This is a genomic window from Micromonospora sp. LOL_013, from assembly GCF_048060315.1.
Classification (GTDB): Bacteria; Actinomycetota; Actinomycetes; order Mycobacteriales; family Micromonosporaceae; genus Micromonospora_E.
Map to the genome: position 1 here is coordinate 1 of NZ_JBHMIQ010000006.1, position 57,671 is coordinate 57,671.

The following is a 57,671-nucleotide window of genomic DNA, read 5'->3' on the forward strand; positions in this document are numbered from 1 at the left end:
GCTGGGACACCCGGCCGACAACCCGCCGACTCAGGTAACGCCTATTGCCGGTCGCTCTAAGACGCGCATCGGAACCGGCGGGTGGAGGTCGGACGGTGTCCGGTGGTGACCGGTAGGCTCAGCTACCGACCTCGGACCGGCTCTTGGCCATGAACTTGGGAAGACTGAGTTCACTCAGCAGGCCTCCTACCCACTACAGTAGACCCCCAAGACGTAGTGGTCAGCCTGCTCAGAATCCACGACACCACCAACATCGACGCCGCCCTGCGATACAACGCCCGCAAGAACCGACGGATCCTCGAACTCCTGGAGCTTCTACCAACCTAAACACCCCACCCGCCGCATTTGCCGTGCCCGTGGGCTCTACGCGCCGGCCGTCCAGGCAGTTGCCTGGGCTCATCCGGACCATCACCTGTGCACGTCCGGACCGGCATGAGTGACGCTCACCCGGATCGCCACCCGCTTGTCGCGGCGCATCGCAGCCCGGTAGTCGTCCCAGTCGGAATGCTCTCCGGAGATCCGTCGGTAGTAGTCGACCAGCACGTCGAGGGCTTCGGGCAGCCGTACCACCTCTGCTTCTCCGTCGATCTGCACCCAGTCGCCAAAGAACCGGTCGGTGGTCACGCAGAACGTGACTCGTGGGTCGCGCAGCAGGTTGCGGACCTTGACCGCGCCTTCCCTGGTGCTGACCAGCACCCGACCGGCGTCGTCGACCGCGACCAGCACCGGACTGGTCTGCGGCCGGCCGTCCGGATGCCGGGTCACCAGCACCGCCCGATGATTCGCCCGCAGGAACGCCGTCGCCTGTTCGGCCTTCATCTCGCACCTCCTCGCGCCGCGCACCGCCGCTCGGCCGCCGCCAGTGCCGCCTATGATTGTGCGACGCGCAGCGCGGTGCTACCCGGAGGTAACCGTCCGGCGGTACGGTCAAGGTCGTGCAGCCTGACATCCTCGGACCCCCGTACGAGCAGCAGGTCATCGAACTGGACCCGGACGACGAGGGTCCGGTCGTCGCGACCCTGGTCCGCCGCCGGGCGGACCGCCCGGCCGGGCGGGCGGTGCTCTACCTGCACGGCTTCGTCGACTACTTCTTCCAGACCCATCTGGCAGACCACTTCGTCCGCGGCGGCTGGGACTTCTACGCCCTCGACCTGCGCAAGTACGGCCGGAGCCTGCTGCCGCACCAGACCCCGAACTTCTGCCGCGACCTCAGCGACTACTTTCCGGAACTGGACGCCGCCGCCCGGATCATCCGCGAGCAGGACGGCAACGAGACGTTGCTGGTCAACGGCCACTCGACCGGTGGGCTGATCGCCGCGATCTGGGCCAACGCGCGGGCCAGCCAGGGCATCGCACCGGACGGGTTGTTCCTGAACAGCCCGTTCTTCGACCTCAACGCACCGTGGCTGCTCCGCCGGCCGGTAGCGGCGGCCATCTGCCGCCTCACCGGCCGCTCGCCCTACCGCGTCGTCCCGGTCGGGCTTTCCCGGGTGTACGGGCAGAGCGTGCACGCCTCCCAGCGCGGACACTGGGACTACGACCTGGAGTGGAAGCCGCTCGCCGGGTTCCCGGTGCGGGCCGGTTGGCTGACCGCAATCCGACGCGCCCAGCGGCGGCTACGTGCCGGACTGCACATCACCGCGCCGGTCCTGCTGGCCTGTTCCTCCCGGTCCTACCGCAGCCACAGCTGGCACGATTCGGCCACCCTGGCCGACGCGGTACTCGACGTCGAGCACATGGCCCGGTGGGCCCCCCGGCTCGGCCGGCACGTCACCGTGGTCCGCATCGACGGCGGCCTGCACGACCTGACCCTGTCCCACCAGCCGGCCCGCGACGAGCTGTTCAGCGAGCTGGACCGCTGGCTGCGTGGCTACTTCACCACCGAGCCGGCTGGCCCGGACCCTGGTCAACCGGTAAGGGCGCAACGCCCGGTCGACCGAGGGTTACCGGAGACCGACTGACTCGTCACGGCAACTTGCGACCACTACTATGTGCACGCTAGGACGAAGATCAGCAAGCGCCCGTAGCTCAGCGGATAGAGCAGGGGACTTCTAATCCCAAGGTCGTAGGTTCGAACCCTACCGGGCGCGCCACCACCCCAGGTCAGAGCTTCGACGCTCGCAGACAGGCAGTCCGATAGACTCCCGTCCTCACGGTCACGTCAGCGGAGGTTTGACCCAGATGTCCCCAGCGGCGTCGACGTCCGCACGAAGCCGATGGATACTGCACTTCACCGACATCGACAATCATGCCAGTATCTCTGCAGAAGGCCGTTGGCCTGCGATGTTTCCGCCCGCGCCGGCATCATGCGCACGGAGGTCGGCGATCCCGCGATCAAGGACTCTCGCCGCCGACGGCGGATCCCGATCGGCCCACGGGGCTACGTTGGGGACTACGTCCCGTTCCACTTCGCCCCACGTTCACCCATGATGTATCGGATTGCCTGCGACCATCGCGACAGCATCGCCGGCCGGTACGCGGACGGCGACCGCCCGTTGGTCTACCTCGCTGTGACAGTCGGTGCGGTCGTGGAGGCTGGTGCGGCGTGGCTCGCGACCGACGACAACGCAGCGATCGCAACGTCAGCCTTCACCACGGCGCTCGACGACTTGGACAACATGGTGGACTGGCCGCTCGTGCAAGCGGAACGCTGGAACAGCACCGTAGACGATCCAGACCGGCGGCGTCGCCGGATGGCGCAGTTCCTGGAGCAGCACCCGGCCAACAGCCACCACCACGACCCCGACCAGCACCAACCCGCCGGCAAGCCAGTCGTACACCGGTGGGCCGGCGTGGGTCGCCACCGCGACCATCGCGATCAGCATCGCGACGTCGTGGAACGCCGGCACGTTCGGGGCGGCGAGCAGTCCAGTGGTACTGCGACGTCGGCCGGTACGGCGAGGTCGACGCGGGTGGTATGCCGCCCAGCCTAGGGCGCGGCTCCGATCAGCTGGTCGGGAAGTCCTCGCCGAGGACGGTACGCAGCCGCTGCAGCGCCCGCATGCTGCACATCTTCACCGCCGACGTGGTGATGCCGAGGATCTCGGCGACGGCCTGCACGCTCTGGTCCTCCCAGTACCGCAGCACCAGCACCGCCCGGTCGCGCACCGGGATCTCCGCCAGCGCACGCAGCAACGCCACCTGCAGTTCGGTGGAGCCGCCCGAGCCGGCGGGCCGGCCCGCCGGCTCGGGCGGCTCGGCGAGCAGCACCTCGGTGCGGCTGCGCCGCGTCATCGCGTCGGAGACCGCGTTGATCAGGACCCGACGGCTGTACGCGTTCAGGTTCGCCGTGGGCCAGATCCGGTTCCACGAGGCGTACATCCGGGTGAAGGTGATCTGGGTGAGATCCTGCGCGAGATGCCAGTCCCGGCACATCAGGTACGCGACGCGGCGCAGCCGGGGAGCCGCGTCGACGACGAACGCGGTGAACGCCTCGTCCCCGGCCACTCGCTGCTTCCGACGGCTGGCGGCCCACCGGGCCAGCGGTCCGCCGCCGCGCTCAGACCTCGTCGGTGCCGGCTCCACCGGTAGGTCGGCAGCGACCGGCGCTACGACCCGAACCCCACTCACTCGTCCACCTGCTTGTCCGTGCCGTACAGGCAGAACCAGCCGGTGACCGTCTCGACACCGGGCATCGCCTGTAGTCCGCCGCTGACCTGCTGATACGCCGATGGGTTCGCCAAGGTGATCCGGAAGGACTCTGGCAACTGGTCCGGGGTCACTTTCTCCATCAGGTCTGGATGATCGAGCAAAACGGCAGGATCGTCCTTGTACCGCCGAATGAACCGCTGGTAGGCGTCCTGCCGGCTCTCAAACGCCACCGACCCAACCTGCGGATTGGACCGCAGCGCCGCGTCGACAGCGCGCCGCTGCTCGGCAGTCACGTTGACGCTCAGGTAGACGGCGGCTTCGGTCGCCGCCTCAGCGGTGGTGGGACGCACCAGTTCACAGCCGGGCGAGACCGACGGCATCGCCGCCTGCGCCGGCACCGGGGCCGGTGCGTCCCGGACGGGTGCTGCCAGGCTAGCTGCGACGGCGGCGAGGACGGTCACGGCGACGGCGGCACCGCCGATGGTGAGCCGTCTGCGTCGGCGTAGTCGGCTCCCGCCGACCATGGCCGCTCGGGCCAGGTCGTCCGGTGGCACCGCAGGTGCCGGTTCGTCGTCGAGCGCCCGGTCGAAGTACGTCCGCAACTGGTCCATGCAGAAGTAGACCGGTCGACGCGGCGGACCGGTCACGGCCGCAAGCCGGTGGTCCGCAGATCGATCCGGTCCGGCTGGTCGTGCGTATTTGTGGGTGCCCGGTGGTACGGATATCGTGCAGAGTCCGGTCCGGCAGGCGCACCGCCTGGCCGACTACCAGGAAGGTCCCAACTTGTCCTCCGCCACGAACTCCGCCCCGGTCACCGCCGACGACGTGACGGACCAGACGACGGCGGCGGCGGACCAGACGACGGCGGCGGACCAGACGACGACGGCGGACCAGACGACGACGGCGGCGGACCAGACGACGGCGGCGGCGGACCAGACGACGGCGGCGGACGAGACGGCACCGCCGACCAGCGGATGGCGTCAGCGGGTACGGCGTACCGCCCGACGGTCGACCGACGTGCTGGCGGTCGGCGGCGTGCTGGCCGCGATGACCCTGCCATACCAGCTGGATCTGGTGGTCCCGGTCGCGTTCGCCCGCATTCCGGTCGAGGCGCTGGTCGCCGCCGCGCTGCTGCTGGTGCTGCCGGGCCGGGTCCGCACCCCGGTGGCTGCCACGCTCGGCGCGCTGCTCGGCGTACTGATCACGCTGAAGGTCGCCGACATCGGCTTCTTCTCGGTGCTGGACCGGCCGTTCGACCCGGTCCTGGACTGGGGTCTGCTGGCCGACGGATACCGGTTCGTCGACGCCTCCTACGGCCGGGCCGCGGCGGTCGGCGCGGCGGTCGGCACCGTCGTGCTCACGATCGGGGTGCTGACGCTGCTGGTCGCCGCGACGCTGCGGCTGGCCCGGCTGTTGGCCGCACACCGACGGATCGGCGGCGGTACGGTCGGTGCGCTGACCGCCGGCTGGCTGGTGTTCGCCCTGCTCGGTACGCAGGTGGTGGTCTACCAGGACGAGTGGCGCACGATCGGGCTGCCGGTCGCCGACCGGGCGACCGCCCGGTTGGCGTACGACCACACCATGCAGATCGGCGCGAGCCTGCAGGACCGGCAGGAGTTCGCCGAGCTGGCGGCGGTCGACGCGTTCCGGGACGTGCCCGCCGACGAGTTGCTGACCGCGCTGCGCGGCAAGGACGTGCTGCTGGCGTTCGTGGAGAGCTACGGCCGGGACGCGGTCACCCACCCCGACTTCAGCCCACTGATCGGTGACCTGCTCGACGACGGCACGCAGCGGCTGGCGGCGCGGGGCTACCAGTCGCGCAGCGCTTTCCTCACCTCGTCAACGGTCGGAGGCAGCAGCTGGCTGGCGCACGCCAGCACCCTGTCCGGGCTGTGGGTGGACAACCAGCAGCGCTACCGCAGCCTGGTGACCAGTGACCGGCTGACGTTGACCCGGGCGTTCGGACGCGCCGGCTGGCGGGTCGCCGGCTTCTTCCCCGGCAACAGCCGGGCCTGGCCGGAGGGGGCGTTCTTCGGCTACGACCAAGTCTACGACTCGCGCAACATGGGGTACGCGGGCGACAGGTTCAACTTCGCCTCCATCCCCGACCAGTACGTGCTGTCGGCGTTCGACCGCTTCGAGCGGCGCGACAACGACCAGCCGGTGATGGCCGAGGTGGCGTTGCTGTCCAGCCACGCGCCGTGGACCCCGCTGCCGCAGCTGGTCAACTGGAACACGGTCCGGGACGGTTCGGTCTTCGACCGGGAGGCGATGGCCGCCGGCCAGGCCAATAAGTCCGCGGAGGACGGATTGCGCAGCGACTACCCGAAGGCGGTGGCGTACTCGTTGAGCACGATCATCTCCTACATCGAGTCGCAGGGCGACGACGATCTGGTGGTGGTCTTCCTCGGCGACCACCAGCCGGCGCCGGTGGTGACCGGTCCGGGGGCCAGCCACGACGTGCCGGTCACCATCGTCACCAGCGACCAGGCGGTCCTCGACCGGGTCGCCGGCTGGGACTGGCAGGAAGGGCTGCGCCCCGGTCCGCAGGCCCCGGTGTGGCAGATGGACTCGTTCCGGGACCGGTTCCTCACCGCTTTCAAGTAGGCCGCCCCGCTCGTCACGGGCAGATCGGCTCCGCTCGTCACGTGAGCCGGTCTCGCAGTACCGGCCATCATGCACCGTCTCATCCGTACGGATGATGGCTGTACCCGCTGCTCGGGGCCTAGCGTCGACTCTCGACCCTTGAGAGCCACGGCTTATCGACCAGCGCACCCCTGGCCGTTCGGGTCGTGGATCGTCACGGACTCCCGAGGAGACATTTTGAGGAAGCCCTCGACGAGGCGCCACTCGTCGCCGAACGGCCGTTCGCAGCCACCGCCCGGGACCGGCCGGTCCGGCAACCGCCGCCTGATCGCCCTGCTCGTCGCCGTCGTCGCGGCGGCGCTGCTGCCGGCGGTCGGCCCGACGTCGGCCGCCAGTGCCGCGCCGCAGGAAGGTACGCCGATCGCCGGCACCCCGTGGGCCGTGCTCGACGACGTACCGACGGCCAGCCGGTCCGGTCGCGCCCAGGACATCCAGGCACACCGGTTCGCGGCGTACACCCTGGACCGGGATGTGATCGCCGCCCAGCTGGACCGGGCGCCGGACGAGTCGGACCGGGCCGCCGCGACGGCACCGCTGGTGCTGGCCGTGCCGGACCCGGACGGCGTGGTGCAACGGTTCGCGGTGGTCGACTCTCCGGTGATGCAGGACGGGCTCGCCGCCCGGCACCCGGACATCCGCACGTACGCCGGCACCGGCGTCGACGACCCGACGGCGACGATCCGGGCCGACCTGACCCCGCTCGGCTTCCACGCCTCGGTCCGCTCGTCGACCGGGTCCTGGTACGTCGACCCGTACCATCGCGACCAGAGCGTCTATGCCAGCTACCACGCCGGTGACCTGGTCAACCGGCACGGCCCGCTGACCGAGCGGGGCGACGTCGACGCGGCCGCCGAGCAGGTCGGCGCGGAGATCGACCAGGCGCAGGCCGACGACCCGGCCGGTCCGCTGGTCAAGCTGCGCACCTACCGGCTAGCATTGCTCACCGACCCGTCGTACGCCGACTACTTCGGCGCGCAGAACGTGACCGCCGCCAAGGTGACGCTGGTCAACCGGGTCACCCAGATCTACGAGGACGAGACCGCGATCCGGCTTGTGCTGATCAACGACACCGACAAGACCAACCTGAACACCGTGGCGGCGGCCACCGGCCCGGACGGGCCGTGCGGGTCCGCGCCGTGCTTCTCCGAGGCGCAGCTGACCGGCTGTTCCGGCGCGACGCTCAACCGCAACCGGATCGTGCTGGGCCAACTGGTCGGGGCGAGCAGCTACGACGTCGGGCACATCGGCTTCGGCCTGCCGGGTGGCGGCGTCGCCGGGCTGGGGGTGGTCGGCGGCGACGGCAAGGCGCGCGGCTGCACCGGCCTGCCGAACCCGATCGGTGACTTCTACGCCGTCGACTACGTGGCGCACGAAATCGGCCACCAGTTCGCCGGTAACCACACCTTCAACGGCACCCAGTGGAACTGCTCCGGCGGCAACCGCAGCGCCGCCAACTCGTACGAGCCGGGCAGTGGTTCGTCGATCATGGCGTACGCGGGCATCTGCCAGCAGGACAACCTGCAGCCGCACACCGACCCGTACTGGTCGCAGCGCAGCTACCACGAGATCACCACGTTCGTGAACTCGTCCCGGCCGGCGATCAACGAGGTGCAGACGGTGTCGCTGCGCGACTTCGACACTGTCGGTGACTCGTTCCAGTTCACCTTCAACGGCCGAAACTCCCGGCTGATCGGTTACGGCGAAAGCTACACCACTGCCTACATCAAGGAGACGATCGAGTCGATGACCGGTTGGCCGGACGGCGCGACGGTGACCGTCGGGGCGTTCGGCGGTGTCGGCGCGCTCGACAACACTGGCTTCCAGGTGACGTTCAACGGCGGAGCCGTGGCGCAGACCAACGTATCGCCGCTGGAGTTGATCCCCTATTCCGGCATGGACGGCTTCGTCGGTGAGACCGCCAAGGGCGGCCCGGTCGACAACGGCGGCTGGCAGGTTACCGAGACCACCAACCACGCCCCGGTGGTGACCGTGCCGGACCAGTTCACCATCCCGGTACGGACCCCGTTCGCGTTGACCGGCAGCGCCACCGACGCCGACGGTGACGCCCTGACCTATCTGTGGGAGCAGAACGACCGCGGCGGCATCGCCGGAGTCAGCAACGCCGGCACCGCGTTGACCGACAACGTCAAGACCAACGGACCGCTGTTCCGAGTGTTCGGCACGGCGGCGCTGGTCGGCCCGGACGACACCGAGCAGTACTACTCCCCCGGGTTGAACGCGGTCGACGACGACCCGACCCGGGTCTTCCCGGACATGGCGCAGATCCTGGCCGGCAACACCAACGCGGTGACCGGGGCCTGCCCGGCGGCGCCGGCACCGCCGGGCAGCGGCAGCGCGTCGAACCTGCCGCAGGCGCTGGTCGACTGCTACTCGGAGTTTCTGCCGACCGCCGACTGGGTCGGCTTCGCCAACGACCGGACCATGCGCTTCAAGCTGACCGCCCGCGACGGCCGGATCGGCGGCGGCGGGGTCGGCAACGCTGAGACCGAGGTCGTGCTGGCCCCGCAGGCGGGTCCGTTCCTGGTCACCTCCCAGCCGGCGCCGGCGTTCTACCTCGGCGGGTCCACTCAAGAGGTCACCTGGGACGTGGCCGGCACCGACGCGGCGCCGGTGAACGCGGCGCAGGTGCGGATCTCGCTGTCGACGGATGGGGCGAAGACCTTCCCGTACGTGCTGGCCGAGGCGGTGCCGAACAACGGAACCGCCACGGTGACGATGCCGAACATCGACACCACCACCGGTCGGATCAAGATCGAAGCGGTCGGCAACGTCTTCTTCGACCTCAACGACGCCGACATCCGCATCGACCAGGTCCGCGCGGCCGAGCTGGCGTACACCGGCGACACGCTGGTGCACCCGGAGGGTGGCGCGGAGCAGGCGCAGGTGTTGCTGCGGACGGCGGTGAGCGCCGAGGCCGGCGACGTCCGAGGTGCCCAGCTCGCCTTCACCAGCGGCGACACCACACTGTGTGCCACCGAGGTGAAGTTGTGGGGCAGCGACCGCACCGGCGGGATGGCCAGCTGTACGGCGACCCTTCCGGTCGGCAACCACCCGGTGACCGCCACGGTCGACGGCCGCTACACCGGGTCCGTCACCGCGACGGTGACCGTCTCCCCGCCGACCAGGCTGCGGTTCCTCGGTGACGGCTACCTGCGCAGCGAGTCGACCGCTGGCGCCTACCCGCTGGACCCGGATCACCGGATCGAGTTCGACCTCGACGGCCGGATCACCTACGGCGAGAGGCTGGTCGGCAAGGTGCTGGTCGGCTACCGCTCCGGCGACCAGCGGTACAAGTTCCAGGGCAACGTTCTGGAGTCGTACGGCTCGTACGCTCTCGGCAGTGGACCAGCCACGGCGCAGCTGCGCTACCAGGTGACGCTGTTCGACCTGTCCACCCCGCAGCAGCCGGTGGCGGTGGCGACCGGACTGACCATGCGGGTGAGCGCGACGCTGGTCAGCGGGCCGGGCCAGCTGGACAAGATCGGGATCACCGTCTGGGACGGTGACACGCTGATGTTCTCGTCGAGCTGGACCGGCACCGCCACCGAGGAGATCAACCTGACCGCGTCCGGTGGTGACCTCGTCCTGTACTAAGGGCTGGGAACTGCCGATCATTGCTGACAGACGTCCGCCCGGACCGCCGGGTGGGCGTCTGTCAGCGCTGGCGGACGGCGTGCAGCACCGCGTCGTGGACGGTCACCGGGTTTCCGTCCGGGTCGATGCCCGGCCGAGGTACCGTCTCGGCCCGGATGCTGGCCCACTCCTGCGGGTCCAGCACCGCCGCCACCTGCTCGGCGGTGAACAGCAGGTCCCGCATCCGGGGCCGGCGCAGCCCCGGCACGTCCAGGTCGGACGGGTGGTGGCCGACGATCAGCAGGGTGCCGCCGGGGCGTACCGCCGCAACGAGCCGGCGGTGCAGCATCGCCCGGTCCGGGTCCGGCAGGTGCATGAACTGGGCGGTGACCAGATCGAACCGGTCCGGTCCGGGATCCCAGGTCCGTAGGTCGGCCGGCTGCCAGGTGAGCCGTCCGGCCACGTCGTCGCCGGCCGTCGCCGCCTGCTCGGCACCGCGCCGCAGCGCCACCGCCGACACGTCGACGGCGGTCACCTCCCAGCCTCGGCCGGCCAGCCAGATCGCGTCGGCGCCCTCGCCGGCGCCGACGTCACAGGCGGTGCCGGCAGGCAGTTCGGTCGCGACGGTGACCAGTTGCGGGTTCGGGTTGCCGCTCCACACCCGGTCGACGGAGCCGTACCGTTCGTCCCAGAACTCCTGGCTGACCATGGCGGCCACGTCCGCCGGCCCGTGGTGCACCGACAGGCCGGAGTCGTCCTCGCCGGCGGCGGCGGCCCGGTGCCGGCGTACCGCGTCGGCGGTGTCCTCCTCGGCCAGGTCGCCGTTGACCGCCGCGGCCGCCATCGTGCCGGCCGCAGCCGCCGCCATCACCTGGCCGAACGGATTGGTCAGGTTGCCGGCCGCCCAGACTCCCGGGATCGGGGTACGGCCGGTCGGGTCCGCCTCGACCTGTTCGGCCATCCCGCTCGGATGGCTGGTCACCGGCACCCCCAGCTTGGTCAGCAGCCGGTAGTCGACCCGCAGCCGGGAAGCGACGGTCACCGCCGACCGGGGCACCACGGTCCCGTCGGCCAGCCGTACCCCGGTGAGCTGGTCGTCGGTCACCTCCAGCCCGACGACCTCGCCCGGCACCACCCGGACGCCGCGGGCCGCCAACTGTTCAGCCTGTTCGTCGGTGAGGTCGACACCGGTGTGGGTGAACAGCACCAGGTCGGAGGTCCACTGCCGGAACAGCTGCACCTGGTGCAGCGCCATCTCGCCGGTGGCGAGCACCCCGACCGGCTGGTCCCGGATCTCCCACCCGTGGCAGTACGGGCAGTGCAGCACATCACGGCCCCAGCGGTCCCGCAGCCCGGGGATGTCGGGCAGTTCGTCGACCACGCCGGTGGCGAACAGCAGCCGCCGGGCGGCCACCGTACGGCCGTCGGCCAGGCTGATCTCGAATCCGCTGTCGACCCGCTCGACCGCCTCCGCCCGGCCGGGCAGCACCACGCCGCCGTACCGTTCGACCTCCTGCCGGCCTGCGGCGACCAGCCCGGCCGGGCTGATGCCGTCGCGGCTGAGGAAGCCGTGCACGCCGGCCGAGGGCGCGTTGCGGGGTTCACCCGCGTCGATCACGATCACGGCCCGCCGGGCCCGGGCCAGGGTCAGCGCCGCGCTCAACCCGGCGGCACCGCCGCCGATCACCGCCACGGCGACCCGGTACGTGGGTCCCCCCACCTTGTTGTCAGCCATCCTGACCACCTCCGGCACCCACGATCCGCCGCTGCCAGCGTAGCGGCAAACTTTCTTGCCGTTTTGGCAAACGCCGGTGGTCGGCAGGCTCTGCGGGGCTTCACCACCGGTCGTGGTGCACGGCGTCGGTCACCGGCCGGCGCCGCCGCCAGCCGTGCCGCTCCAGGTCGGGTTCGTCGGCGAGCCGGCTGACCGGCCCGATGCAGAGCCAGGCCACCGGTCGGATGCCGGCCGGTATGGCGAGCAGGTCCCGCAGGAACGGCTCCCGGTAGAAAGAGACCCAGCCGACCCCGAGACCTTCCGCGGTGGCCGCCAGCCAGAAATTCTGAATGGCCAGGCAGACCGAGTAGAGGCCGGCGTCGGCGATGGCGTGCCGGCCGAGCACCGCCGGGCTGCCTCGCTGCGGGTCGTAGGTCACCACGATCGACAGGGTGGCCTCCCGTACCCCGTCGATCTTGATGTGCGCGAACCGGGCCGCCGCGACCGGGTCGAGGGTCTGCGCGAACGTCTGCCGTTCCCGCTGCACATGTGCGTGGAAGGCGTCACGCACCGCCGGATCGCGCACCAGCACGAAGTCCCACGGCTGGGTGAGCCCGACACTCGGCGCGGCGTGCGCGGCGGTCAGCACCCGGTGCAGCACCTCGTCCGGCACCGGCGCGCCGGTGAACTCGGCCCGCACGTCACGGCGCCGATGGATGACGTCGTACAGGTCGATGAGCATCGCGTTCCATTGTCCCAAGCCGCGCCTTGAATCCGGTTGCCGGCCTGGGGCCCGGCCTGATCGCATGGCGGCCATGCTGGTCAGACGGGAACGAGCCGGCGACGTCGCGGCGGTCCGGGCGGTGCTGGGCCTCGGCCCGCTGGCGGTACGCCCGGACCGGCAACGCGCCGGCGTCGGCTCGGCGCTGACGCACGCGGTGCTCGCCGCCGCCGAAGCCCGCGACGAGACACTCGTCGCGCTGCTCGGCGAACCGGCGTACTACCGCCGGTTCGGGCTGCGGCCGGCGAGCGAGTTCGGCATCGTCGCGCCCGATCCGCGGTGGGGGCCCTACTTTCAGGCCCGTCCGCTGGGCGGGGCCACGCTGACACCGGGCCGGTTCCGCTACGCCGAACCGTTCGAGCGGCTCTGACCGCTCAGCTGTTCACCGGCCGGCGGGCCACCAGCAGGACGTGGGTGAGCGGCCAGTCCATCGGACGACCATTCAGGGTGGACCGGGATGCGACCGGGGCGAGCCGGTGGTACGGCACCGGGTTGCGCCGGGTGTTGCCGTGGTTGGCCGACGTCACCGCCCAGACGAGGGTGCACGGCCCGTCGGACGCCGCAGCCTCGCGGACGGCCAGCCGGCTCAGATAGTCGGCCTGGAACCGGGTGAGAACGTGGTGCCGACCGGGGAAGAGCAGGTAGCGGGCCCTGGCGCGCTGATAGCCTACGGCCGCCGTGGCCGGCCGGGCAGGGTCCGCCACGGCCCAGCCCAGGACCGGGGACATCGACGCTCCAGGGAGGAGACAGGCACGGTGGATGCGAGCGCACTGCTGGTGGAGACCTTCGACCGGCTGCCCGAGCTGGTCCGCGCGGCGGTCGACGGCCTGGGCCCGGAGCAGCTGCGCTGGTCGCCGGGGTCGGGCACGAACCCGATCGGCTGGCTGGTCTGGCACCTGACCCGGGTCCAGGACGACCATCTGGCCGAGGTGATCGGCGAGCCGCAGGTCTGGGTCGGCGACGGCTGGGCGCGGCGGTTCGGCCTGACCGCCGATCCGGCCGACACCGGGTACGGGCACAGCGCCGAGCAGGTGGCGGCGGTGGCGCCGGAGAGCGCCGCCGTGCTGGTCGACTACTACATGGCGGTCGCCGACCGGACCCGGCGGTTCCTGGTCGGCCTGACCGACGCCGACCTGGACCGGATCGTCGACGAACGGTGGAACCCGCCGGTCACCCTCGGCGCACGGCTGGTAAGCGTGGCCAACGACGACCTGCAGCACGTAGGTCAGGCCGGGTGGCTCCGCGGGCTGCTCAGCGCGACCAGCTGACCGCGACCGGCTACCCTTTTGACGCGGTGTGCCGCAATAGGCATGCTGTGTCTCGGGCCCCTGTCTCCCCGGCTCGCCGGAGCACCCGCGCAGAGGAGTTCCCCTCATGTCCGTTCCCGTGTCGGAGAGCGCCACCACGTCGCAGCCCGCGCCGGTTCCGGCTGCCCGGCGCGGCGACGCCGGGGCGTTCCTCCGCGAGTTCCTCCGGTCGCCCACCCGGATCGGTGCGATCGCTCCCAGCTCGCAGCGGTTGGCCGAGGCGATCACCGCGCCGATCCCGGAACGCGGCGACCCGGTCGTCGTCGAGCTCGGGCCCGGCACCGGCGCCTTCACCGGGGTGATCCAGCGGCGGCTCGGCGGCCGGGGTCGACACCTGGCGATCGAGCTCAGCCCGACCCTCGCCGACCTGCTGGCCGGCCGACACCCGCAGGTCGAGGTGATCGTCGGCAATGCCGCCGACTGCCGGGCCCTGGTGGCCGGGCAGGGCCTGGCCACCGCCGACGTGGTGGTCAGCGGGCTGCCGTGGGTCTCCTTCCCGCGTGATCTGCAGTCGTCCGCCCTCGGCGCGGTGTGCGACGTGCTGGGACCGGACGGGGCGTTCACCACGTTCGCGTACGTACTGACCGCGCAGACCCCGCCGGCCCGTCGGTTCCGGCAACTGCTGCGGGACCGGTTCGAGGAGGTGGTGATGGGGCGTACGGTGCTCGGCAACCTGCCGCCGGCCTTCGTCTACCACGCCCGCCGGCCGCGCCGCTGACCGCTCTTCCCGGCCGCGCCGCTGACCGCTGAACCGCTCGCCCGCCGGGCGTCAGCCGGACTCGGCGACCCGCTCGCCCATATCGTGCTCCGGCAGGATCACGTGGTGGGCGCCGACCCGTTCCAGAATCCGGCCATGCTGCCGGCTGATCGCCTTTGCCCAGTGAACCCGCCGGCGATCACCCGGGCCGGGTGCTGGAACCGGTCGGCACCGCGCCGCCACATCGGGACCCGCCACCGGTGGGGCCGGTGGCGGGCCGGTTGCCGCCATCAGGCAGCCTGTCGGGCATGTCTCTCCAGGATCCGGGGTCCGGCCCGCACCGCGAGGACCGAACCGCCAGGTGGGAGCGCCGGACAGCGGCCGGGTTGACCGTGCTCGCCGTGGCGTTCCTCGTCGTCTATGCCGCGCCCATTCTCTACCCGCAGATGCCGGCGCGCTGGCACGCCGTGTGTGTCGCTGCCAACATCGTGATCTGGGCGCTCTTCTGGGCCGACTACCTCGTCCGGCTGTGGCTGGCCGGCGACCGGTGGCGGTTCGTCCGCGCCAACCTGTTCGACCTGATCGTGCTGCTGCTGCCCATTCTCCGGCCGTTGCGGATGCTCCGGCTGGTCACCGCAGTGCTCCTGCTGACCCGGCGCACCGAGGTCTGGGCGCGTGGCCGGCTGGCGCTCTACGTCGGCTCGACCACTGTCCTGCTGGTGATCGTCTCCGGGCTGGCGGTGCTGGACGCCGAACGCAGCCACCCGGACGGTGCGATCAACACCTATCCGGACGCGCTGTGGTGGTCGGTGGTCACCATCACGACCGTCGGCTACGGCGACTACTACCCGATCACCAGCACCGGCCGGTTCGTGGCGCTGGCGCTGATGATCGGCGGTATCGGCCTGATCGGTTTCGTCACCGGTTCGCTGGCCAGCTGGATCGTGGAACGCATCTCCGCAGCGGGCGAGGCCGACACCGCCAAGTCGCCGGCGACCCGCGCCGACGTCGTCGCGCTCACCGAGGAACTCGCTGCGTTGCGGGCCGAGGTGGCCGGATTGCGGGCCGACCGCCAGCCCCGTGCCGAGCTGCCCGAACCACGGCCGGCCGACCGGTCCGGTTGACGCCTCGTCGGCGGGCGGCGCTCGGCGGGCAGAGTCAGGCCCGCAACTGCGGCAGTACGTCGGTCGCCACCTCGGCAAGCACCCGCTCGTCACCGGCGTACCAGCTGCTCCGGCGCGGCCAGTGGGTGATGACATCGGTGAAGCCGAGCGCGGCGGCCCGACCGACCGCGTCGGCGAAGAAGTCGGCGCTGGTCAGCGAGAAGACCGGTGCCGAGTCCAGCGACAGGTACCGGCGCAGGTCGTCCCGGTCCCGCCCGGCCCGGTCCACCGCCGCGTCGCAGCGCCGCGTCAACTGGGCCACCGAGGCCCACCAGGCGGCCTGGTCGTCGAATACGGTGCCGGTGGTCACCCAGCCGGCGCCGTACCGGGCGACCAGGTCCAACGACCGGGGCCCGTTGGCGGCCATGACGAACGGCAGCCGGGGCCGCTGGCGGCAGCCGGGCGTGCTGCGGGCGTCCACCGCCTGGAAGTACCGGCCCTGCCAGGTCACCCGATCGGTGCGCAACAGCAGGTCGAGCAGCTCGACGAACTCGGCGTACCGGTCGACCCGGGCGCGCGGTGACAACGGACCGGCGCCGAGCACCGTGGCGTCGAACCCGATCCCGCCCGCGCCGACCCCGAGCAGCAGTCGGCCGGCGGAGATGTCGTCCAACGCGGTGACCTCGCGGGCGAAGTGCACCGGGTGCCGGAAGTTCGGCGAGGCGACCAGGGTGCCGAGCGGAATCCGGGAGGTGACGGACGCGGCGGCGGCCAGCGTCGGGACCGCGTCGAACCACGGCCCGTCGACCAGGTCCCGCCACCCCAGATGATCGTAGGTCCAAGCGTGGTCGAAGCCCCACTCCTCGGCCTGGCGCCAGCGGCGCGACGTCACCGACCACGGCTCGTCCGGCAAGATCACGATCCCTACCCGCACGGTCGACACCCTACGCCCGGATGCCGCTGGGCCGGCCGGGCGCCCGGGTCAGGCCGGCTCGCGCTCGTGGATGTCCATCCGACCGCGACCGAACGCATCGATATGTCCCCATCTGCCGGGAATATCCAACAGTTCGATCCGGCCCATGCTGATCGGCAACGCCGGGTCGACCACCAGGTGCTCGCCCTGCGGCTCCAGACCGAGCAGGGTCCGCAGCAGCAGCAGGGTGGCCCCGGTCGACCAGGCCTGCGGGCTGCAGGAGGTCGGATACTCCACCGGATACTTGGTCAGCGCCCGGTCGTAGCCGCCGAACGCCTCCGGCAGCCGGCCGTTGAAGTACTGCGCGGCGTTGATGATCCCATCGGCGATCCGGGCCGACTCCTCGACGAAGCCGTACTTGCGCAGGCCCCAGGCGATGAACGAGTTGTCGAACGGCCAGACCGTGCCGACGTGGTAGCCGATCGGATTGAACCGGCCCTCCCCCTCGGCCAGGGTCCGCACCCCCCAGCCGGAAAACATCCGCGGGCTGACCAGGTGTTTGGCGATCTTCTTGGCCTTGCCGGCATCGACGATACCGCTCCACAGCAGGTGGCCGATGTTCGACGACAACGCGTCGACCTGGCCGCCCTCCGGGTCCAGCGCGAGCGCGAAGTACTCCCCATCGGCGACCCAGAAGTCCCGGTTGAACCGATGTTTCAGGTCGGCCGCCTCCCGCTCCAACTGGTCGGCGTACCCCGGGTCGTGCCAGATCTCGCGGGCCAGCCGGGCGCCGCGCATCTTGGCGTCGTACGCGTACCCCTGCAGCTCGCAGGTCGCCCGGGGGTAGCCGGGCAGCCGGCCGTCGCGGTAGCAGATCGCGTCCCAGGAGTCCTTCCAGCACTGGTTCTCCAGACCGGTCTCCTCGTTGCGCCGCTCGTACCAGAGGTAGCCGTTGTTGAGCAGATCACCGTAGGTGTCGATCCAGCACAGCGCCTGCCGGGCCTCGGCCTCCAGTGCCCGGACCAGCTTGACGTCGCCGCTCCACCGCTCATACTCGTCGAGCAGCACGACGAACAGCGGGGTCGAGTCGGCTGCTCCGAAGTACGGAGTGTGCGGCTGCTCCTCGAAGGCCGACGACTCGCCGTACCGAATTTCGTGCAGGATCTTGCCCGGTTCCTCGTCCCGGAAGTCGTCAAGCTTGCTGCCCTGCAACCCGCCGAGCAGCCGCAGGGTCGACGCCGCCAGCTCCGGCGCGAACGGCAGCGCCTGCAGGCTGGTGAAGATGCTGTCCCGGCCGAACATGGTGGCGAACCACGGCACACCGGCGGCGGGCACCGACTGCCCGGCCAGCGACAGCGGGGTGTAACGCAGCGCGGCCAGATCCACCAGACTCCGCCGGTACGTCGACGCGAGCGGCTCACACTCGCAGGACAGCCGGGGTGCCCGGGCGATCCACTCGTCCAGTTCCCGGCGCATCTCCGGCTTGGCCCGGTCGAAGTGCTGGCCGAGCATTCCTTCGCGCAGGTCACGACCGTCCGGACCGATAGCGGTGGTCTTGACCTTGATGTGGGTGACCCACCGGCCGTGCGGCTCGACGACGATGGTGAAGCTGAGTCCGTGCTCGTCGATCGCCGCCGGCTCGCTGCTGGAGATGATCGTCTCCCGGTGGAAGCTTTCCCGCTGGTAGCCGAGCCGCAGGCAGTCCCGGTCGACGTGGGCGTAATGTTTGCCGACCTTGTTCCGGACGTCCTTGATCTCGAACAGGTCGGCGAAGTCGCTGCCCGCTTCCAGCCGGACGCTCAGTTCCATCGGCTCCTGGGCATGGTTGAGGATGGTTATCTCCTCGTCGAAGCTGCCGCCCACCCAGCGTTGCCGGATCACCGACATCTCGGCGTCGACGTAGTGGGTCGGCTCGCCGGGCACCAGGAAGAACCGTGCCTCGAAGTATTGCAGGTCGTCGACCGACAGCGACGACAACCGCTCACCGTCAATGGTCAGCTGCCACTTCGACAAGAAGCGGGTGTCGAACGAGAACAGCCCGGTGGGTGCCGCCGGAGAGGCGTCGATGTCGCCCTGGCTGTCGCTGACCACGAAGGTGTTGCCGTCCAGGATACTGACCATTCCCTCGGTCATCGCTCAGTCCTCTCCCGCCGGGCGAACGCGCGTGGGTCGTGGGAATTGGGCGGGCCGGGCATCATCCGCTCGATCAGGATCAGCAGGCGGAGATCGCCGAGCACCATGATGTCGCCGCGCAACATCGCCGCCATCGGGTTGATCTCGCCCCGGGCCATCCCCTCGAAGACCTCCTGATCGGTACGCAGCACGCTCTCCGCGTCCCGCTGCTCGCGCAGCAGGCTGGCCCGACCGTCGTCGAAGGTGACGAACCAGTAGTCCACCTGTTCGTCGTGTGCCAGGTCGAACCGCACCGTCCCGGAGATCTGCCGCAGCAGCGACGCGTTCTCCTTACGGCCGAGGCGGTCGAAGAACTCCCGCGTCGCCGGCATCGGTTCCCGCGCCGAGGCGGTCCGTGTGGTCTGCGCCCGCTGCGTCGTCTGCGGCATCATCCGCTCCCTCCACCCAGTGGCAGGGTCGCGGCTGATCGGGTGGTACGGCATCACCCGTACCGGGTGAAGCCGGCCCGGGTGTCAGTCGGGCCCGGACGTCAGTCGGCGGAGATGCCGTACGCAGTCCAGCCCCGGTCGCGGAACCCGGCGGCCGAGGCCACCTTCGCCGACGCGGCGTTGCCCACCGCGTGCAGGTACGTGGGGACGGCGCCGCCGTCGAGCACCCGACGGGCGGCCTGGGCGACCAGCCGGCGGGCCAGGCCACGACCACGCGCCGCCGGTACGGTGCCGACCGCGATCTCCTGGCCGTGCGCGTCGTGCCGCTTCAGCCCGACCCCGGCCAGGAACGTCCCATCGGCGTCCCGGGCGACCAGCACCGGGTTGGTGAACTGCCGCAGCCAGGGTGGCAACGACTCGTCAGCGGAGCCGACCCAGTCCCCGGCGTCGGGCAGCGGCGCCGGCGCCAGACAGTACCGGAACACGGTGCGCTGCGCCCGCCAGCCGGGACGGCCGACCGCGGTGGGCAACTTGGCCAGCAGATCGGTGAGCGGCAGGTCGGTCAACGCGCGGACCGCCTCGACCTTGTCGGGTGGCACGGACAGCACCGCGCCGCCGGGCGCCCCGACGCCGACCACCGGATGCGGCCGGCCGTCCCAGCCCGGTCGGACTCGCCGCTCCGAGCCGACCACCTGCAACGCCCGGCCGGCCGGCCACTGACCCAGCCAGCTGACCAGATGGTGGTAGAGACGCTTGTCCAGCATCCTGCCTGCCTCCTGCCGTACGGAACGGCCCGCACGCCGCCCTGATGGAGAAGCCGTTCACCCGCCCGGAAACGCCTCTGTCTACCCTGCCGAAAGTATGCAGCTTTTCCGGCCGATGTGGTCAGTTGGCCGAAGATGTGCGAACCAGTGTCCGGATCTGGCGCAGCAGCACCGACAGTGCGGCGAGGTCGGCCGGTGAGTGGGCGAAGTCCTCCATCGCCCGCCGTACCCGGGCCACCGCGCTGGCGTTGTCCTGCTCCCACTGTTCGGCCCGGTCCTGCACCGCCAGCTCGCCCGGGGTGGCGGTGAGCACCTCGACGGTGAGCGCCGCCAGCGCGGCGTACAGGTCGTAGCGCAGCGCGGTACGGGCCAGCGTCTGCCAGCGGTCTTCCCGGGGAAGCAGCGAGATCTTGCTCAGCAGCCAGTCGACCCGGAACCGTTCGGAGAGCATGAAGTACACCGAGGCGACCTCGGTGACGTCGCAGCCGGTGTCGGCGGCGGTCTCCACCACGTCGAGCAGCCCGAAGCTGTACATGATCCGAGTGGCCCGGTCGGCGAGATCCGGCGGCAGACCGCGACCGGTCATGGTGTCGACGTGGGCCCGCAGCGACTCCCGCTCGTCGCCCCGGAAGTAGTCGCCCAGCTCCGGCAGCAGTCGCGACACCCCTTCGCGCAGCCGGGCGGTCTCCCCCGACACGTCCAGCGGGGACTTGCGGTTGGTGACCAGCCAGCGGACGGCCCGGTCCAGCAGTCGCCGACTCTCCAGGTAGACCGCAATCTGCGCGGCGGTGCTAACCACGTTGTCCAGTGCGTCGATGTCGGCCCACAGCGTGTCGAGCCCGAACACGTCGCGGACCACCACGTAGGCCCGCAGCACGTCGGCGGCCGACGCTCCGGTCTCCTCCATCGTCCGGTAGACGAAGGACATGCCGCCCCGGTTGACCGCCTCGTTGACCAGGCTGGTCACCACGATCTCCCGGCGCAGTCGGTGGTCGGTCATCCGGGCGCCGTACCGCTCGCGCAGCGGCGTCGGGAAGTAGTCGGCCAGCACCCGGTCGGTCCACGCCTCGTCGGGCAGCCCGTCGGCCAGCACCTGCCCCTCGATGGAGATCTTGGCGTAGGCGAGCAGCACCGCGAGCTCGGGCAGGGTCAACCCGTCCGCGCCGGCGCGGATCCGCTCCGCCAGATCGTCGTCGGACGGCAGCGCCTCCAACTCCCGGTCCAGCTGCCCGGACTGTTCCAGGTCGGTGATCATCCGCCGGTGCACCGGCAGCAGCGGACGTGCCTGGGCGCCGGCGTTGGCCAGGGCCCGAGCCTGGTCGTAGTTGTCCCGCAGCACCAGCGCGGCGACCTCGTCGGTCATCTCCACGAGCAACGCGTCACGCTGCGGTACGGTCAGCTCGCCATCGGCCACCGCGCCGCCCAGCAGGATCTTGATGTTGACCTCGTGGTCGGAGCAGTCCACGCCTGCCGAGTTGTCGATGAAGTCGGTGTAGATCCGCCCGCCGGCGGTCGCGTACTCGATCCGGCCACGCTGGGTGAGCCCCAGGTTGCCGCCCTCGCCGACCACCTTCGCCCGCACCGACCGGCCGTCGACCCGGATCGGGTCGTTGGCCTTGTCGCCGACGTCGGCATGCGACTCGTCGGAGGCCTTGACGTAGGTGCCGATGCCGCCATTGAACAGCAGGTCCACCGGGGCGCGCAGGATCGCCCGGATCAGCTCCGGCGGGGAGAGCAGGTCGACCCCGTCGTCGAGGCCGAGCGCCGCGCGGACCTGCCGGCTGACCGGCACCGACTTGGCGGTACGCGGGTACACGCCACCGCCGGCCGAGATCAGTCCGGTGTCGTAGTCGGCCCACGACGACCGGGGCAGGTCGAACAGTCGCCGCCGCTCGGCGTACGAGGTGGCCGCGTCCGGATCCGGGTCGAGGAAGATGTGCCGGTGGTCGAAGGCGGCGACCAGCCGGACGTGTTCGGACAGCAGCATCCCGTTGCCGAACACGTCGCCGGACATGTCACCGATGCCGACCACCGTGAATTCCTGCCGTTGGACGTCCACCCCCAGGTCACGGAAGTGCCGCTTGACCGACTCCCAGGCCCCCCGCGCGGTGATCCCCATCTTCTTGTGGTCGTAGCCGGCCGACCCGCCGGAGGCGAACGCGTCGCCCAACCAGAAACCCCGGGAGATCGAGATTGCGTTGGCCACGTCGGAGAAGGTCGCGGTGCCCTTGTCGGCGGCGACCACCAGGTACGGGTCGTCGCCGTCGTGACGCACCACCCGATCCGGCGGCATGATCTGCCCGGCGACGATGTTGTCGGTGACGTCGAGCAGACCGGAGATGAACTGCTGGTAGCAGGCCACCCCCTCGGCCTGGGCCGCTTCCCGGTCCGGTGGCTCGGCCGCCGCCCGACCGCGCGCGGTACCGCCGGGCTGCTTGACCACGAAGCCACCCTTGGCGCCGACCGGCACGATCACCGCGTTCTTCACCATCTGCGCCTTGACCAGGCCGAGCACCTCGGTACGGAAGTCCTCCCGCCGGTCCGACCAGCGCAGCCCGCCCCGGGCGACCTCGCCGAAGCGCAGGTGCACACCCTCGAACCGGGGCGAGTAGACGAAGATCTCGTACGCCGGCCGGGGCGCCGGCAGGTCCGGGACGGCTTGCGGGTCGAGCTTGATCGCTACGTACGGGACCGGGCGACCGTCGGTGCCGCGCTGGTAGAAGTTGGTCCGCAGGGTGGCCAGGATCAGGGTCAGGTAGCTGCGCAGGATCCGGTCCTGGTCGAGGCTGTCCACTTCGTCGAACTGGCGGCCGATCACGGCGACCAGTTCCTGGCCGCGCCGGCGGCGGCGCTCGTCGTCAACGGCGGGCCCCGGCGCGAACCGGGTTTCGAAGAGTTGGATCAGCAGCGCGGCGATCGCCGGGTAGGCGACGAAGGTGGACTCCATGTACTCCTGGGAGAAGACCGCGCCGGCCTGGCGCAGGTACTTCGCGTACGCCCGCAGCACCACCACCTGCCGCCAGGTCAGCCCGGCGCGCAGCACCAGCTCGTTGAGCCCGTCAATCTCCACCTCACCGCGCCAGGCCGCCGAAAACGCGTTCTCCACGTGCGGCCGGACCTCGGCCATCGCCCGCGCGCCGACCGGCAGCCGCAGCCCGAAGTCGTACAGGTAGATCCGCTGGTCGACCCGGTCGATCTCGTACGGCCGTTCGTCGATTACCTGCACGCCGAGCGAGTGCAGCACCGGCAGCACATCGGACAGCACCATCGGTTCGCCGTACCGGTAGACCTTGAACCGCACGTCCCGCTCGTCGACCTCGGCGCCGCCGGGCGGCCGGAACAGGTGCATCTCCAGCTGGCCGGGCTCCTCCAGCAGCTCCAGCTTGGCCAGGTCCTGGACCGCCTCGTACGCGGTGTGCTCTTCCTTGTACCCCTCCGGGTAGGCGCCGGCGTACCGCCGGTGCAGCGACTTGGCCGACTCGTCGCCCAGCTTGCGTTCCAGCACCAGCCGGAAGTCGTCCTCCCACAGCCGGGTGGCTTCGGCGAGCAGTTCGGCGAGCCGGTCCGGGTCCAGCTCGGCGGGCGGCGAGGCCGGGTCGGTACGCACGATGAAGTGCACCCGGGCCAGCATCGACTCGGTTACCCGGGTGGTGTAGTCGACGCCGACGCCGTTGAGCTCGCGCAGCAGGATCTGTTGCATCCGCAGCCGGTTGTGGGTGGTGAACCGATCCCGGGGCAGGTAGATCAGGCAGGACAGGAACCGCCCGTACCCGTCGGAGCGCAGGAACAGCCGCAGCTGCCGGCGGCCGGCCATCCGCAGTACCCCGAGTACGGCGTGGTAGAGGTCGTCGGTGCGGATCTGAAACAGCTCGTCACGCGGGTAGGTCTCCAGGATCTGCAGCAGATCCTTGCCGGAGTGGCTGCGTGGGCTGAGACCGGACCGTTCCAGCACCTCGGCGACCTTGCGCCGGACCACCGGCAGCTCCTGCACGCTGGTCCGGTACGCGGCGGTGGAGAACAGCCCGAGGAACCGGCGCTCGCCCACCACCGTCCCGGCCGAGTCAAAGACCTTGACGCCGACGTAGTCGAGGTAGGCGGCCCGGTGCACGGTGGCCCGCGAGTTGGCCTTGGTGATGATCAGCAGCCGCTGTTCGAGCGCCTTCGCCGCCGCCTGCGGGGTCATCGAGGTGAGCGGGCGGGGCCGGGTCTGGTCCTGGCGCAGGATGCCGAGCCCGGAACCGAGCACCGCTACCAGCGCTTTGTCCCCGTCCGCGTTGTCGACCAGCCGGTACTCCCGGTAGCCGAGAAAGGTGAAGTGGTCGTCGGCCAGCCAGCGCAGCAGCTCGACCGAGTCGGTGAGGTCCTTCTCCGGCACCGGCGGTGCGTCGGGTGATCCGGGCTCGGCCCGGTCGAGTTCGTCGGCCAGGGCCAGGGCCCGCTGCCGCATCCGGGGCCAGTCCTCCACCGCTTCCCGCACGTCGGTGAGGACCCGCTGCAGGTCGCGGCGCAGCCGGTCCAGGTCACCGGCGATCCGGATCGGGTCGATCTCGATCCGGATCCAGCTCTCCACCAGGTCGCCGTCGATCGCGTCGTCCGGCTCGACGTCGGCCGCCACCTCGGTCAGCTGGCCGAGTGGTTCGCGTCGGACCACGACCAGCGGGTGCACCAGCAGATGGACGTCGAAGTGCCGCTCGGTGAGCAGCGCGGTCACCGAGTCGACCAGGAACGGCATGTCGTCGGTGACGATCTCGATGACGGTGTACGGCCGACCGTCGCCGGGCGGGGTGAGCCGCAACTTCAATTCGCCGGGCAGCCGGTGCCCGGCCAGCTCCCGGTGCGCCCGAGCGGCGTCGAGCATCTCCTGCGGGCGGCAGCCGACCAGCTCCTCGTCGGCGGCGAACCGCCAGAACCGGTTCACCAGAGAGGCGGCGTCGTGGTCGGCGTCGGCCAGCGACACCGCCTGGGCGATCAGCCGCTCGGCGCTGGGCATCGGTTCGTCGTACCCGGTGTCGTCGGTGTCGTCGACCACGGCGGCCAGCGCCGACTCCGGCGGCGCGAACGTCTGGAGGTCGAACACCTCGTCTGGATCCGGCTCGGACTGGCGGTGCGGCCCGGCGCTCTGCCGGCGACGCTGCCCGTCACCGCCCGAGGCCTGGCGTTTCGACTTCGTGACCGGACGGCGGTTCATTGGCGCAGACTCCCCTCGGCCCCACCACGCTGTGGGGTCAACCTCGGCCAAGCCTATTCCTCCCGGATCGTCGTTCCGACGGCACACCGGCACCCCGTCGTCGGCTTGGCGACACGCTCTGACCACGTCGTGTGATATGCCCTGGACGAAACGGGACAGCGGTTCATCTGGTACCCCGAGGGACAGCGGTCCATGCGCGCACGTACTACCGTTCCGGTGTCCGCCATGCGTCCGGAAGGGGGCCGTCGCATGCGCCGCAAGGCGACCGTCGCGACCGCGCTGCTACTCGCCGTCACCACGCTGACCAGCTGTTCCTCCGATGACGGACCGGACGCCACGGTCGCCGCCTTCATCGACGGATGGCACTCCGGTGACCTCACCGACATCGGCTTCATCACCCCGGCCGGCGAACGGGTGCCCGCCACCGACGTCACCGAGGAGTTGACCGCCCTCGTCGGCGACCTGAAGGACACGCCACCGCAGCTACGCCGGGACGGCGACGCCGAGGTGACCGAGGACATCGCCACCGCCACCATCGCCGTCGAATGGGCGCTCCCCGGCGACGTACGGTGGAGCTACCCGACGTCGGTCCGGCTACGCCGGGGCGCCGACGACGCCTGGCAGATCATCTGGGAGCCGGCGATCGTCCACGACCGGCTCGGCAGCGGCGACCAGCTGGCACTGAACCGGCTCGTCCCGCCCCGCGGCGCCATCCTCGACGGGGCCGGGCAGCCGATCGTCGCGCCGCGCCCGGTGGTGGTGGTCGGCGTACAGCCCAGCGAGGTCGACGACCCGGCCGCCCTGGCCGCCCAGCTCGACGCCGCGTTCCGGGCGATCCGACCGGCGATCAGCCCGCCGGTGGACGTCTCCGGGCTGGCGGACCGGCTCGACGCGGCGAGACCGGACGCCTTCGTCGAGGTGGTCACCCTGCGCGAGGAGGCGTACGAGCAGATCCGGGACCGGATCTACGAGCTGCCCGGCACCAAGTTCCGCCGGCAGGAGTGGGACCTGGCCCCCACCCGGGAGTTCGCCCGCGCGCTGCTCGGCACCGTCGACCCGGTGCAACGGCAGGACATGGCGGCGCACCCCGGCCGGTACGAGGTCGGCGACCTGGTCGGCCACGGCGGCCTGCAGGGCAGGTACGAGGAGCGGCTACGCGGCGTACCCGGGTATTCGGTGCAGATCGTCGGCACAGCTCCGGACGGCAGCGTCTCCGGTGACGAGGTGGTGTTTCGTGCCGACGCCCAGCCGGGTGAGCCGCTGCGGACCACGCTGGACACGGCCGTACAGACCGCCGCCGACGCCGCGCTTGCCGACGAGGAGCAGCGCGCCGCGCTGGTGGCGGTGCGGGTCAGCGACGGCGCGCTGGTCGCCGTCGCCAACGGCCCCGACGGCGGCACGGAGAACCTGGCGTTGACCGCACAGGTCCCGCCCGGCTCCACGTTCAAGATGGTCAGCGCGTTCGGCCTGCTCGAAGCCGGCGCGGTCGACCCGGACGCGCCGGTCGACTGCCCGAAGACGGCCACCGTTGACGGGCGCACGTTCACCAACTCGGACGGCTTCGAGCTGGGCCGGGTGCCGTTCCGGACCGCCTTCGCCAAGTCGTGCAACACCACCTTCGTCGAACTGACCCCGCAGTTGGATGCGGACGGGCTGGCCGATGCGGGTCGGCTGCTCGGGCTGGAAGGCGAGTGGCGGCTCGGCGTGTCCGCCTTCACCGGCGCGGTCTCCGCCGGCGGCCCACCGGCGGAACGGGCCGCGGCCGCCTTCGGCCAGGGCACCACGCTGGTCAGCCCGGTGGCGATGGCCGGCGCCACCGCCGCAGTCGTCCGGGGGCAGTGGCGCCAGCCGACGCTCATCGTCGAGCCGCCGCCGCCGTCGGCGGTGCCGGACGGCCCGCAGCTGGACGCGGCGGCGGTGCAGGCGCTGCGGACGATGATGCGTGAGGTGGTCACCGACGGCACCGGGCAGGCGTTGCGGGACGTGCCGGGCGAGCCGGTGCACGGCAAGACCGGCACGGCCGAGTACGACGACGACCCGGCGAACACGCATGCCTGGTTCGTCGGCTGGCAGGGCGACCTGGCCTTCGCCGTCTTCGTCGAGCAGGGCGGCTCCGGCTCCGGGCGGGCGGTCCCGATCGCCGAGCGGTTCCTACGTGGCCTCGCCGCCAGCTGACCCGGCAACGGCCCCTGGTTGGCGAAATCGATCTGACCGGGTTGTCACACCTTCAAGATGTCCACGTCGTACAGCGCTATGGACGAGTCGCGGGAGGCGAGCGTGATCCCCTCGACGGTTGCCTGTGCCACCAGCATTCTGTCGAAGGGGTCTCGGTGATACGCGGGTAGGCGACCGGCCGCGATCGCGTGAGCGTGGGTCACCGGTAGTTCGACGAAACCCATGTTCCGTACTTGTTCGGCGAGGTCGGTCGGGCCGGTGAGCTTCCCGGTGGCCTGCTTGATGGTGATCTCCCACAGGCTGACCGGGGACAGGAAGATGTCCGGGTCGTGGCGGAGCCGGTTGAGGAAGTCGTCGCCGAGGGTGGTGTCGCCGGTGATGGCCCACAGCGCGACGTGGGTGTCCAGCAGCAGGCTCATGCGCCGACGCCGAAGTCGGCGGCGATCTCGGCGTTGGTCTGGGCCGAGTCCCAGTCCCCGGACAGGTCCAGCTGCCCCGCGAGTGAGCCGACCGCGGTCCGATTGGCTCGACGTACCAACGGCACCACCTTCGCCACCGGGGTACCTGCCCGGTCGATGATGATCTCCTCGCCGCGCTCCACCCGCTCGATGATGCGCGAGAGGTGGGTCTTGGCGTCGTGCATGTTGTAGTGCACGGCCTCGGCAGACATGACTAGACCTCCCAGTTAGCTAGCAGCTTAGTCCACTCCGGCATGGTGGCGCGACGATTCCCAGCGGTAACAGATCACGTGTCGGCGGCGGACGGAGCCGGCGGTTCGGCGGCCGGCGGTTGTTGCGGCGACGGGTTGGTGGAGTCAGCGTCAGGAGGCCGCGGGGACGGCGCCTGCCGCCGTAGCCGTCCGGGCTTGGCCGCCCCACCACCTGGCGCGCTCCGATCCGCGACCGTCAAGGTCACCGCTGGTGGCGGCACCGCCGGCCGCAGCCCGGCAACCGCCGGTGTCTCCTGCTCGGCAGGGGCGGCAACAGTCGAATCGGCTGCCGGTGACGGTGCCTGCTCAACCGGAACGCGGTCGGCGTGCACCGGGCGCAGGCCGGCCACCAGGGTCGAGACGATGTCGGCGGCGTAGCTGCCGTCCGGGTCGTAGTCGGGGTCGAAGACGGTCAGCTCGACGCCGAGGCAGTGCGGGGTGTCGACCAGGTCCGCGAGCAGCAGCTCCAGCTCGGCGAAGGCGATGCCGCCCGGATCCGGCGCGTCGACCGCCGGCATCACCGCCGGGTCGAGCACGTCCACATCGACATGCACCCAGTAGCCTGCGCAGTCGGCCAGCTGGTCACGGGCCCACTGGGCGCTGCGCGCCGCCCCCTCCGCACGCAGCTCCGGCACCGGGCGGGTGACGATACCGGCCGCCTGCAGATCCAGCCGGTACTCGTCCTGGGCCCGGATGCCGAGCACCACGACGTCGATGTCGCGAAAGTACGGCCGGCGGCCCTCGATCCCCGCCAGATCCGGCTGGCCCCGCCCGGTGACCAGGGCCAGCCCTTCGCCGGCCGCCGCACCGACGTAGGAGGCGTTGCCGGGATGCCGGAAGTCGGAGTGCCCGTCGACGTAGACCAGGCCGATCCGCCCACCGACCGCCTCGCCGAGCCGGTGCATGGCGAGCGCCCCGCCGAGCAGGATCGAGCAGTCGCCGCCCAGCACCACCGGGAACTCCCCAGCGTCGATGACGGCACCGATCCGCCCGGCGAGGGCGAGCGTGTACGCCGAGATCGACCCGGCGTGGCAGACCCCGTCACCGGGTCGCCAGTCCGCCGGGTCGTACCGGGGCGGGGTGAGGCACCCGGCGTCACGGGCGCTGAGCCGACCCACCAGCTGATGGTCCCGCAGTGCGCCGGGCGCTTTCGCGCAGCCAGGCACCGACGTCCCGGTCGGCGGTCGCAGACCGAGATTCGACGGTGCGTCCAGTACGGCGATCCGGCGCATCGGCGGGGCTCAGAACAGTGCGCTGGCCAGCGCCCGGCGGGCCCTGGTCACCGCCGGGTCGTCCGGACCGGCCACGGTGAACAGCGACACCAGGTGTTTGCGGACGGTCTCCCGGTCGTCACCGGCGCTGCGCCGGACCAGGTCGATCAACCGCTGGTACGCCTGCTCCGCCTGACCGCCGAGCACCTCCACGTCGGCGGCGAGCAGCTGGGCCGGTACGTCGTCCGGTGCCGACGCCGCCGCGTCAAGCGCGGCCGCCGGGTCCACCCCCTGCACCCGACGGGCCAGGGCGACCTGGGCCAGCCCGGCCTCGGCGGCGGTGTCCGCCGGCGCCTCGTTGAGGATCTTCCGGTAGGCCTGCTCGGCGGCCTCCAGGTCGCCCATCATCAGCGCCTCGTCGGCGGCGTTGAGCAGCGGATTCTCCGGCTCCTCGACGGTGACGCCGCCGGCTTTGAGCACGGCGCCGATCCACTGCCGCAGCTGGGCCTCCGGCACCACTCCGGCGAACGCGTCGACCGGCTGGCCGCCGACGACGGCGTACACCATGGGAATGCTCTGCACCCGGAACATCTGCGCCAGACGCTGGTTGCTGTCCACGTCGATCTTGGCCAGCGTCCAGGCGCCGCCGCCCTCGGCCGCTAGTCGCTCCAGCAGCGGCGACAGTTGCTTGCAGGGCTCGCACCACTCGGCCCAGAAGTCGATGACCACCGGTGTGGTCATCGAACGTTCGAGAACCTCGGTCTGGAAGGTCGCCTCGGTGACATCGATGACGGCACCGGCTACCGCCGGTGCGCCGGCTGCCGGGCCGCCACCGGCCCGGGTCGGGGTCCCGTCCGGCCGGCTCCCGCCGGCCGGCGCTGCGCTGCGCAGCGAGCTGAGGTCTACCGCGCCGCGAGTGAAAATCGACGGGGTGGTACGTGGGTCGCTCATGGTTACCTAGTCTCGCACGCGCAGGGCGCGTCCCAACGCCAGCGCCACCGCCCCGAACAGCAGCATGACGCCGATCACGGGGAGCAGCACGGCGACCGGCCGGGGCCAGCGCACCGGGGCCAGCGGGACCGCCTCCTCGACGGTGACCGGCAGGTAGCTGCCGCTCAGCCACCAGGCGAGCAGCGCGCCGCCGAGCCCCGTCGCCGCGGCCAGCAGCACTGCGGGCAGACCGCTCCAGCGCAGCGAGCCGGCCGCCGACCGGGACGGCAGTCCCTGGGTCCGCAGCGCGGTCAGGTCCTCGGCACGACGGCGCCGTTCGACCATGGCCAGTAGCACCATCCCGGAGCCGGCGAGGATCACCGCCAGGGCGGCGGCGAGCAGGTGGAACCAGATCGCCAGGGCCGGTGCCTGCCGGTCCAACCCGGCCCGGACCTGCTCCGGGGTGAACTCGCCGGTGACGGTGAGCCCGGCCGCGTCCAGCTGCTCGGCGAGGTCCGCCGGTGCCCGGGGACCGAGCCAGACCTGGGCCGTCTCGAGCCCGGTCTTCTCGGGCACCGCCCGTACGGCGTACTCCATGTCGACCAGGAAGCCGCGGTCGCCCAGCGCCGGCAGCGCCGGGACCGGATCGGCGTCGGCCGTCAGCTGCGCACCGGTGGGTAGCAGCGCCGTGGTCGGGTTCAGCCCGGATGCCCGGTCGTCGGCGCGGGCGGTGACAGCCGGCAACGGGTACGGCGTGTCGGCCGGCAGCGCCCACGGGTCGGGGGCGGCCCCACCGGCGAGCAGTCGCAGCCCGTCCGGCCCGGCCTCGGACGGATCACCGGACGGATCACGCCAGCGCTGCTCGTCGGTGAGCTCCGCCGGCCCGAGTAGCTGCTCCCCATCGACGGAGAGGCCGGTGAGGGTCACCTCACGCACCCGAGGGTCGACCTCGGTGTCCGGGTCGACCGCACCGGCGGTGCCCGGTTCGAGCCGGACGGACAGCCCGGCGAGCTGGCATCCGTCGGCGCACTCGACCGGAATCCGGTAGGTGTGCCGCCCCAACCGGGCGAACGTGGCCTCGGCCGCCGCACCGCCCGACGGCGACCGCAGGTGGACGGTGAACCGTACATCGTCGGCCGGACCGGTGCCCTGCGGGTCGGGCCGCCCCGGATCCGCCGACGGGTCGGGCTGTGCCGGGGCGGCGTCGACGACCAGGTCCACCGAGATCTCCGTCCCGTTGACGGTGATCGGCGCGGTGGCGGCCGGTCCGCGCAGCGCCTCGGCGACGTCAGCGGGGCCGGCCGGGCCGAACTCCGGTCGCCAGCGGGCGGTGGCGGCCAACGCCGACGTGTCGGCGAGCAGCACCGGGGCGTCCGCGTCGGTGGCGGCGAAGCCGACCGCCATCGCGTACTCGCCGACCGGGTCGACCGTCCGTACGGCCGTCAGCAGCGTGCCGGCGTCGACGGGCAGCAGGGTCAGCACCCGGTCCGCGCCGCCGCGCACCTCGGCCAGCGCCGCCCGCGACTGGCGGGCCACGTCGAACGCGCTGGCCGCGTAGCCGGTCAGCACCACGGTGACGGTGAGCAGGGTGAACAGCCGTTGGCTGGCCGGCTGCCGGGCCAGGTGCAGCAGCCCCAGCGCCGGGCCGAGCCGGCCCCGGCGCAGCGCGACCGCGCCGAGCCGGCCGGTCAACGGCGCCACCACCCGCGCCGCCAGCAACGCCACCGTTACTCCGATCAACGCCGGCACCAGCAACGACACGCCGATCAGCTGGCTGTCGAACAGCCGCAGCTGTGCCACGGCGACCGCGGTCAGGGCCACCATCACCGTCTCTGCCAGCAGCGAGGTCCAGAGTCGGGACCGGGCCGGCACCCGGCGCAGCAGCTCGGCGACCGGGCTGGCCAGCTCCCGGCGCTGGGCGGCCAGCACGGCGAGCAGCGCACCGACGACGGTGGCGCAGCCGGCCAGCACGGCCGTGCCCGAGGTGACCGGGGCGAACCGGCCCTCCTCCAGGCGCAGGCCGGCGAGCAGCCCGACGGCGACCGAGCCGAGCAGGTAGCCGGCCGGCGCGCCGAGGGCGATGGCGGCAGCCGGCTCACCGGCGGCCAGCGTCCACCGGGTCCGCCGAAGGATCCCGCGCAGCGCGATCAGGCCCAGCTCGGTACGGCGGGCCGCGGTACCGGCTGCGACCGCGACGAAGACGACGAACAGACAGAGGATCACCAGCGGGACGGCCGCGACCGGCACCACCTGCCGGGTCAGCGCCTGGGCCGACGAGATCCGCTCCAGCAGCGGTCCGACGTCGTCGGACAAGTAGACGTACCCGGCGCCGTCGGCGCGAACCTGCTCAGCGAGCCGGGCCAACTGCTCGCTGAGGCCCGCCAGCCGGTCCGGTTCCAACGCATCGGCCTCGGCCAGCGCATCCACGCCCCGGTAGTCGCTGCCCCGGTCGATGGCGTCGACGACGTACCGGCCGGTGAATACCGGTTCGCGGTAGGCGTCCAGGGCCCCTGGGACGAAGTACGGCGTCCGGCCCCAGTAGAGCGCATCCGGGTCCACCGGTTCGTAGACGCCCACGACGGTGATCTCGGCCGGCGCCCCGCCCGGGCGGTAGCTGCGCTGCACCGGGGCGTAGTCGGCCCAGGTGACGGTGACCGGGGTACCCGGGGCCAGGTCCAGCCGCCGGGCCGTGTCCGCCCCGATCACGACCTCGTTCGGCGACATCAGACAACGCCCCGCGACCATCCGCAGGTTGGCGCAGACGTCCTCGCGGAAGACCAGGTAGGAGATGTCGGTGGCGACGGGTTCCAACCCGAGCATCGGCATCTGAACGGTGTAGACGGTGCGGAAGCCGCGCAGGTCGAGCACGGCACCGGTGACCGCCAGGAGGCCGGCTTCCTCCCCGGGTAGCACGTCAGGGACGGACAGGGTGACCGTGCGGTCGCCACGGTCGGCAGCGTCGAGCTCCGCCGCCACGACGGCCCGGTCCGCAGCGGCCAGGTACGCCGGGCCGGTCACCGCGGCGGCGGTGGCGAACGCGCTCAGCAGGAAGACGACCAGCGCCTGCCCGCGCCGGGCGGCGAGCATCGACAGCAGCAGGGAGATCATCCGACGTCTCCGTCCCGGTCGCCGGCCATGAGCGGGTTCGGACCGGCCGGCGGACCGACCCGGGAACCGGCCGGCGGACCGACCCGCAAGTCGACGGCCCGGACCAGCCGGGCACCGGCGAACGCGGCCGCCGCACCGAGCACCCCTACCGCGACGAGCACGCTGACCAGCAGCGGAACGGCCTGCGGACCGATCCGCAGCGGCAGTGCGGCCCAGTTGTCGACGAAGATCGGCATCGTCTGCCGGATCGGCAGCTGGGCGAGCACGGTGGCCACCAGGCCGACAACCACCGCGAGCGCCACGGCGACGGCGTACCCGCCGTAGGCAATCCGGGCAACGGCGCGGGCCGGCAGCCCCTGCGTCCGCAGAGCGGCCAACTCGGCGGCCCGGTCGTCGCGTTCCACCGCGGCGACCACCGCCAGCGCCCCGGCCGCCAGCAGCAGCCCGATCAGTCCGGCGGCCAACTGGAACCGCAGCGCCGATGGCGGACCCTGGCGGCCGAGCTGCTCAATCACCGCCGCCCGGGAATCGGTGCCGATGATGGTCAACCCTTCGGCAGTGAGCCGGTCGGTCAGGTTCCCGGGCGCGTCGGGGGCGAGCCAGACCTGCGGCACGTCGCCGAAACCGGCTCCGTCGGCCAGCCGGTCGGCCCGTTCCAGGTCGACCAGGTACCCACGCTGGCGGGCCTGCGGCAAAGCGGCGGCCACCGACACGTACCGCACCGGCAGCTCGGCACCGCCGAACACGGCGAGCCGTGGCTCGCCCGGAACGTCCGGGGCGAGCTCCGGCCCGGAACGCACCACCGGCACCGGCACCGGCGCGTCGATCGGATGGATCCGGGTGGACCGCTCCCGGTGCACCCCGCCCGGTGACGGGGTAGTGAGGGTCACACCGCCCGGCCCGGCGCTGATCCGGGGGCCGAGGGCGCCACCGGCGACCGCGCCACGCCAGTTTCCGATGTCGCCGAAGTACGCCGCGTCCAGCCGGGGTGTGGTGGCCCCGGCCAGATCGTGCAGGGTGATCGTGAGATCGGGTTCGGCCGGCACCGGTACGCCGTTCCAGGCAGGTTGGACCAGTTCGAGTGACGTCAGCCGGCAGCCGTCCGGGCCGCATCCGGTCACCGTGGCGGGATGCTCGGCACGATCGGTGTCGAGCGGGCCGAACACCACCTGCACCGGCTCTCCGGCCGGGTCGACCAGGTGCGCCACGACGCTGACCGGCACCTCGTCCGGTCCGGTGGCGGTCAGGACCAGCGGACCGTCACCGACCCGAACCTCGGTGACCGGCGGGGTGAGCGCGGCGGCGACCTCGGCGGCGACCTGGCCGTAGCCGGGGTGCCAGGCGGCGACCTGGGCGAACCGGGAGGCGTCGACGGCGAGCACGTACTGGGCCGACCCGGGATTGTTGCCGACCACCGCCATCGCGTACCGGCCGGACGGGTCGGCGGCGCGGACCGCGGCCAGCAGGTGGGCCCGGCTGCGGGCCTGCACGGTGAGCACCTGGTCGGCGCCGGTGGCGTGGGTGGCCCGGACGGCCCGCGCGGAGACCGATTCGGTCCAGCTGCCGATCGCGGTGCCGAGCAACGCCACCCCGACCGTGAGCAGGGCGACCAGCCGCGCGGTCCCCGGCCGGCGGGCCAGGTGCAGCGCGGCCAGCGCGGCGGGCAGCCGACCGGCGCGCAGCAGGGCCGCCGCAGCCCGGCCGGCCACCGGGGTGGCCGCCCGGCCGGCGGTCAGCGCGATTGCCAGGGCCAGCAACGCCGGGGCGAGCAGCACCAGAGCACCGGCCTCGTCCGGCTCAGCCGCGCCGACGTACGCCTGGTAAAGCCCGGCCCCGGCGACGGCCACCGCGATCAGGTCGACGACATCGGCCCGCCAGCCGCGCTGCCGGGCCGGCACGTGCCGGAGCAGATCCACCACTGCGGCACGGGCGTTGCGCAGGTCGGCGGCGATCGCGGCGACCAGCGCGCCGGCGACGGCGGTGCCGGTCGCGGCGAGGGCTAGCCGGGCGGCGGAGCCGGCCTGCTCCGGGTCCGGGCCGGCACCGGCGAGCAGCCGGGCGGTCACCAGGCCGGCGGCGACACCGACCAGCGCGCCGACGATCATCGGCAGCCCGCTCTGGCCCACCGTGAGCAGCCACACCCGCCATCGGGCACCGCCGCGCAGTTTGACCAGTCCCAGGTCACGGCGGCGGTGCTCGGCGGTGTGTCGGACGGCGAAGAACAGGGCGAACCAGGACAGCAGCAGCAGTTGCCCGGCGGCGACGGCGACACCGAGCTCGACCAGTTGGCGGTGGCGGGCGATCTGGTCCACCAGGATCGCCGCGTCGGTGCGGACCTGCCAACGGCCGATGACGCCACCACCGTCGTCCCGGCGGATCTCGGTGGCCAGGTCGACTCCGGCGAGGTAGGCGGCGGCCGGCAGCACCAGGTGGTGGGTGGCGAACAGGTTGTCCGCCGGTACGGCGGCCAGCGTGCCGGCGGTGGCGAAGACCGGGTCACCGCTGTCGGCGTCGGTACCGCCGCCGCTGAGATCGTCGAACGCCCAGTACGGCTCGCCCGGATCAGTCACCTGGTAGGTCCCGGTGACGGTGAGGAGCACCGGTGCGCTGCGGCTCGACTGATGGGTGATCCGGTCGCCGACCCCGACGCCGAGCCGTTCGGCGCTGCGTGCGCTGAGCACCGCCTCGCCGGGGCGCTGCGGGCAGGTGCCGGTGACGGTCAGGTGTTCGCAGACCTGCTCCCGGTGCGTCAGGCTGGCGGCCAGCTCGGCCTGGCCGCTGGCGACGGTCCCGGTGCTCCACACCGAACTGCTCGCCGCCGCACCCGGGTAGCCGATCCGCTCGGCGCCGGCGTCCCGGGCCCGGTCGATCAGGTCGGCGCCGGTGGCGTCGAGTTCGGTGCGGTCCCCGGCGGCCGGGTCGACCTGCTGGTCGGCGGCGACTTCGGCGGCGGTGCTGGCGACCCGGCCGGTGGCGCGGGCGGCCAGCAGGTTGGGGCCGGCCGCGTCGACCGCAGCCTCGGCGACGGTACGGGTGGTCGCCGCCGCGTACCAGGGGGCGGCGGTGGTGGCGGTGACCGCGAGTGCGGTGAGCACCAGCAGGGCGACGGCCTGACCGGCCCGAGCCCGGACCGCGCCGACGAGCAGTGCGAACACTCAGACTCCTGTGCCGTCGACGCCGTCGGGCAGCAGACCGGGCGGGGCGGCCCCGCCCACGACCAGGGTTACCGCGCCGTCGGCCTGGGCCACCCGCAGCAGGGTGCCGGGTGGGAAGTCGCCGAGCACCTCGGGCGGCAGCTGCACCGTACCGTCGCCGGCCACCACCGCGAAGTCCTCACCGTCGCGGCCCTCGGCGCCGACCCGGCCGTCCCGGATGGTCACCGCCCGACCGAGCCGGGCACCCACCTGCGCGTCGTGGGTCACCACCACGATCGTGGTCTCCCGTTCCCGGTTGATCGTCTCCAGCGCGTCGAGCACTTCGTCGCGGCCCCGGGTGTCGAGTTGACTGGTCGGTTCGTCGACCAGCAGCAGGCCGGGCGAGGCGGCGACGCCGACGGCGAGCGCGGCCCGCTGCCGGGCGCCCGGCGTCAGCTCGGCGAGCCGGTCATTGCCGCGGCCGGGCAACCCGACCAGGTCGAGGATGCGGTCCGGGTCGTCCAGGTCGATGCCGGCGGTGGCGGCGGCCCGCCGCTGGGCCAGCCAGACGTTGCGGCGCAACGTCGCGTACGGCAGCAGGTTACGGGCGGCGCCCTGCAGCACCACGCCGATCTGGGTGCCCCGCAACCGGGCGACCTCCCGGTCGGAGAGTTTGCCCAGGTCGTAGCTGCCGACGCTGACCCGGCCGGCGGACGGGCGCATCAGCCCGGCGAGCAGCGCCACCAGGGTCGATTTGCCGGAGCCGGACGGGCCGACCAGGGCGAGCATCTCCCCGGGGTTGATCCGCAGGTCGACGCCGGAGAGCGCGACCACGTCGCCGGCCTCGCCCCGGTAGATCTGCACCACCCGTCGGCAGCTCACCGCAAGTCCCGTCACGGCGTACTGCCTACCATGAATCCCTTGGAACCGCTGCCCCCGATTGGGTGGCCGGCACCGGCCCCCCAGGTCAGGAGCGCGGGGTCGGGTCAGAAGCGGGCCGGCTCGCGGTAGACGCCCCATTCGGCGCGCAGCGCGTCGCAGATCTCGCCGAGGGTCGCCTCGGCGCGGACCGCGTCGAGCATCGCCGGCACCATGTTGTCGCCGTCCCGGGCCGCAGTGACCAGGTCGTCGAGTCGGCGGCGGACCAGCGCGTCGTCCCGGTCGGCCTTACGGGCGGCCAGCAGCCGGCGCTGCTCGACCTCCACCTCGTGCGAGATCCGCAGGATCTCCAGCTCCTTGGCGACCGTACCGGTGTGGCAGTTGACGCCGACGATCTTCTTCCGGCCGTCCTCCACCGCCTGCTGGTACGCGAACGCCGCCTCGGCGATCTGCCCGGTGAACCAGCCGTCCTCGATGCCGCGCAGAATGCCGGAGGTCATCGGCCCGATCGGGTGCGGGCCGTCGCCGCCGAGCTGGCGGATGCGGGCGAAAATCTCCTCCGCCTCGGCCTCGATCCGGTCGGTGAGCGCCTCGACGTACCAGGCACCGCCGAGCGGGTCGGCGACGTTGGCCACCCCGGTCTCGTCCATCAGCACCTGCTGGGTCCGCAACGCGATCTCCGCAGACTCGTCGGTGGGCAGCGCCAGGGTCTCGTCCAGGGCGTTGGTGTGCAGCGAGTTGGTGCCGCCGAGCACCGCCGCGAGCGCTTCGACCGCCGTACGTACCACGTTGTTGACCGGTTGCTGCGCGGTCAGTGACACCCCGGCGGTCTGGGTGTGGAACCGCAGCCAGAGGGCGCGTTCGTCGGTGGCGCCGTACTCGTCGCGCAGCCAGCGGGCCCAGATCCGCCGGGCGGCGCGGAACTTCGCGATCTCCTCGAAGAAGTCGACGTGCGCGTCGAAGAAGAAACTCAGCCCGGGGGCGAACCGGTTGACGTCCAGCCCGCGGGAGAGCCCCAGCTCGACGTAGCCGAAGCCGTCGGCGAGGGTGTAGGCCAGCTCCTGCGCGGCGGTGGAGCCGGCCTCCCGGATGTGGTATCCGGAGACCGACAGCGGTTTGTAGCGCGGGATCCGCCGCGCGCAGAACTCCATCAGGTCACCGATCAGCCGCAGGTGCGGCTCGGGGCCGAACAGCCACTCCTTCTGGGCGATGTACTCCTTGAAGATGTCGGTCTGCAGGGTGCCGTCCAGGGTGGCCAGGTCGGCGCCCTGCCGTTCGGCGGCGACCAGGTACATGCAGAACACCGGCACCGCCGGCCCGGAAATGGTCATCGAGGTGGTGACCGCCGCCAGGTCGATGCCGTCGAAGAGCACGTCCATGTCGGCGGCGGAATCGACAGCCACCCCGCAGTGGCCGACCTCGCCGAGCGACTGCGGGTCGTCGGAGTCGCGGCCCATCAGCGTCGGCATGTCGAAGGCCACCGACAGCCCCCCGCCGCCGGCTCCGAGGATCATCTTGTAGCGCTCGTTGGTCTGCCGGGCGTTGCCGAAGCCGGCGAACTGCCGGATGGTCCAGGTCCGCCCCCGGTAGCCGGTCGGATACAACCCCCGGGTGTACGGGTACTCGCCGGGCCAGCCGATCCGTTCGAAGCCCGGGTGGTCGGCGCCGTCGGGCGGACCGTAGACCGGGTCCACCGTCGTGCCGGACAGCGTGGTGAAGTCCGCGTCGCGTTTCTTCGCGGCGTCGTAGCGGGCCTGCCAGCGGGCACGACCGGCGGCGATCTGTTCGGCGTCCATCGGGGCCTCCTCGGGTCCGGGCGGATCCGAGTCTAGAGCCCGTACTGAACGATCGCTAAGCCCACTGGCTGAGATCGTCGACGGATGCCGCCTCAGCCGGTCGGCCGCAGCCGCCGCCAGAGATGATCGACCACCTCGTCCACCGGCACCCGCACCGTCTCCCCGGCGGCCCGGTCGGTCACCTCGACCACGCCCTCGGCCAACGACCGCTTTCCGACAGTGACCCGCAACGGAATGCCGACCAGCTCGACGTCACGGAACTTGACCCCGGCCCGCTCCGCTCGGTCGTCGATCACCACGTCCACCCGGCCGCCGCGCAGCCGCTGGTAGATCCGCTCGCCGGTTTCGGCCACCGGACCGTCGTCGACCTGAGCGACGACCACCGCCACCTCGAACGGGGCGACCGCCGCCGGCCAGACGATGCCCTTGGCGTCGTGGTGGCTCTCCACGATCGCCGCGATCGCCCGCTCCACCCCGATCCCGTAGCTGCCCATCACCACCGGAATCCGGTTGCCGGCCGGATCGAGCACCGACGCGTCCAGCGCCTCGCTGTAGCGCTGGCCGAGCTTGAAGATGTGCCCGACCTCGATCGCCCGGCGTACCCGCAGCGGCTCCCCGCACGTCACGCACGGCTGGCCGGCGGCCACCTCGCGCAGGTCGGCCCAGGCGCCGACGGCGATGTCCCGGTCGACGTCGACGCCACGCAGGTGGACGCCGTCGACGTTGGCGCCGGTGAACATGTCCCGCCGGCCGCGCAACGCCTCGTCGGCGATCACCGGCAGACCCGTCAGCCCGATCGCGCCCAGGCTGCCCGGGGCCGCCCCCAGCGCCGCCCGGATCTCGTCGCCGGCTGCCGGCCGCAGCTGCGCCGCGCCGGTGGCGTCGACCAGTTTCGGCTCGTTGAGCGGGTGGTCGCCGCGCAGCAGCACCAGGGTGAGCTGGCCGTCGAGCAGGTACACCAGGGTCTTGATCTGCCGGTCGGCCGGCGCGGCGAAGCGCACCGCGAGGTCGTCGATGGTCCGTACGCCCGGGGTGTCGAACGGCTGCGGGGCGGCGGACCCAGCGGAGTCCGTCGATGGATCGAGCCGCGAGGTCGCCTTCTCCAGGTTCGCCGCGTAGCCACAGGCCGGGCAGTCGACCACCTGGTCTTCGCCGGTCGGTGCCGGGCACATGAACTCGACCGACGCCGACCCGCCCATCGCGCCGCTGGACGCCTGCACCGCCACCGCCGGGATACCCAGGCGGTCGAAGATCCGTCGGTACGCGTCGTGATGCAGGTCGAAGGACCGGTCCAGCCCGGCCCGGTCCAGGTCGAAGCTGTACGAGTCCTTCATGGTGAACTCGCGGGTGCGCATCAGCCCGGCCTTGGGCCGCGGCTCGTCCCGGAACTTGGTCTGGAACTGGTACCACAGCTGCGGCAGCTCCCGGTAGGAGTTCAGCTCCCGGGCAAGGGTCGTGAACACCTCCTCGTGGGTCATGCCCAACGCCAGGTCAGCACCCCTGCGGTCACGCAGCCGAAACATTTCCTCACCCATCGAGTCCCACCGGCCGGTCCGACGCCAGATCTCCGCCGGATGCAACGCGGGCAGGCTGAACTCCTGCGCCCCGATCCGCGCCATTTCGTCGCGGATCACCTCGATCACCTTCGCCCGTACCCGCACCGCCAGCGGCAGCAGCGAGTAGTGGCCGGCCATCAGCTGCCGCAGGTAACCGGCCCGCAGCAGCAGCCGGTGGCTCGGCGCGTCGGCCTCCGCCGGGTCCGCACGCAACGTGGGCACGTGTAGTCGGGACCAGCGCATGGTCGCTCTTCCTCACTTCAAGCGGCGGCGTTCAGCAACGACACAGGGTAACCGGGTTGGGTTCCAGGTAGCGCGGTGCTGGCCGGTCAGGTCCCCGACGACAACGTCTCCTACCGGGCGTACCGGTGCACCCGGCCCGATCGTCCTGACCGGCCTATGCTCGACGGCGTGGACTTGCGGATCTTCACCGAACCTCAACAGGGCGCCAGCTACCAGCAGCTTCTCGCGGTGGCCCGTTGCGCCGAAGACGCCGGGTACGACGCCTTCTTCCGGTCCGACCACTATCTGGCGATGGGCGGCAGCGACGGGTTGCCCGGCCCCACCGATGCCTGGACGACCCTTGCCGGGCTGGCCCGGGACACCAGTCGGATCCGGCTCGGCACCCTGATGACCGCCGCCACCTTCCGCTACCCCGGCCCGCTGGCGATCACCGTCGCGCAGGTCGACGAGATGAGCGGCGGGCGGGTCGAGTTCGGCATCGGGGCCGGCTGGTTCGCCGCCGAGCACACCGCGTACGCGGTGCCGTTCCCGTCGCTGGCCGAGCGATTCGACCGGCTCGACGAGCAGCTGGCGGTCATCACCGGCCTGTGGGAGACCCCGGTCGGCGACACCTTCGACTTCCAGGGCCGGTACTACCAGGTCACCGACTCACCGGCGCTACCCAAGCCGGTGCAGCGGCCCCGGCCGCCAGTGCTGCTCGGTGGGAAGGGCCGCCGTCGGACCCCGCAGCTGACTGCCCGCTACGCCGATGAGTTCAACGTGCCGTTCGAGGGCCTCACCGAGTCGGCGCGGCTGTTCCAGCAGGTCCGGGCGGCCTGCGCCGAGACCGGCCGCGATCCGGACGGCCTGCGGCTGTCCAACGCACTGGTATTGTGCTGCGGTCGCGACGACGCCGAGGTGGCGCGACGGGCGGCGGTCATCGGCCGGGAGCCGGACGAGCTGCGCGCGAACGGTCTGGCCGGCACGCCGGCCGAGGTGGTGGACAAGATTGGCCGGTACACCGAGATTGGCGCCCAACGGATCTACCTGCAGGTGCTGGACCTGGCCGACCTCGACCACATCGAACTCGTCGCCGCAGAGGTGGCACCGCGATTGTGACCCGCGGCTGGGCCGGCCGGTGTCGGAATGCCGGCCGTGTCGGCTTGGCGGCTGCCGCAGCCGGCGCAGCGCCGAGAATCACCCGATGTGGTTGCCATGGAACCTGCCTGCTGGGCACGCGGGTGGCCTCGACTGGCTGGTGTTCGAGCAGTCCGGCGTACTCACCGCCACCGGACCTGCAACAGCGGCGCAAGGACCGGGCCGGACCTGCCCGCGCCGACCGGGTTCGCAGCGGTGCCGCCCGGGTCCGCCGCGATGCCGCCCGGGTGCGCCGCGATCTGAAAGAATCATGGTCGATATACCGGCCAGATCCTTCTAGATCACTTGCCGATCGGGCCACTGTCGGGTCAGTTCGGCCCGGCCGTCGCGCAGGTGCAGTTCGGCGTCGCAGGCGGCGGCCGCCTCCGGGTCGTGGGTGGCGAAGACGACGGCTGCACCCCGGTCAGCTTCGGCCCGTAGCAGGTCGAGGACCAGCTGCCGGTTGGCCGCGTCCAGCTCGCTGGTCACCTCGTCGGCGAGCAGCACGTCACCGTGCAGCGCCAGCGCCCGGGCCAACGCGGTCCGCTGCTGCTGGCCACCGGAGAGCTCCTCGACGAGTTGGTCGGACTGACCGGCGAGGCCGAGCCGGTCGAGTGCGGCCGCGCCGGCCCGCCGCGCTGCCGCCGGGCTCATCCCGACAGCGATCAGCGCCACCTGCAAATTCTCCCCCGCCGTCAGCACCGCGGCGAGGCCGTTGTCCTGTGGGACCAGCACGACCTTGCGATCCACGGCGTGGTCGCGGTCGCGCAGCGGTTCACCGCCGAGCGAGATGGATCCGCCGATCGGCCGCAGCAGGCCGGCCATCGCCGACAGCAGGGTCGTCTTGCCCGCACCGGACGGCCCGGTGACCGCCAGCAGGTGACCGGGTCGCACGGTCAGCGTCACGTCACGCAGCACCGGCTCGGCACTGAGGTAGCCGACGGTCGCAGCCGTTAGCTCGATGATCGGGAGATCGACGGTGGTGGGCACGCGCCGACCCTAGCGGACCTCGCGTCGGTGCGCCGACCGCGCCTGCACCAGTAGCCGACCAGCGGGGGTGGCGGCAGCCGGACCAGCGCGGGGTCGGAGAGCGGTCAGCGCAACCGGGTCAAGACGGCGTCGGGGTGGGCCGGGTCAGCTCGGTGAGCAGCCGGTCGGCGGCGGCGTACGGGTCGAGCCGGCCGGCGAGTACCTCGGCGGCGAGTTCGGCGGGCAGCGTACCGCCGCGCAGCGAGCTGATCCGCTCGCGCAGCGTGCCGATCGCGATCGCCTCGACCTCGGCGGCGACCCGCCGGGCCCGACGGGCGGTGAGCTCGCCCCGGCCGGCCAGCCAGTCGCGGTGCCGTTCGATCGCGGTCACCAGATCGTCAAGACCGTCGCCGTTGGCGGCCACGGTCCGCAGCACTGGCGGACGCCAGCCGCCCGGGGCGGTGGCGGTCAGCGCGAGCATGCCCTTCAAGTCCCGTACGGTGCCGTCGGCACCGTCCCGGTCGGCCTTGTTGACCACGAAGATGTCGGCGATCTCCAGGATGCCGGCCTTCACCGCCTGCACGGCGTCGCCCATGCCAGGGGCGAGTAGCACCACCGTGGTGTCGGCCAGCCCGGCCACCTCGACCTCGGCCTGCCCGACGCCGACCGTCTCGATCAGCACCACATCGCAGCCGACGCCGTCGAGGACCCGCACCGCCGCCGGGGTCGCCGACGACAGCCCGCCGAGGTGGCCCCGGCTGGACATCGAGCGGATGTACACGCCCGGGTCGGTGGCGTGGTCCTGCATCCGTACCCGGTCGCCGAGGATCGCCCCGCCGGTGAACGGGCTGGACGGATCGACGGCAAGGACGCCGACCCGCAGGTTCCGGCCGCGCAGCACCCGGACCAGCTCGCTGGTGGTGGTCGACTTGCCGACGCCGGGCGCGCCGGTCAGCCCGACGACCAGGGCGTGCCCGGTGTGCCCGGCGAGCTCGGCGGCGATCTGCGGCAGCAGCGGCCCGCCGGACTCGACCAGCGTGATCAGCCGCGCCACGGACCGGGCGTCGCCGGCGCGGGCCCGCCGGACGAGATCCGGAACGTCGCGGGAGCCGCCCCGGCTCACCTCGCGGTCAGCACCCGCAGTCACTTCGCGGTCGGCACCCGCAGGATCAGGGCGTCGCCCTGCCCGCCGCCGCCGCAGAGCGCGGCGGCGCCGGTCCCACCGCCACGCCGACGCAGCTCCAGCGCGAGAGTCAGCGCCAGCCGGGCGCCGGACATGCCGATCGGGTGACCGAGAGCGATCGCGCCGCCGTTGACGTTCACGATCCCTGGATCGACCTCGAGGTCCCGGGTCGACTGCACGCCGACGGCGGCGAACGCCTCGTTGATCTCGATCAGGTCGAGATCGGCGACGGTCATCCCGGCCTTGCCGAGGGCGTGCCGGATGGCGTTGGACGGCTGGGAGTGCAGCGAGTTGTCCGGGCCGGCGACGTTGCCGTGCGCACCGATCTCGGCGATCCAGTTGAGGCCGAGCGCCTCGGCCCGGGACCGGCTCATCACCACCACGGCGCACGCGCCGTCCGAGATCGGTGACGAACTACCGGCGGTGATGGTGCCGTCCGGAGTGAAGGCGGGACGGAGCCGGGCCAGCGTCTCGGCAGTGGTGTCCGGCCGGATTCCCTCGTCGTTGAGCAGCCGGACCGGGTCGCCCTTGCGCTGCGGCACCTCGATCGGGGTGATCTCCTCGGCGAAGACGCCGTTCTTCTGGGCGACCGCGGCCCGCTGGTGGCTGGTGGCGGCGAAGGCGTCCTGCTCGGCCCGGCTGATGCCGAGCCGGGCGCCGTGCCGCTCGGTCGACTCGCCCATCGCGCAGCAGTCGAACACGTCGGTCAGCCCGTCCAGGGCCATGTGGTCGGCGACCACCACGTCGCCGTACTTGTAGCCGGCGCGCTGGCCCCGCAGCAGATGCGGCGCGTTGGTCATCGACTCCATCCCGCCGGCCACCACGACGTCGAACTCGCCGGCCCGAATCAACTGGTCGGCGAGCGCGATCGCGTCGAGACCGGAAAGGCAGACCTTGTTGATGGTGAGCGCGGGTACGCTCATCGTGATACCGGCGCCGACCGCGGCCTGCCGGGCCGGCATCTGGCCGCTGCCTGCCTGGAGCACCTGGCCCATGATGACGTACTGCACCTGACCGGGGTCGACGCCGCCGCGACCGAGGGCGGCGGAGATCGCGGTCGAGCCGAGGGCGGTGGCCGGGAAGTCCTTCAGGTTGCCGAGTAACCGGCCCATCGGGGTGCGTGCGCCGCTGACGATCACCGAGGTCATGGGATTCCGCCTCCGCACAGTGGGACAAGGCCGGGGTGCCGGCAACAACTTAACGATGGTTCGGCCAGACTATCGCCATGACGGAAGAAGCTCCTGCCGAGGCCGCTGCGGACTATGTCACAGACATCGGCCTGCTGAAGATCGATCATGTCGGGATCGCGGTGGCGGATCTGGACACCGCGCTCGATTTCTACACCCGCACCTTCGGCATGCGCTGCGTACACCTGGAAGTCAATCACGCCCAAGGGGTACGCGAGGCCATGCTCGCCGTCGGGCCGGTGCCCGACGGCGGTCAGGTGCAGCTACTCGCCCCGTTGTCCGCCGAGTCGACCATCGCCAAGTTCCTGGACCGCAACGGCCCCGGGATGCAGCAGTTGGCGTACACGGTGGTGGACATCGACGCGGCGTGCGCCGCGCTGCGCGAGCGCGGACTGCGGCTGCTCTACGACGCACCCCGGCCGGGCACCGCCGGTTCACGGATCAACTTCGTGCACCCGAAGGACGCTGGCGGCGTCCTGGTCGAGCTGGTCCAGCCGGCCGCGGCCACGGACCAGCCGGCCTGAGTCACGAACCGGCCCGGTCGTGCCGACTGGCCGGCCAGCTCCGGTCCGCTGATGCGGATCGACGGACCGGAACTGGTCGGTCGGGAATGCCGAAAGGAAGCGGACCGACAACTTCACCGGTTTTCAGGTACGGTGCCCCGGCGGCGAGCCACCCGGTGTGACACCGGCGACGGAACGGTTCGTCGGCGGCCGGCCCGCCGGCCGGGCATGACCCCACCCGACGTTGCCGGCGTTGCCCGGAACCACCCAGAGGAACCGCTCTGAGCTGGGCAGACGTCGCGCTGACCGGGCTCCGGACAGGGTGGACGGCGATGGCCCGACGACCAAAAAGACTTCGTTGCGTACGCGCGCGCCTACAATTCGTAGACCGATCGCCGGTCGGCTGAGAAAAGATGACCATGTCGGCTATCGTGGTGACGGGCAGTTCGCTCTTGCGAAACACCTAGGTACGTCTGCCACTATGTCTCAATGCCCCAGCAGCAGTCCTCCCTTGCGTTCTTCGATAACGCCAGCGCTCCGCACGACTTCACCGTCGTGCTTCGTGGCTACGACCGCAACCAGGTGGATGACCACCTGCAGCGGCTGGTAGCCGCCCTCACCCAGTCGGAGCAGGCTCGAGCTGAGGCCGAGCAGCGGATGAACGACGCGCAGCGCCGGCTCCGCCAGGCCGAGCAGCGGCTCAACGCGGTCGAACAGAAGCTCACCGACACCAACAAGCAGCTCGAGGAGAACAACCGGCCCACCCTCTCCGGCCTGGGGACCCGGGTGGAGCAGATTCTCCGGCTGGCCGAGGAGCAGGCCAACGACCACCGCGGTGAGGCCAAGCGGGAGTCCGAGGGCATCCTCTCCGCAGCCCGGCTGGAGGCCCGGGAGATCACCGACAAGGCGCGGGCCGAGGCCGCCGCGATGAAGGCCGGGGCCGAGCGGGAGGCGGGCAGCGTCCGGACCGCAGCCGAGCGGGAAGCGGCCGAGGTCCGGGTGCAGGCCCGGCGCGAGGCGGACACGCTGCGGGCCGACGCGGACCGGGAGACCAAGCAGCTGCGCGCGGTCACCGCACACGAGGTCGCCGAGCTGAAGTCGACCGTGGAGCGTGAGGTCGCCACCCTGCGGGCCACCGCGGAGCGGGAGATCACCCAGCTGCGGGCCAAGGCGGCCCGGGAGGCCGAGGAGAAGCGGGCCGAGGCCACCAAGTTGCTCACCGACGCTCGCGACAAGCGGGACAAGGATCTGCAGGCGCTGGAGCTGCAGCTGGCCGAGCGCCGGGAGAAGGCCGAGCGGGAAGAGTCGGAACGGCACGCTGCCCAGGTCGCGCAGACCCAGCGGATGGTCGCCGAGGCCGAAGGGCGCGCCCGGGCCGCCGAAGACCGGGCGAAGGAGATCGAGCAGCGCGCCGAGGCACGCCGAATCGAATCGGAGCGGTCCGCCCAGGAGACCGTGGACAAGGCGAAGTCGCTGGCGGACAAGACCCTCAACGAGGCGCGCAGCGAAGCCAACCGGCTGCTCACCGAGGCCCGGACCGAGGCCGAGCTGACCACCCAGGCCGCTCGCCGCGAGGTCGAGGACCTGAACCGGCAGAAGGACGCGGTCACGTCGCAGCTGGGCCAGATGCTCTCCGGCCTGGCCGGGATCGTTCCCGGCGTGCCGCAGGGCGGCGCGGACAGCGGCAAGGCCGACGACAGCGCCGAGCCGGTCAACGCCAAGTCGGCGAGCTGACCACCCGGTGCCGCACCGTTGCGGTGCACTGACCACCTGAACCACACCGACGAAGGGCCGCGCCGCACCACCGGCGTGGCCCTTCGCGTTCGGTGCCCGGTCCCCTGCTGTATGTGTCCCTGCCAGCCTGCCGCCCGGGGCGACGCGCCTGGTCACCGCCGGTGTTCCTGTATACCCGCTGAGCGAATGGTTCACACCTGGCAAATCAACCGAAGTGACGCGCGTCCTGTCAGGAGCATGGGTATCGCCCCGCAACAGGGCGTTGCGTGTGAGGATGGAGCCATGGCGCAAGGCGAAGAACTCTTCAACCTTGACGGGGACTCCGGGTCGGGGCCCAACTTCGAGCTGGCGCTGCGGGGGTACGACAGACGTCAGGTCGACCGCTACATCGCCCGTACCGAGAACGAGCTGGCCACGCTCGGCGCGGAGCGGGAACAGATCTACGTACAGATGCACACCCTGGCCGCGCAGATCGAGCAGCTCCAGACGGATCTGACCGAGGCCCGGCGGGAGACCAGCTTCCTGGACCAGGTGTCGTTCCGGCACCTCGGCCCCCGGGTCGAGCAGATTCTCGGACTCGCCGAGGACCAGGCCGAAGAGATTCGGTTCAACGCCGCCGAGGAGATCGACGCCCGCCGCGCCGAGGCCGAGCAGGTACTCGCCGACGCCCGGCAGCAGGCCGACACCGCGATGCGCGACTTCGAGCTGGCGCTCGCCGCCCGCCGCGCCGAGGAGGACCGCGCCAACGCCGCCCGCCGCGCCGAGGCCGAGGCGACCGTGACCAGCGCCCGCGAGGAGTCGGACAACCTGCGGGCAGCGGCCGAGGCGGCGCTGGTCGCCGCCCGGGAGGAGGCCGACCAGCTCATCGCCACCGCCCAGCAGCAGGCCGACGACGCACTGCACGCGGCGCGGCGCGAGGCCGACGACACCATCAAGGCCGCGCAGCGGGAAGCCAGGCAGACCGTCACCACCGCCCAGGAGCAGGCCAGCAACGCGGTCAGCACCGCCCAGGAGACCGCCGACCGGACCCTGACCGACGCCCAGGCCGAGGCCGAACGGCTGGTCACCCAGGCCCGGATGGACGCCAGCCGGTTGGTCACCACCGCCCAGGAGGAGGCGGCGAACCTGCGCGAGGCCGCCGAGGCGGCGGTCGCCGCCGCCCGGCAGGACGCCGAACGGATCCGTACCGAAGGCGAGGCCGCCGCCGAGTCGGCCCACCGGGAGGCCGCTCAGGCCGTCGAGCAGGCCACCGAGTACGTCACCCGGACCCACGCCGAGACCGACGCGTTCGTCGCGCAGACCCGCGCCGAGCTGGACCAGGAGCTCGCCGCCCGACGTGACCAGGTCGAGCAGGAGGTGACCATGCTGCGCAGTACCGCCGAAGCAGAGGTCGCCGAGCTGCGCGACCGCGTACAGCAGGAGGTCGACCGGCGCCGCGCGACGATGGAGCAGGAGATCGGCGAGTTGCGGGCCGCCGCCGAGCAGGAGGTGGAGCAGTGGCGCGACACCACCCAGGAGATCATCGCGAACCAGCGCGGTGAGGCCGAGGAGTACGCCACCCACATCCGCTCCCGGGCCGAGGAACAGGCGGTGACCATCCGCCAGCAGGCCGAGGAGTACGCGCTGAGCGCCCGGGGCAGCGCCGACGAGCACGCCGCGAGTGTCCGACGTCTCTCCGAGGAGCACGCGGCGATTGCCCAGCGTCAGCTGGCCAGCAGTCAGCAGCAGGTGGCGTCCGCCCAGCGTGAGGTCGTCTCCGCCGGTCAGCAGCTCACCGAGGTACTGCAGGAGGTCGCCGAGGCGCAGCAGGCCCTCGCTGACCTGCGGCACCAGATGGTGCTCACCCGGCAGGAGTCCGACGAGGCTCGGCGTACGCTCAGTGCGGTCCAGGCCGAGCTGGCCACCGAACAGCAACGGCTCGCCGGGCTGCGGGAACCAGAACCGGCGGCGCAGGAACTAGCGCAGGAAACAGCGCGGGAACCTGAGCCGGCGGAGCCGCGGCCCGAGACGGCCGCGCAGCAGGCCGAGCCGACAACGACGACTGCGCAGGCCCCGGAGGAGGCGTCGGAGGAGACCCTGCCGGTGGACGCGGTCCCGACCGAGGCGGTGTCGGTCGATCAGACCGCTGAGAAGGTCGCCGCGGGCGCGCCCGAGCGCAAGCACCGTACCCACGCCTGACCCCGGCCCTCGGACCGCCGATGATCCTGCCGTGCGGACGTGGGCTGGCCGGGTTCACTCCTCGGTGAGCTGCCCGTCGCGCTCGACGTGGCGCTGCCCGGTGCGGGGGCAGACGTACCGGCCGTCGCCGTCCTCGACCAGCGGTACGCCGGCCCGGCCGACCCAGCCGACCCGACGCGCCGGCACCCCGACGACCAGGGCGAAGTCCGGGACGTCCCGGGTGACCACGGCACCGGCGGCGACCGTCGCCCAGCGGCCGATCCGCACCGGGGCGACGCAGACCGCCCGGGCACCGATCGCCGCGCCGGTGCCGATGGTGACACCGACCGCGGTCCAGTCGTCGCCGGTCTTCAGCCGCCCGTCCGGGGTGACCGCCCGGGGGTACTCGTCGTTGGTGAGCACCGCCGCCGGCCCGATGAACACTCCGTCGTCGAGTTGCGCCGGCTCGTAGACGAGGGCGTGGTTCTGCAGTTTCACGTTGTCGCCGAGCCGGACCCCCGGACCGACGTACGCCCCCCGGCCGATGATGCAGTTGCGGCCGACCGACGCGTCCTCGCGGATCTGGGCCAGGTGCCAGACGCGGGTGCCGGCACCGATACTCGCCGTGTCGGCCACGTCGGCGGAGCTGGCGGCGGTGGCGCCCGGGCGCGCTGCGGTTGCACTCATGAGCGGTGATCCTCCCTGGTCACCGGCAGTGTGTCAGAGCTGCCGGAGGTGCGGCGCACACGGTAGGGGGTCACCGGCGCCGCCGATGTCGGGAAACCGATCCTGTGCTGCGAAGCGGCCGACTCTCCGGCCGGAAGGAACCGACCATCCGGGCCGGTACTGGCCGACAGGTGGACCCCGGCCAACGAAGGTACCTCCTGACCGCGCGGTTGTGCCGGGTTTACGTCACAGTGCTGGCGTCGGCGTGGCAACGCTCGGTAGCTTCCCGAACGGACCCTCTCCGCTGGGCCCACCGGTGGGCCGCGCCCATCCGGCGGTGGCCCGGGTCGGCCCGGCTCCGCCCGGGTCAGCATGCCCCCCGACGAAATGGACATCCGTGACTCATCCGCCTGCCATGCCGGACGAGCCCATCGGCGTAGCCGTCATCGGCGCCGGCTACTGGGGCCCCAACCTGGTCCGCAACTTCATGTCCAGCCCGGCGTTCCGGCTGCGCTGGCTCTGTGACCTCGATCTCGGTCGGGCCCGCACGGTGCTCGGCGACTACTCGACGGTCGGTGCGACCGACGATCTGGCCCGGGTGCTCGCCGACGACTCGGTGGGTGCCGTGGCGATCGCCACGCCGGCCGGCACCCACCTCGAGGTCGCCCTCGCCGCGCTACGCGCCGGCAAGCACGTGCTGGTCGAGAAGCCGCTCGCCGCCAACCACGCCGACGGGACGCGGTTGGTCGCCGAGGCCGAGCAGCGCGGCCTGACCCTGATGTGCGACCACACCTACTGCTACACCCCGGCGGTGCTGCGGATCCGGGAGATGCTGCACTCCGGCGAGCTGGGTGAGCTGCACTACCTCGACTCGGTACGGATCAACCTGGGTTTGGTGCAGCGCGACATCGACGTCGTCTGGGACCTCGCCCCACACGACCTGTCCATTCTCGACTTCGTGCTGCCGCCGGGGGTACGGCCGGTGGCGGTCGCGGCGCACGGCGCCGACGGCATCGGCGCCGGCCGGGCCTGCGTGGCGTACCTCACCCTGCGGCTGAGCAGCGGCGCGATCGCCCACGTGCACGTCAACTGGCTGTCCCCGGTCAAGATCCGTACAACGATCATCGGCGGGTCGAAGCGAACCCTGGTCTGGGACGACCTCAACCCGGGCCAGCGACTCGCCCTGTTCGACCGCGGCGTCGACGTCGCCACCTCCGACGAACTCGGCACCGAGGCCCGCCGGGACATGCTGGTGTCGTACCGCTCCGGCGACATGGTCGCCCCGGCGCTGACCGAGCGGGAGGCGCTGCGCACCATGGTCGACGAATACGCCCGCGCCATCCGTACCGGCACCCCGGCGTTGACCGACGGCCGTTCCGGCCTGCGGGTGCTGGCCGTCCTGGAAGCCGCCACCCGCAGCCTCGCCGCCGGCGGCACGATGATCCCGCTGGACGAGGAGCCCACCGCATGACCGTCGCAGGCACTGCCGGGTCCACTCCCGGTGCCGCTCCCGCCGTCGACCTGGCCAACTCCACCGTCCTGGTCACTGGCGGCGCCGGCTTCATCGGCTCGCACCTGACCGAGCATCTCGTCTCGCTCGGCGCGCAGGTCGTCGTGCTGGACAACTTCCGCAACGGCACCCGGGAGAATCTGACATTCCCCGGTGCCGAGTCGGTCCGGGTGATCGAGGGCGACATCTGCGACCCACAGACCTGCCAGGACGCGACGGCCGGGGTCGACGTGGTGTTCCACCTGGCCTGCCTCGGGGTACGCCACTCGCTGCACAGCCCGGTGGAGAACCACCAGGTCAACGCGCTCGGCACACTCAACGTGCTGGAGGCAGCGCGGGCCGCGCAGGTGTCCCGGCTGCTGTACGTGTCGACCTCGGAGATCTACGGCCGGGCCCTGGAGTTCCCGATCACCGAGCAGACCACCCCCTGGCCGCTGACCGTCTACGGCAGCAGCAAGCTGGCCGGTGAGCACTACGCCCGCTCGTACCTGGAATGCTGGGGGCTGCCGGTGGTCTGCGTCCGGCCGTTCAACAACTACGGGCCGCGGTCGCACTTCGAAGGTGACTCCGGCGAGGTGATCCCCCGGTTCATCCTGCGGGCGCTGGCCGGGCAGCCGCCGGTGGTCTTCGGCGACGGCAGCGTCACCCGCGACTTCCTGTACGTGAAGGACTGCGTCGAGACGCTGGCCCGAGTCGCCGAGTCCACCGAGCTGGTCGGCGAGGTGGTCAACCTCGGGTACGGCGAGGAGCTGACCATCGGCCTGCTGGCCCGCACGGTGCTGGAGGCGGTCGGCCGCACCGACCTGCAACCGGTGTTCGAGCCGCCACGCCCGGCCGATGTCCCCCGGCTCTGGGTGGACACCTCCAGACTGCGCAAGACGGTCGACTTCGCCCCCCGGGTGTCGTTGGCCGAAGGCATCGGCCACACCCTCGAGTACTTCCAGCGGTTGCTGAGCGAGCAGCCCGGTGCGCTGGAGCGGATGCAGACCAGGAACTGGAGCCAACCGGCATGAGCGAAGCCAGTCCGCGCCGCATCCAGGTGATGCTGCCGATGCTCGGCGAGGAGGAGGAGCAGGCCGCCGCCGCGGCGATCCGCTCCGGCTGGGTGGCCCAGGGCCCCCGGGTGGCGCGGTTCGAGCGCGAGTTCGCCGCCGTCGTCGGCGCCGGCCACGGGGTGGCGGTCAGCTCCTGCACCACCGCGCTGCACCTGGCGCTGGTGCTGCACGGCGTCGGCCCCGGCGACGAGGTCGTCGTGCCGTCGCTGTCGTTCATCGCCACCGCGAACGCGGTCCGGCACGCCGGTGCCGAGCCGGTCTTCGCCGACGTCGACCTGGCCACCGGCAACCTGACCGTCGAAACGATCGAGGCGGTACGCACCCCGCGTACCCGGGCGGTGATCGCGGTCCACCAGGGCGGGGTGCCGTTCGACACGGCCGCGCTGCGCACGGCGGCTGCCGGCTGGGGCGTACCACTGATCGAGGATGCCGCCTGCGCGGCCGGTTCCCGGGCGTACGGGCAGCCGGTGGGTGCCGGGGCGGCGATCTCTGCCTGGTCGTTCCACCCGCGCAAGGTGATCACCACCGGTGAGGGCGGCATGCTGACCCTGGCCGACACCGACGGCGCGGTCCGGCTGCGCCGACTGCGCGAGCACGGCATGAACGTCTCCGCCGCCGACCGGCACGCCAGTGCCCAGCCGGTGCTGGAGGCGTACCTGGAGCCGGCCTTCAACTACCGGATGACCGACATCCAGGCGGCGGTCGGCCTGGTCCAGGTCGGCCGGCTCGCTGGCCTGGTCGCCGGCCGGCGGGCGCTCGCCGCCCGCTACCACGAACTGCTCGCCGGGGTCGACGGGCTGGTGCCGGTGGTCGATCCGGCGTACGGCGAGACCAACTTCCAGTCGTTCTGGGTGCGGGTCGACCCGGAGTTCGGCGTCGGCCGCGACGACGTGCTCACCGGGCTGTCCGACGCCGGGGTGTCGGCCCGGCGCGGCATCATGGCCGCCCATCTGGAGCCGGCGTACGCCCACGTCGCCCCGGCCCCGCTGCCGGTGACCGAGCGGCTGACCCGGGATTCGCTGATCCTGCCGCTGCACCACGCGCTCACCGAGGCCGACCAGGACCACATCGTCGCGGTGCTACGCAAACTGGCCGGCCGATGAGGGATTTGCTGATCGTCGGGGCGGGCGGTTTCGCCCGGGAGACCGCCGCCGCTGTCGCGGCGGTCAACGCGGCGGCACCGACCTGGCGGCTGCTCGGGTACCTCGACGACGACCCGGCGTTGCACGGCACCGGGCGGGTCGGCGTACCGGTGATCGGCGGCACCGACCTGGTCGCCGAGCTGGCCGACGCGGCCGTGCTGGTCTGCGTCGGCAACCCGCGCGACTACCGGTCCCGGCGGCGGCTGGTCGAGCGGTTCGGCCTGCCGCCGCAGCGGTACGCGACGATCGTGCACCCCGCCGCCCGGATCGGCGTCGGCTGCACCGTCGGACCGGGCAGCGTGCTGCTGGCCGGGGTGGATCTGACCGCCGAGGTGTCCGTCGGTGCGCACGTCGCGGTGATGCCACAGGTGGTGCTGACCCATGACAACGTGATCGGGCCGTACGCCACGATCGCCTCCGGGGTGCGCCTCGGTGGCGGGGTGCGGCTCGGCGACGGCGTCTACGTCGGTGCTGGCGCGCTGCTGCGCGACGGGATCGCCGTCGGTGCCTGGTCGCAGCTGGGCATGGGCTCGGTGGTGCTGCGCGACGTACCCGCCGGTGAGGTGTGGGTCGGCGCGCCGGCCCGCTTCCTGCGCCGCGCCTACGCGCCGGTTGACGGCCCGGCCGGCCACCCCGCCGATCGAACGAACGAGTCGCAGTTGAGGAGTCACGCGTGAGCAGCATCCCCCTCGTCGACCTTGCCGCCGCCCACACCGAGGTGGCCGAGGAGGTCGATGCCGGTTTCAAGCGGGTCCTCGCCGGCACCGCGTTCATCGGCGGCGCCGAGGTGGCCGCCTTCGAGGCCGAGTACGCCGCGTTCAGCGGCGTGCCGCACTGTGTCGGGGTGGCCAACGGCACCGACGCCCTGGAGCTGGCCCTGCGGGCGGTCGGGGTCGGTCCGGGCAGCGAGGTGATCCTGCCGGCGAACACGTTCATCGCCACCGCCGAGGCGGTCGCCCGGGCCGGCGCCCGAGTGGTGCTGGTCGACTGCGACCCGGCGACGTACCTGATCGACGTGGACGCGGCGCTGGCCGCGGTCACCCCGGCCACCCGGGCGATCGCCCCGGTGCACCTGTACGGTCAGCTCGCCGAGGTGGACCGGCTACGCGCCGGGCTCGCCAGCTTGTCCACCACGGGGCAGGAAATCGCGATCGTCGAGGACGCCGCGCAGTGCCAGGGGGCGACCCGGCACGGCAGGGGCGCCGGTGCCGACGGGATCGCCGCTACCAGCTTCTACCCGGGTAAGAACCTTGGCGCGTACGGCGACGCCGGCGCGGTGGTCACCGCCGACGCCCAGCTCGCCGCTGACGTCCGGCGGATGTCGGCGCACGGCAGCGTCCGCAAGTACGTGCACGAGGTGGTGGGCTTCAACAGCCGCCTCGACGGGCTGCAGGCGGTGGTGCTGCGGGCCAAGCTGGCCCGGCTGGCCGACTGGAACGACCGGCGGCGCGCCGTCGCGGCCCGCTACCACGAGCTGCTGGCCGGCCTCGACGTGGTCCGGCCGGTGACGTTGGACGGCAACCTGCACGTCTGGCACATCTACTGTGTCCAGGTGCCCGGCGGGGCCGATCGCCGCGACGCCGTGCTGGCCGCGTTGAACGCGGCCGGGATCGGTGCCGGCATCCACTACCCGGTGCCGGTGCACCTGACCCCGGCCTTCGCCGACCTCGGCTACCCGGTCGGGTCGTTCCCGCACGCCGAGTCGACCGCGCCGGAGCTGCTGTCGCTGCCGATCTACCCGCAGCTGACCACCGGGCAGCAGGACCGGGTCGTCGAGGTGCTGGCCGCCGCGCTGGCGGGCTGACCGGACAATCCACCGTGTACGTCACCCTGCGCGACCGGCCTGGCGCGGACTCGGGCACCCCGGGCCGGGCCGTCGGCCGGCGGGTGTCCGGCACCGTGCTGCTGCTCGGCACGGTCAGCCTGCTGACCGATGTCTCCTCGGAGATGGTCGCCTCGGTGCTGCCGCTGTACCTGACCGCCGTGGTCGGGCTCAGCCCGGTGGCGTACGGCTTCGTGGACGGCGTCTACCAGGGGGTCAGCGCGCTGGTCCGGATCGCCGGTGGGTACGCCGGGGACCGTGGTGGGCGTCCGAAGTGGGTGGCGGTGGTCGGCTACGGGGCGTCGGCGCTGAGCCGGATCGCCATGTTGCCGGCGCAGGGGTTTGCCGCGATCACCACAGTGATCACCACGGACCGGCTCGGCAAGGGGCTGCGCACCGCGCCCCGGGACGCGCTGATCGCCGCCTCGTCGGACCCGGCGCTGCTGGGGCGGGCGTTCGGCGTGCACCGGGCGTTGGACACCGTCGGCGCCGCGCTCGGGCCGCTGGTGGCGTTCGCCCTGCTCGCCGCAGTCCCGGGCAGCTACGACTCGGTGTTCCTGGTGTCGTTCGCGGTCGCGGTGGTCGGCGTGGCGGTGCTGGTGCTGTTCGTGCCGAACCTGTCGACCACGGTGGGCGCGGTGCGCTTCGGCGTACGGCGGATGGTGGCCGAGGTGACCGGGGCCCGGCTGCGCCGGCCGCTGCTCGCCGCCGGTCTGCTCGGTCTGTCGACCATCGGCGACGGGTTCCTCTACCTGACGTTGCAGGACCGCGACGACTTCGCCGCGTTGTACTTCCCGCTGCTGTTCGTCGGCACCAACGTGGCGTACCTGCTGTTGGCGGTGCCGATGGGCCGACTGGCCGATCGGGTCGGCCGGGCGAAGGTGATGGTCGCCGGGCACGGCGCGCTGCTCGTCTGTTACCTGCTGGCCGCCGCGCCGGCCGGCGGCGTCGGGTTGACCGTCGCGGTGCTGCTGCTGCTCGGCGTCTTCTACGCTGCCACCGACGGGGTGCTGCCGGCGCTGGTCGCCCGGTTGGTGCCGGCCCCGGCCCGGGGTAGTGGGATCGCCGCCGCGCAGACGGTGGTGGTGCTGACCCGGTTCGTCTCGTCGATCGCTTTCGGTCTGCTGTGGTCGGTGACCGGTCCGGCCGGTGCTGTGCTGGTCTTCGCGGCGGTCCTGGCCGGAGGCATCCCGGTGGCCTGGTGGCTGCTGCGTGGCGTGGACCGCGCTCCGGCGGCCGGCGACGCCGTCGTACCGGCGGGTGAGGGGTCCTGATGGGGCTGCGGGTCCGGCTGGCGGTCCTCGTCGCGATCGTGCTGCTGGTGACGTTCGGCGCCGGCGGGTACGTGTGGCAGGTGCGGCAGTCGCAGGCCCGGGTGCAGGCCGACGCCAGCCCGGTGCCGGTGCGGGCCGACCTGGCGGCGGTACGCGCCGAGGCGCACCTGGTGTTCCGCTCCACCGCACTTGGCACCGGCTACGGCGAGGTCGCGATGACGCCGCTGTCCGATCCGGACGGGCCGCGGGCGCTGACCGGGGCGAGCTGCGAACGGGTGTACGCCACCGACTCGCAGACTCTCTGCCTGTCCGCCGAGCGTGGGCTGCTCACCGTGTACCGGGCGCGGCTGCTGGACGCGGGGTTCGAGCCGAGGCTGGACCTGCCGTTGACCGGGATCCCGTCCCGGGCCCGGCTGTCCCGCGACGGTACGCTGGCCGCGACCACATCCTTCGTGGCCGGCGACTCTTACGCCAACCCGGGCGAGTTCTCCACCCGTACGGTGATCAGCCGCACCGACGGCGAGGTGGTCGGCGACATCGAACAGTTCCCGCTCTACGTCGACGGCGAGCCGGTCACCGCGGCCGACAAGAACCTGTGGGGGGTCACCTTCGCCGACGACGACCGGTTCTACGCCACCGCCGCGTCGGGCGGCCGGACCTGGCTGGTCGAGGGAAGCATCGGCGAGCGCCGGGTCGACGCGCTGCGGGAGGACGCCGAATGCCCGTCGTTGTCGCCGGACCGGACCCGGGTGG

At 72.1% G+C, this 57,671-nt stretch carries 44 protein-coding genes and 1 tRNA gene (1 of these 45 running past the window's edge); 21 read left to right on the forward strand and 24 right to left on the reverse strand.

Going from position 1 to position 57,671, the window contains the following annotated elements; genetic code table 11:
- Window positions 1-408: 408 nt before the first annotated feature.
- Window positions 409-819, reverse strand: coding sequence for a PPOX class F420-dependent oxidoreductase (locus tag ACFHWS_RS05740; RefSeq protein ID WP_416557148.1), 411 nt, complete (start codon window positions 817-819; stop codon window positions 409-411).
- 116 nt (window positions 820-935) lie between these two features.
- Between ACFHWS_RS05740 and ACFHWS_RS05745 the strand changes: the two genes are divergently transcribed.
- The 3 genes from ACFHWS_RS05745 to ACFHWS_RS05755 all read left to right on the forward strand — a co-directional run bounded on the left by ACFHWS_RS05745 (window position 936) and on the right by ACFHWS_RS05755 (window position 2,933).
- On the forward strand, window positions 936-1,961 hold the full coding sequence (locus ACFHWS_RS05745) for an alpha/beta hydrolase (protein ID WP_416567767.1): 1,026 nt from the start codon (window positions 936-938) through the stop codon (window positions 1,959-1,961).
- A 56-nt stretch (window positions 1,962-2,017) separates the two neighbouring features.
- Window positions 2,018-2,093, forward strand: a tRNA-Arg gene (locus tag ACFHWS_RS05750).
- Window positions 2,094-2,306: 213 nt separating this feature from the next.
- Window positions 2,307-2,933 carry a DUF4433 domain-containing protein gene (locus ACFHWS_RS05755; protein ID WP_416567768.1) on the forward strand — a complete coding sequence of 209 codons (627 nt, stop codon included), beginning with the start codon at window positions 2,307-2,309 and terminating at the stop codon, window positions 2,931-2,933.
- Window positions 2,934-2,946: 13 nt separating this feature from the next.
- Here ACFHWS_RS05755 and ACFHWS_RS05760 read toward each other — a convergent pair whose 3' ends face one another.
- Both ACFHWS_RS05760 and ACFHWS_RS05765 read right to left on the reverse strand, forming a co-directional pair.
- Entirely contained in the window at window positions 2,947-3,570 is a 624-nt protein-coding gene (locus ACFHWS_RS05760; RefSeq protein WP_416567769.1) for a SigE family RNA polymerase sigma factor, read from the reverse strand.
- Window positions 3,567-4,238 (reverse strand): permease-like cell division protein FtsX, encoded by a 672-nt coding sequence (locus ACFHWS_RS05765; protein WP_416557144.1) that lies wholly within the window; start codon window positions 4,236-4,238, stop codon window positions 3,567-3,569. The genes ACFHWS_RS05760 and ACFHWS_RS05765 overlap by 4 nt, the downstream gene beginning before the upstream one ends.
- 79 nt (window positions 4,239-4,317) lie before the next feature.
- Between ACFHWS_RS05765 and ACFHWS_RS05770 the strand changes: the two genes are divergently transcribed.
- Entirely contained in the window at window positions 4,318-6,198 is a 1,881-nt protein-coding gene (locus ACFHWS_RS05770; RefSeq protein ID WP_416567770.1) for a sulfatase-like hydrolase/transferase, read from the forward strand.
- A gap of 216 nt (window positions 6,199-6,414) precedes the next feature.
- Complete coding sequence (locus tag ACFHWS_RS05775; RefSeq protein ID WP_416567771.1) at window positions 6,415-9,852, forward strand: M12 family metallo-peptidase; 3,438 nt, start codon at window positions 6,415-6,417, stop codon at window positions 9,850-9,852.
- 61 nt (window positions 9,853-9,913) lie between these two features.
- On the opposite strand, the gene ACFHWS_RS05780 is transcribed toward ACFHWS_RS05775, so the two are convergent.
- Both ACFHWS_RS05780 and bluB read right to left on the reverse strand, forming a co-directional pair.
- Window positions 9,914-11,566, reverse strand: a complete 1,653-nt coding sequence (locus ACFHWS_RS05780) for an FAD-dependent oxidoreductase (protein WP_416556194.1) — start codon at window positions 11,564-11,566, stop codon at window positions 9,914-9,916.
- A gap of 100 nt (window positions 11,567-11,666) precedes the next feature.
- The gene (gene bluB / locus ACFHWS_RS05785; protein WP_416567820.1) at window positions 11,667-12,281 is read right to left on the reverse strand and encodes a 5,6-dimethylbenzimidazole synthase; all 615 of its coding nucleotides are present in this window, start codon (window positions 12,279-12,281) and stop codon (window positions 11,667-11,669) included.
- A 79-nt stretch (window positions 12,282-12,360) separates the two neighbouring features.
- On the opposite strand from bluB, the gene ACFHWS_RS05790 reads away from it, so the two are divergent.
- Complete coding sequence (locus ACFHWS_RS05790) at window positions 12,361-12,696, forward strand: GNAT family N-acetyltransferase (RefSeq protein ID WP_416556193.1); 336 nt, start codon at window positions 12,361-12,363, stop codon at window positions 12,694-12,696.
- 4 nt (window positions 12,697-12,700) lie between these two features.
- Here the strand turns inward: ACFHWS_RS05790 and ACFHWS_RS05795 are convergent, their stop codons facing one another.
- Window positions 12,701-13,054, reverse strand: coding sequence for a hypothetical protein (locus ACFHWS_RS05795; protein ID WP_416556192.1), 354 nt, complete (start codon window positions 13,052-13,054; stop codon window positions 12,701-12,703).
- A gap of 27 nt (window positions 13,055-13,081) precedes the next feature.
- On the opposite strand from ACFHWS_RS05795, the gene ACFHWS_RS05800 reads away from it, so the two are divergent.
- The 3 genes from ACFHWS_RS05800 to ACFHWS_RS05810 all read left to right on the forward strand — a co-directional run bounded on the left by ACFHWS_RS05800 (window position 13,082) and on the right by ACFHWS_RS05810 (window position 15,454).
- Window positions 13,082-13,594 (forward strand): mycothiol transferase, encoded by a 513-nt coding sequence (locus ACFHWS_RS05800; RefSeq protein ID WP_416556191.1) that lies wholly within the window; start codon window positions 13,082-13,084, stop codon window positions 13,592-13,594.
- Window positions 13,595-13,700: 106 nt separating this feature from the next.
- On the forward strand, window positions 13,701-14,351 hold the full coding sequence (locus tag ACFHWS_RS05805) for a class I SAM-dependent methyltransferase (protein ID WP_416556190.1): 651 nt from the start codon (window positions 13,701-13,703) through the stop codon (window positions 14,349-14,351).
- A 287-nt stretch (window positions 14,352-14,638) separates the two neighbouring features.
- Window positions 14,639-15,454, forward strand: coding sequence for a potassium channel family protein (locus tag ACFHWS_RS05810; protein ID WP_416556189.1), 816 nt, complete (start codon window positions 14,639-14,641; stop codon window positions 15,452-15,454).
- 34 nt (window positions 15,455-15,488) lie between these two features.
- Here the strand turns inward: ACFHWS_RS05810 and ACFHWS_RS05815 are convergent, their stop codons facing one another.
- The 5 genes from ACFHWS_RS05815 to ACFHWS_RS05835 form a co-directional block, all read right to left on the reverse strand.
- Window positions 15,489-16,367 carry an LLM class flavin-dependent oxidoreductase gene (locus ACFHWS_RS05815; protein WP_416556188.1) on the reverse strand — a complete coding sequence of 293 codons (879 nt, stop codon included), beginning with the start codon at window positions 16,365-16,367 and terminating at the stop codon, window positions 15,489-15,491.
- Window positions 16,368-16,415: 48 nt separating this feature from the next.
- Window positions 16,416-18,479 carry a glycogen debranching N-terminal domain-containing protein gene (locus tag ACFHWS_RS05820; protein WP_416567772.1) on the reverse strand — a complete coding sequence of 688 codons (2,064 nt, stop codon included), beginning with the start codon at window positions 18,477-18,479 and terminating at the stop codon, window positions 16,416-16,418.
- Complete coding sequence (locus ACFHWS_RS05825) at window positions 18,476-18,910, reverse strand: SCP2 sterol-binding domain-containing protein (protein ID WP_416567773.1); 435 nt, start codon at window positions 18,908-18,910, stop codon at window positions 18,476-18,478. The genes ACFHWS_RS05820 and ACFHWS_RS05825 overlap by 4 nt, the downstream gene beginning before the upstream one ends.
- A 98-nt stretch (window positions 18,911-19,008) precedes the next feature.
- Window positions 19,009-19,671, reverse strand: coding sequence for a GNAT family N-acetyltransferase (locus ACFHWS_RS05830; protein WP_416556185.1), 663 nt, complete (start codon window positions 19,669-19,671; stop codon window positions 19,009-19,011).
- A gap of 121 nt (window positions 19,672-19,792) precedes the next feature.
- Window positions 19,793-24,859: an NAD-glutamate dehydrogenase gene (locus tag ACFHWS_RS05835; RefSeq protein ID WP_416556184.1), complete on the reverse strand. Its 5,067-nt coding sequence runs from the start codon at window positions 24,857-24,859 to the stop codon at window positions 19,793-19,795.
- Between the two features lie 249 nt (window positions 24,860-25,108).
- On the opposite strand from ACFHWS_RS05835, the gene ACFHWS_RS05840 reads away from it, so the two are divergent.
- Window positions 25,109-27,034 carry a penicillin-binding transpeptidase domain-containing protein gene (locus tag ACFHWS_RS05840; protein WP_416567774.1) on the forward strand — a complete coding sequence of 642 codons (1,926 nt, stop codon included), beginning with the start codon at window positions 25,109-25,111 and terminating at the stop codon, window positions 27,032-27,034.
- Between the two features lie 44 nt (window positions 27,035-27,078).
- Here the strand turns inward: ACFHWS_RS05840 and ACFHWS_RS05845 are convergent, their stop codons facing one another.
- From ACFHWS_RS05845 to ACFHWS_RS05885, 9 genes are all read right to left on the reverse strand, one after another.
- A complete protein-coding gene (locus tag ACFHWS_RS05845) occupies window positions 27,079-27,453 on the reverse strand; it encodes a type II toxin-antitoxin system VapC family toxin (RefSeq protein WP_416556182.1) in 375 nt (124 codons plus the stop codon).
- Window positions 27,450-27,704, reverse strand: a complete 255-nt coding sequence (locus ACFHWS_RS05850) for a type II toxin-antitoxin system Phd/YefM family antitoxin (protein ID WP_282232049.1) — start codon at window positions 27,702-27,704, stop codon at window positions 27,450-27,452. Before ACFHWS_RS05850 ends, ACFHWS_RS05845 begins: the two co-directional genes overlap by 4 nt.
- Before the next feature lie 74 nt (window positions 27,705-27,778).
- Window positions 27,779-28,975, reverse strand: a complete 1,197-nt coding sequence (locus tag ACFHWS_RS05855; RefSeq protein WP_416556181.1) for an arginase family protein — start codon at window positions 28,973-28,975, stop codon at window positions 27,779-27,781.
- Window positions 28,976-28,984: 9 nt separating this feature from the next.
- Window positions 28,985-29,905: a tetratricopeptide repeat protein gene (locus ACFHWS_RS05860; RefSeq protein ID WP_416567775.1), complete on the reverse strand. Its 921-nt coding sequence runs from the start codon at window positions 29,903-29,905 to the stop codon at window positions 28,985-28,987.
- Window positions 29,906-29,911: 6 nt separating this feature from the next.
- Window positions 29,912-32,992 carry a hypothetical protein gene (locus tag ACFHWS_RS05865; RefSeq protein ID WP_416567776.1) on the reverse strand — a complete coding sequence of 1,027 codons (3,081 nt, stop codon included), beginning with the start codon at window positions 32,990-32,992 and terminating at the stop codon, window positions 29,912-29,914.
- Window positions 32,989-36,147, reverse strand: coding sequence for an FtsX-like permease family protein (locus ACFHWS_RS05870; RefSeq protein ID WP_416567777.1), 3,159 nt, complete (start codon window positions 36,145-36,147; stop codon window positions 32,989-32,991). Before ACFHWS_RS05870 ends, ACFHWS_RS05865 begins: the two co-directional genes overlap by 4 nt.
- A complete protein-coding gene (locus ACFHWS_RS05875; RefSeq protein ID WP_416556177.1) occupies window positions 36,148-37,023 on the reverse strand; it encodes an ABC transporter ATP-binding protein in 876 nt (291 codons plus the stop codon).
- A gap of 89 nt (window positions 37,024-37,112) precedes the next feature.
- A complete protein-coding gene (locus ACFHWS_RS05880; protein ID WP_416567778.1) occupies window positions 37,113-38,801 on the reverse strand; it encodes an acyl-CoA mutase large subunit family protein in 1,689 nt (562 codons plus the stop codon).
- Between the two features lie 92 nt (window positions 38,802-38,893).
- Window positions 38,894-40,600, reverse strand: a complete 1,707-nt coding sequence (locus ACFHWS_RS05885; RefSeq protein WP_416567779.1) for a proline--tRNA ligase — start codon at window positions 40,598-40,600, stop codon at window positions 38,894-38,896.
- Between the two features lie 168 nt (window positions 40,601-40,768).
- Between ACFHWS_RS05885 and ACFHWS_RS05890 the strand changes: the two genes are divergently transcribed.
- Window positions 40,769-41,698 carry an LLM class F420-dependent oxidoreductase gene (locus ACFHWS_RS05890; RefSeq protein ID WP_416556174.1) on the forward strand — a complete coding sequence of 310 codons (930 nt, stop codon included), beginning with the start codon at window positions 40,769-40,771 and terminating at the stop codon, window positions 41,696-41,698.
- Between the two features lie 315 nt (window positions 41,699-42,013).
- On the opposite strand, the gene ACFHWS_RS05895 is transcribed toward ACFHWS_RS05890, so the two are convergent.
- The 3 genes from ACFHWS_RS05895 to ACFHWS_RS05905 form a co-directional block, all read right to left on the reverse strand.
- Entirely contained in the window at window positions 42,014-42,682 is a 669-nt protein-coding gene (locus tag ACFHWS_RS05895) for an ABC transporter ATP-binding protein (RefSeq protein ID WP_416556197.1), read from the reverse strand.
- Window positions 42,683-42,824: 142 nt separating this feature from the next.
- On the reverse strand, window positions 42,825-43,832 hold the full coding sequence (meaB, locus tag ACFHWS_RS05900) for a methylmalonyl Co-A mutase-associated GTPase MeaB (RefSeq protein WP_416556173.1): 1,008 nt from the start codon (window positions 43,830-43,832) through the stop codon (window positions 42,825-42,827).
- On the reverse strand, window positions 43,829-45,016 hold the full coding sequence (locus tag ACFHWS_RS05905) for an acetyl-CoA C-acetyltransferase (protein WP_416567780.1): 1,188 nt from the start codon (window positions 45,014-45,016) through the stop codon (window positions 43,829-43,831). Before ACFHWS_RS05905 ends, meaB begins: the two co-directional genes overlap by 4 nt.
- A 77-nt stretch (window positions 45,017-45,093) precedes the next feature.
- On the opposite strand from ACFHWS_RS05905, the gene mce reads away from it, so the two are divergent.
- From mce to ACFHWS_RS05920, 3 genes are all read left to right on the forward strand, one after another.
- Window positions 45,094-45,579 carry a methylmalonyl-CoA epimerase gene (mce, locus tag ACFHWS_RS05910; RefSeq protein ID WP_416556171.1) on the forward strand — a complete coding sequence of 162 codons (486 nt, stop codon included), beginning with the start codon at window positions 45,094-45,096 and terminating at the stop codon, window positions 45,577-45,579.
- Between the two features lie 468 nt (window positions 45,580-46,047).
- A complete protein-coding gene (locus tag ACFHWS_RS05915) occupies window positions 46,048-47,292 on the forward strand; it encodes a DivIVA domain-containing protein (protein ID WP_416556170.1) in 1,245 nt (414 codons plus the stop codon).
- Between the two features lie 282 nt (window positions 47,293-47,574).
- Window positions 47,575-49,470 (forward strand): hypothetical protein, encoded by a 1,896-nt coding sequence (locus ACFHWS_RS05920; RefSeq protein ID WP_416556169.1) that lies wholly within the window; start codon window positions 47,575-47,577, stop codon window positions 49,468-49,470.
- 54 nt (window positions 49,471-49,524) lie between these two features.
- On the opposite strand, the gene ACFHWS_RS05925 is transcribed toward ACFHWS_RS05920, so the two are convergent.
- Window positions 49,525-50,136, reverse strand: coding sequence for an acyltransferase (locus ACFHWS_RS05925; protein WP_416567781.1), 612 nt, complete (start codon window positions 50,134-50,136; stop codon window positions 49,525-49,527).
- A 394-nt stretch (window positions 50,137-50,530) separates the two neighbouring features.
- Between ACFHWS_RS05925 and ACFHWS_RS05930 the strand changes: the two genes are divergently transcribed.
- The 7 genes in view from ACFHWS_RS05930 to ACFHWS_RS05960 are tightly spaced (at most 14 nt apart) and all read left to right on the forward strand, a layout consistent with a single transcriptional unit that may run on beyond the window.
- The gene (locus ACFHWS_RS05930; protein WP_416556167.1) at window positions 50,531-51,586 is read left to right on the forward strand and encodes a Gfo/Idh/MocA family protein; all 1,056 of its coding nucleotides are present in this window, start codon (window positions 50,531-50,533) and stop codon (window positions 51,584-51,586) included.
- Window positions 51,583-52,638, forward strand: a complete 1,056-nt coding sequence (locus ACFHWS_RS05935) for an NAD-dependent epimerase/dehydratase family protein (RefSeq protein ID WP_416556166.1) — start codon at window positions 51,583-51,585, stop codon at window positions 52,636-52,638. The genes ACFHWS_RS05930 and ACFHWS_RS05935 overlap by 4 nt, the downstream gene beginning before the upstream one ends.
- A complete protein-coding gene (locus ACFHWS_RS05940) occupies window positions 52,635-53,783 on the forward strand; it encodes a DegT/DnrJ/EryC1/StrS family aminotransferase (protein WP_416556165.1) in 1,149 nt (382 codons plus the stop codon). The genes ACFHWS_RS05935 and ACFHWS_RS05940 overlap by 4 nt, the downstream gene beginning before the upstream one ends.
- Window positions 53,780-54,499, forward strand: coding sequence for an acetyltransferase (locus tag ACFHWS_RS05945; RefSeq protein WP_416567782.1), 720 nt, complete (start codon window positions 53,780-53,782; stop codon window positions 54,497-54,499). Before ACFHWS_RS05940 ends, ACFHWS_RS05945 begins: the two co-directional genes overlap by 4 nt.
- Entirely contained in the window at window positions 54,496-55,626 is a 1,131-nt protein-coding gene (locus ACFHWS_RS05950) for a DegT/DnrJ/EryC1/StrS family aminotransferase (RefSeq protein WP_416556163.1), read from the forward strand. The genes ACFHWS_RS05945 and ACFHWS_RS05950 overlap by 4 nt, the downstream gene beginning before the upstream one ends.
- 14 nt (window positions 55,627-55,640) lie before the next feature.
- The gene (locus tag ACFHWS_RS05955; protein ID WP_416567783.1) at window positions 55,641-56,918 is read left to right on the forward strand and encodes an MFS transporter; all 1,278 of its coding nucleotides are present in this window, start codon (window positions 55,641-55,643) and stop codon (window positions 56,916-56,918) included.
- Window positions 56,918-57,671, forward strand: the 5' portion of a protein-coding gene (locus tag ACFHWS_RS05960; RefSeq protein WP_416556161.1) for a hypothetical protein. The gene runs 266 nt beyond the window's last position; 754 of the gene's 1,020 nt are visible here — the first part of the coding sequence; the start codon lies at window positions 56,918-56,920; the stop codon falls past the right edge of the window. The genes ACFHWS_RS05955 and ACFHWS_RS05960 overlap by 1 nt, the downstream gene beginning before the upstream one ends.

Coding starts and splice junctions, on each gene's coding strand:
- ACFHWS_RS05740 (WP_416557148.1), bottom strand. CDS start 819: ATGAAGGCCGAACAGGCGACGGCGTTCCTGCGGGCGAATCATCGGGCG.
- ACFHWS_RS05755 (WP_416567768.1), top strand. CDS start 2,307: ATGCGCACGGAGGTCGGCGATCCCGCGATCAAGGACTCTCGCCGCCGA.
- ACFHWS_RS05780 (WP_416556194.1), bottom strand. CDS start 11,566: ATGGCTGACAACAAGGTGGGGGGACCCACGTACCGGGTCGCCGTGGCG.
- ACFHWS_RS05790 (WP_416556193.1), top strand. CDS start 12,361: ATGCTGGTCAGACGGGAACGAGCCGGCGACGTCGCGGCGGTCCGGGCG.
- ACFHWS_RS05795 (WP_416556192.1), bottom strand. CDS start 13,054: ATGTCCCCGGTCCTGGGCTGGGCCGTGGCGGACCCTGCCCGGCCGGCC.
- ACFHWS_RS05805 (WP_416556190.1), top strand. CDS start 13,701: ATGTCCGTTCCCGTGTCGGAGAGCGCCACCACGTCGCAGCCCGCGCCG.
- ACFHWS_RS05810 (WP_416556189.1), top strand. CDS start 14,639: ATGTCTCTCCAGGATCCGGGGTCCGGCCCGCACCGCGAGGACCGAACC.
- ACFHWS_RS05820 (WP_416567772.1), bottom strand. CDS start 18,479: ATGACCGAGGGAATGGTCAGTATCCTGGACGGCAACACCTTCGTGGTC.
- ACFHWS_RS05825 (WP_416567773.1), bottom strand. CDS start 18,910: ATGATGCCGCAGACGACGCAGCGGGCGCAGACCACACGGACCGCCTCG.
- ACFHWS_RS05830 (WP_416556185.1), bottom strand. CDS start 19,671: ATGCTGGACAAGCGTCTCTACCACCATCTGGTCAGCTGGCTGGGTCAG.
- ACFHWS_RS05835 (WP_416556184.1), bottom strand. CDS start 24,859: ATGAACCGCCGTCCGGTCACGAAGTCGAAACGCCAGGCCTCGGGCGGT.
- ACFHWS_RS05840 (WP_416567774.1), top strand. CDS start 25,109: ATGCGCCGCAAGGCGACCGTCGCGACCGCGCTGCTACTCGCCGTCACC.
- ACFHWS_RS05845 (WP_416556182.1), bottom strand. CDS start 27,453: ATGAGCCTGCTGCTGGACACCCACGTCGCGCTGTGGGCCATCACCGGC.
- ACFHWS_RS05850 (WP_282232049.1), bottom strand. CDS start 27,704: ATGTCTGCCGAGGCCGTGCACTACAACATGCACGACGCCAAGACCCAC.
- ACFHWS_RS05855 (WP_416556181.1), bottom strand. CDS start 28,975: ATGCGCCGGATCGCCGTACTGGACGCACCGTCGAATCTCGGTCTGCGA.
- ACFHWS_RS05860 (WP_416567775.1), bottom strand. CDS start 29,905: ATGAGCGACCCACGTACCACCCCGTCGATTTTCACTCGCGGCGCGGTA.
- ACFHWS_RS05865 (WP_416567776.1), bottom strand. CDS start 32,992: ATGATCTCCCTGCTGCTGTCGATGCTCGCCGCCCGGCGCGGGCAGGCG.
- ACFHWS_RS05880 (WP_416567778.1), bottom strand. CDS start 38,801: ATGGACGCCGAACAGATCGCCGCCGGTCGTGCCCGCTGGCAGGCCCGC.
- ACFHWS_RS05885 (WP_416567779.1), bottom strand. CDS start 40,600: ATGCGCTGGTCCCGACTACACGTGCCCACGTTGCGTGCGGACCCGGCG.
- ACFHWS_RS05905 (WP_416567780.1), bottom strand. CDS start 45,016: ATGACCTCGGTGATCGTCAGCGGCGCACGCACCCCGATGGGCCGGTTA.
- mce (WP_416556171.1), top strand. CDS start 45,094: ATGACGGAAGAAGCTCCTGCCGAGGCCGCTGCGGACTATGTCACAGAC.
- ACFHWS_RS05915 (WP_416556170.1), top strand. CDS start 46,048: ATGCCCCAGCAGCAGTCCTCCCTTGCGTTCTTCGATAACGCCAGCGCT.
- ACFHWS_RS05920 (WP_416556169.1), top strand. CDS start 47,575: ATGGCGCAAGGCGAAGAACTCTTCAACCTTGACGGGGACTCCGGGTCG.
- ACFHWS_RS05925 (WP_416567781.1), bottom strand. CDS start 50,136: ATGAGTGCAACCGCAGCGCGCCCGGGCGCCACCGCCGCCAGCTCCGCC.
- ACFHWS_RS05930 (WP_416556167.1), top strand. CDS start 50,531: ATGCCGGACGAGCCCATCGGCGTAGCCGTCATCGGCGCCGGCTACTGG.
- ACFHWS_RS05935 (WP_416556166.1), top strand. CDS start 51,583: ATGACCGTCGCAGGCACTGCCGGGTCCACTCCCGGTGCCGCTCCCGCC.
- ACFHWS_RS05940 (WP_416556165.1), top strand. CDS start 52,635: ATGAGCGAAGCCAGTCCGCGCCGCATCCAGGTGATGCTGCCGATGCTC.
- ACFHWS_RS05945 (WP_416567782.1), top strand. CDS start 53,780: ATGAGGGATTTGCTGATCGTCGGGGCGGGCGGTTTCGCCCGGGAGACC.